The sequence below is a fragment of the Butyrivibrio sp. CB08 genome (assembly GCF_003625485.1).
GTDB lineage: Bacteria > Bacillota > Clostridia > Lachnospirales > Lachnospiraceae > Butyrivibrio.
On sequence record NZ_RAIR01000001.1, the window covers coordinates 288,358 to 346,028 of the forward strand.

Here is a 57,671-nt window from a genome sequence, read left to right on the forward strand (position 1 = left end):
GGGAGCTGTCAGGAGAAGACCTGACACAGAATAAGATCATGAGTACTATCGCAGGAGGAGAATAAGGTATGTCTAAATTCAAAAAAATAACATCTAATCAGCTCTTTATTCCGCTGATGGCACTTATTCTTCTTGCGGTAATAAATCTGATCAATGATCCCGGATTTTTCAAAGTAACACTTGGAACTAACAACGCAGGTTACCCTGTTCTTTCAGGATACCTCATTACAATTCTTGACTACGGCTCAGAGCTTGGAATCCTTGCAATTGGTATGACCCTTGTAACTGCTGCTTCAGGCGGACAGGATATTTCAGTTGGTGCAACCATTGCTATTGCAGGTTCTGCAATGCTTAGAGTTCTCTGCGGTGGTAATTCAAGACCTGAGACCATCCAGGCTCCTATCATTGTTGCTTTCCTTGTAGCATGCGTAGTTGGAATGCTCTGCGGCGCATTTAACGGCGCTCTGGTAGCTCTTTTCAAGATCCAGCCTATGATCGCTACACTGATCCTGTTCACTGCAGGTCGTTCAATCGCAGCATGGATCAACAACAACGAGCTTCCAATCGTTCCAGATCCAAAGTTCTCATACTTTGGTGGATTTATTCCAGGTATTCCGATTCCCACAACAGTATTTATTGTGGCAATCTGTATCGTGATCATTGCCCTGGTACTTAAGTTCACAAACCTTGGGCTTTACACACAGGCAGTTGGTATCAACGAGAGTTCATCTAGACTTAATGGTATCAACCCAACACTTATCAAGTTCATAAGCTTCGTAATCCTGGGTCTTTGTGTTGCAGTGGCTGCGCTTATCAAGGTAAGCCGTCTCTCAACCATCAACTACTCAGTTATTGCAAAAGACATCGAGATGGACGCCATCCTTGCTGTTGCCCTTGGTGGTAACGCTCTTTCAGGTGGTAAGTTCAACATGTGGTCTTCAATCCTTGGAGCTTATGTAATCCAGTTCCTTACAACAACTCTTTACAAGTTCAATGTGCAGTCAGATGCCCTTGCAGCTTATAAGGCAGTTGTAGTTATCCTTCTTGTTGTATTCTCTGCGCCTACAGTCAGAGATTACATGGGGCAGCTCATGAAAAAGATGTCCTTAGCGAGAAAGGAGGCGGCATAAATGGAAGATAAGAAAAAATCCAGCATCTTTAACAAGATGAATGACACCAGCCTTCTTCTCACGATCACTATCGTAATATTCGTACTTATGTACCTTGGAGCCATCCTGCTTCAGGGCGGCGGCTTTACCAAGCCTCAGATGTTCTTTAACATATTAAATGCCAATGCAGCTCTTATCATTACAGCTACCGGAATGAGTATCGTTATGATCTCAGGTGGAATCGATATTTCTGTCGGTGGTGTAGTTGCTCTTGTTTCCATGAGCTGCGCTGTATACCTTGATCACAAGGGCGGCAGCATTTTTGGATCAGTCCTTTTGGCACTGGCTATCGGTGTTGCTTTTGGACTGGTTCAGGGCTTCCTTGTAGCTTATCTTGATATCCAGCCATTCATCGTATCCCTTGCAGGAATGTTCTTTGCAAGAGGTATGACAACCATCGTAAACACAGCACCTTTCAACGTTGCAGATCCTGAGTTCATGGCTCTTAAGGACACACGTATCAACGTTCCATTCCTTGGATCGGTCAACAAAAAAGGTATATATGTCCCAGCGTATGTGGAAATTGGTGTTATCGTAGCGCTGATTATTATGGTAGTATTATTCATAGTGCTTAGATGGACCAAGCTTGGAAGAAGCTTCTACGCTGTAGGTGGTAACAAGCAGAGTGCCCTTATGATGGGTATCAATGTTAAGAGGACCAAGTTCCTCTCACACCTTATCTGCTCAACACTTGCTGGTATCGGCGGATACGTTTACTTCCTTCATGTAGGTTCAGGTTCAGCCAGCCATGCCATGGGTATGGAGATGAATGCCATCGCATCATCCATCATCGGTGGAACAATGCTTACAGGTGGTGTTGGTAATATCATTGGAACTTTGTTTGGTGTTCTTTCACTTAGCACCATTCAGAACATAGTTGCATCAGCAGGTCTTGATGAGGCTTGGTGGACAGGTATCACCATCGCAGCAATGCTGTGCATCTTCCTTCTCATCCAGTCAGTGGTAATGGCTCAGAAGAACAAAGTATTAAAGAGCTGAAGGTAAATACAATAAATGAAAAAAAGATACATTCTCACGGCCATCGCATCTGCATTTGCTCTTGCAATTGCGGGATGCGGGGCCATTACCCCAGATAAGGATCTGGAAGTAAATGAAGAATATGAAAAAGCCGACGATTTAATTACCGTCGGCTTCTCTCAGTTGGGGGCAGAATCAGATTGGCGTAGTGCCAACACTGAGTCTATGCTTGGAGCTCTTTCAGAAGCTAACGGGTATTCTCTTACCTACAAGAACGGTCAGCAAAAGCAGGCCAATCAGATCACAGCCATCAGGACTTTTATTCAGCAGGAGGTTGACTATATTGTCCTTGCTCCTGCCACAGAGGATGGTTGGGACACAGTTCTTGCAGAGGCAAGAGAAGCCAATATCCCTGTTATCCTGGTAGACAGAAGAGTTAACACCTCGGATAAAAACCTCTATTCCTGCTGGGTTGGATCAGACTTTGAGCTTGAGGGCCAGAAGATGGCAGCCTGGATCAAGGCTTATACAGAGAGGCAGAACATTGCTCCAGAGGATCTTCACATCGTAAACATCCAGGGCAATATCGGATCCACAGCCCAGATAGGAAGAACTAGAGGCCTTGCCAATGCAGCAAGAGATAACGGCTGGGACCTTTGCGCGGAGATAAGCGGAGACTTCACAGAGACCAAGGGCAGAGAGGTTATGGGAGCACTGCTTAAGCGCTTTGATAACATCAACGTGGTCTACTGTGAGAACGACAACATGGCTATTGGAGCCATTGATGCCATTGAAAGCGCTGGTGGAAGAGTTGGTCCCAACATCAAAAGAGGAGAGGTAATGGTAGTCTCTTTTGACGGAGTTAACGAGACAGCCCTTGAGTATGCAAGACAGGGCAAAATCTCCTGCATCGCAGAGTGTAATCCTCTCCACGGACCAAGAGTCAGCGCCCTCATCAAGGCACTAGAGCGGGGCGAGGCTCCATCCAAGTTTAACTACGTTGATGAGAAGCTCTTTAGCTCAGTTCCTGGCATTGCATCAGTACAGGTGGGAGATATCACCTATTTCGTAGAGTCGGACTTTTAGGGATGTTTTTTAAGTTGTACATATAATGATGAAAGTTTATTTATAATTATTTCATTTTACATACAATTTGAAATTGGATAGAATTATATTAGTGACTGTGTCATTAAATTAACCTTAGGAGGAATTTGACTGTATGGCAGCTGATTACGAGTGGTTTAAAAAGGGAGTTTATGACCTGACTAAGATTGACCTCAACGCTTATAAAGAGAAGCAGATGAAGAGAAGGATCGATACTCTTATTGGCAAGTACGAGGTTAATGGCTATGACGGATTCCTTGATCTTATAAAGAAGGACAGGGAGGCCCTCGATTCTTTTGTTACATACCTTACCATCAACGTTTCTGAGTTCTTCAGAAACAAGGAGCAGTGGGAGCTTATGGATAAAGAGATGGTTCCTGAGCTCATGAGTAAGTTCGGTAAGAACTTAAAGATCTGGAGTGCAGCATGCTCTACAGGTGATGAGCCTTATACTATCGTTATGATGCTCTCTAAGCACATCCCACTTAACCAGATAAGCGTTATTGCTACTGACCTTGATGCAGTTGTTCTTGCCAAGGCTAAGGCAGCTATCTACGACAAGAAGGAAGTTCAGAACGTTCCTGAGGAGTTTAAAAAGAAATACTTCACAGAGACAGCTGACGGCAAAATGAAGGTAAGCAGCGAGATCACATCCCGTGTAACCTTCAAGCAGGCTGACCTTCTTCGTGATCCATATCCAAAGGATATGCACCTTATCGTGTGCAGAAACGTTCTTATCTACTTCACTGAGGAAGCCAAGGATGACATTTTCAGAAAGTATTACGACAACCTCTGCCCAGGCGGAATCCTCTTTATCGGAAGCACAGAGCAGATCATCAACTACAAGGATATCGGCTTTGTGAGAAAGAACTCTTTCTACTACGAAAAACCAAAGAGCTGAAACAAAATAAAACCATCCCAAAGGCCAAGAATTTAGCGGCCTTTGGGATTTTTTTTGTGCCTTAAATTTGATATACTAGTAGGGTAGGCGATTTCGGAAAGAGGGACAAACATGATCAGAACAAACGAGACTATAGACAGACCCAGATTCGAAGATATCGAGATTTTGAAAAAGAGCTTTTCCTGCGATGAAAAGGACATCCTTTTTATCGACATTGAGACCACAGGACTCTCTCCAAAGACTGCGGACCTTTATCTTATTGGCGCTGCATACATGGCTGGCTCTGATTGGAACATCATCCAGTTCATGGCAGAGAGCGTAGCAGAGGAAGAGCAGGTTCTTTCGGCTTTTTCCGATTTTTCAAGAGGCTTCAAAAAGCTGGTCCACTTTAACGGGGACAGATTTGATATACCTTTCCTTCAGGCCAAATATGAGAAATATGGGCTTTCAGATCCTTTCGTAGCCATGGACTCTTTTGACCTTTATAAGACAGTTAAGCCCTACAAGTCACAGCTTGGGCTTCCGGACTGCAAGCAAAAGACTATTGAGCTCTATCTTGGCATAAACAGGGAGGATAAGTACGACGGCGGCGGACTTATCCCGGTCTACAAACAGTACGTTGAGAAAAGAGATAAGGAGAACATAGAGCTCCTTCTTCTTCATAACTTTGAGGATGTTAAGGGGATGTTCGGGCTTCTGCCTATGTTATACTACGACGCATTCTTTTCCCAGTTTAAGAACATGCCTGGTATCTCAGTCAGGACAGATGATGATATAGATGAGAGCAGATACAGCGAAGGCGCTGGCAAGCTCCCTGTAAGGGCGGTGAAGGTTTCTGCCAACAGGTACAGGGACTATGATGGCAGGGAAAAGAGTGAAGTCTTCATGAAGCTCAGGCTCCCATACGAGCTCCCTTCATCCCTTGCCGGGAACATAGACGGCTGCTACTTTAAGAGCGACGGGGCAGAGGCCACACTTCGTGTTCCGCTATTTGAAACGGAGCTCAAGTATTTCTATTCCAATTACAAGGATTATTACTATCTGCCAAAAGAGGACATGGCGATCCACAAGTCTCTGGCAGAGTTTGTAGATAAGGATTTCAGGGAAAAAGCAAAACCCGAGAACTGCTACACCAAAAAGGCAGGGCAGTACCTGATGGAATGGGATCTTTGCTTTGCACCATTCTTTAAGAGGGACTATGAGGACAAGAACTTCTATTTTGACCTCAATGAAAATATGAAAAAAAGCAGGTTTGCAATGAGCTTATACGCGTCCCACGTTATCGCTCATATACTGGATTCGTGATATAATACCTTTTGGTTTTATATTAATAAAATTTGGAGGAAGGTAGGAAAATGGCAAGAGGTACTTTTACTGGTGGTATTCATCCCTACGAAGGTAAAGAGCTTTCCAAGGATAAGCCCATCAAAATAGTTCTTCCACAGGGAGAACTGGTGTATCCGGTATCACAGCATATCGGCGCGCCCGCCAAGCCTATTGTTGCAGTGGGTGACCACGTCCTGACAGGTCAGAAGATCTGTGAAGCAGGTGGCTTTGTTTCAGCACCGATCTTTTCAACCGTATCAGGAACAGTCAAGGCAATCGAGAAGAGACGTCTGGCAACTGGTGCTATGTGCGACTGTATCATCGTAGAGAACGATGAGAAGTATGAGGAAGTTGAGTTTAAACCAGCCAAGCCATACGAAGAGATGACTGCTGAGGACAAGATCGCAGCTGTTCGTGAAGCTGGCGTGGTAGGAATGGGAGGCGCAGGTTTCCCAACTGCTGTTAAGTTTTCTCCTAAAGAGCCCGACAAGATCGACTATGTCATCGCTAACTGCTCAGAGTGTGAGCCTTATCTTACATCTGACTATCGCAGGATGATCGAAGAGCCGGAGCTTCTATTAGAAGGTCTTCAGATCGCAGTAAGCATCTTCCCTAATGCAAGAGGTATTCTTGCAATCGAGGACAACAAGCCTGATGCGATCGCTAAATTCAAAGAATTAACTAAAGATCTGGACAACATAAGCGTTAAGCCCGTCAAGACCAAGTATCCTGAGGGCGCTGAGCGTATGCTTATTTATGCTGTTACAGGAAGAGAGATCAACTCATCAATGCTTCCGGCAGATGCAGGATGCATCGTTGACAACGTAGATACACTCTGCGCTGTAAGAAGAGCAGTTATGGAAGGCAGACCTCTCATGGAGAGGATCGTAACCATCACTGGTGAAGCTGTTGAGAATCCACAGAACTACAAGGTAAGGATTGGAACCAACTATAGAGAACTCCTTGAGGACGCTGGCCTTAAGTGCGAGCCTGCCAAGATCATTTCTGGCGGACCTATGATGGGATTTGCTCTCTTTGATCTGGATGTTCCCACAACCAAGACTGCATCAGCTCTTACATGCCTTACTAAGGACGAGGTGGCAGCCCTAGAACCATCAGCCTGCATCAACTGTGCACGCTGCGTTGAGGTATGCCCTGAGAGACTCGTTCCCAAGAACCTGGCAGATGCAGTTGAACATAATAACGAGAAGGCATTCCTTGACATGTATGGCATGGAGTGCTGCGAGTGCGGATGCTGTAGTTACATCTGTCCTGCAAGACGTCAGCTGACTCAGCTGATCAAGGGCATGCGTAAGATTCAGCTCGGCAAGAGAAAGAAATAAGGGGGACATTTGAATGAGTGAACTAAAAAGAGTGTCATCCAATCCCCATGTTAGATCCAAGACTACCACATCCAACATCATGATGTGGGTGGTTTTAGCTCTGCTTCCTGCCACAGGTTTTGGTATATATAACTTTGGACTGAATGCACTTATCATTGTTTTATTATCTGTAGGTAGTGCGGTGCTCTCAGAGTTTATCTATGAGAAGGCACTTGGCAAGCCTATTACCGTTGGAGATTTCTCTGCGGTGGTAACAGGTCTTTTACTTGGACTTAACCTTCCATCAACAGTTCCTTTCTGGGTACCTGTTCTTGGAAGCATATTTGCGATCATCATGGTCAAGCAGCTCTTTGGCGGCCTCGGACAGAACTTCATGAATCCTGCCCTTGGCGGAAGGTGTTTCCTTGTAATTTCCTTCCCTGCTCTTATGACCAACTTCATCACCGACACTTACACAGGTGCAACACCACTTGCTAACCTCAAGAACGGTATTGAAGTTAACGTAATGGACATGATCATCGGACGCACAGGCGGAACAATTGGTGAGACATCAATGCTCTGCATCGTTATCGGCGCTATGATCCTGTTCGCTGTAGGTATCATCGATTATGTGATCCCATTCACATATATCATCACATTTGTGATCTTTGTTGGACTTTTTGGCGGCTATGGATTTAACTTCTCATATATCGCTGCTCACCTTGCAGGTGGCGGACTTATGCTTGGAGCATTCTTCATGGCAACCGATTATGTCACATGCCCTATAACTCCAAAGGGTAAGGTTATCTACGGTATCATCCTTGGTCTTCTTACCGGAATATTCCGTATATTTGGTGCCAATGCTGAGGGCGTATCCTTTGCAATTGTCATCGCTAACCTTCTTGTGCCTCTCATTGAGAAGTTCACGATCCCAAGGGCCTTCGGTATTAAGAAATCTGCAAAGAAGGAGGCGAAAAAAGCATGAACGATACAAAATCAATGATCAAAAACGCCTTTATCCTCTTTGCTATCACTTTAGTTGCTGGTATTCTTCTGGGAGTTGTTTATCAGGTTACAAAAGAGCCTATCGCATACCAGGAGAAGCTTGCACAGGACAAGGCTAACCAGTCAGTATTTTCTGCAGCTGCTACATTTGATGATGTGGCACTTAATGAATCTGGAGCAGCAACTGTTGCATCACAGTTTACAGGTGTAACTATTGAGAGCGTCAAGGAAGCCAAGGATTCAGCTGGAACAGGACTTGGATATGTTATCCAGGTTAAGTCAAAGGGCTACGGCGACTTTATCACTTACACAGTTGGCGTTACCAACGATGGTAATATCAATGGTATTTCAATCATCTCAATTGCTGAGACTCCAGGACTTGGAATGAATGCCCAGAAGGTTATCGTTCCACAGTTTGAGAACAAGACTGCTACACAGTTCTCTGTAGTTAAGAATGGTCAGCTTTCAGATCCTTCTACTCAGATAGAAGCAATCTCTGGAGCTACCATCACATCCAGAGCTGTGACAAATGGCGTTAACGCAGCAGTATCTTATTTTGAAAATGTATTGAAAGGAGGTCAGTGATAAGCATGGAAGCAAAAAAAGGCGCTTTAGGCTTTAAACAGCACACTCCTGCCGAGAGATTTTTTAACGGCCTCATTGTTGAAAATCCTACTCTGGTTCTTATGATCGGTATGTGTCCTACACTGGCTGTTACATCATCAGCCATCAACGGACTTGGAATGGGACTTGCAACAACTTTCGTACTTGCACTTAGTAACGCAGTTATTTCAGCACTCAGAAAGGTGATTCCTCCAACAGTCAGGATCCCATCTTTCATCGTTGTAATAGCTTCTTTCGTAACACTGGTTCAGCTTCTTATGCAGGCTTATGTACCAGCACTTAACGCAGCCCTTGGTGTTTACATCCCTCTTATCGTTGTTAACTGTATCATCTTCGGTAGAGCGGAGGCTTACGCCAGCAAGAACGGTATTGTTCCAGCATTCTTTGATGGAATCGGAATGGGTATCGGATTTACATGTGCCATCACATGTATCGGTCTTGTGCGTGAGTTCATCGGCGGCGGAACAGCTTTTGATGTACAGATCCTTGGTGAGGGAACAGTGGTTCCTGGCCCTGTAGGTGCATTCCTTTCAGGCTACACACCAATCAGCATCTTCATCCAGCAGGCTGGTGCGTTCTTCGTTCTTGCATTCCTTATTGCCATCATGAACAAGATCAAGATGAACATGGCTAAGAAGGGAAAAGACACATCCAAGTTCGGACAGGGATGCTGCTCATCAGCAGAAGAGGCAGCAGCCGACAAGATCTCTGCAGAAAAAGAAGCAAGGAAGGAGGCTAACGAATAATGGGAGAAGTAATACTTAACTTAGTTGGACTTATGATAACTGCATCCCTTGTGAATAACGTAGTCCTTAGCCAGTTCCTTGGCCTTTGTCCTTTCCTTGGTGTATCCAAGAAGACAGACACAGCTCTTGGAATGGGCGCTGCATGTATCTTCGTTATCACAATGGCATCACTTGTGTGCAGCATTATTTACAAGTTTATTTTGTCACCACTTGATCTGTCATATCTTCAGACCATCGTATTTATTCTTGTTATCGCTATGCTGGTTCAGTTTGTTGAGATGATCCTCAAGAAGTTCGTGGTATCTCTTTACCAGGCTCTTGGTGTTTATCTTCCACTTATCACAACAAACTGCGCTGTACTTGGTGTAGCTCTTAACAACGTAACTGATGGATATTCAATCTTAGAGAGTGTAGTTACCGGTTTTGCTACAGCAGTTGGATTTACGATCTCAATCGTAATTCTTGCAGGACTTCGTGAGAAGATGGAATACAATGATATCCCAGCTCCATTTAAAGGGATGCCAATGGTTCTTTTGACCTCAGGTCTTATGGCAATCGCATTTACCGGATTCTCAGCTCTCAAATAATAATAGGAGATATTGACTTATGATTACTGGAATAATCATTGCAACTGCAGTGGTTGCCGGTGTTGGAATTGTCATCGGACTTATTCTTGGCATCGCAGACCTCAAACTGCATGTTGATGTAGATGAAAAAGAACTGGCTATCTTAGAAGCTCTTCCAGGTAATAACTGCGGTGGATGTGGATTCCCCGGATGTTCTGGATGTGCTGCAGCGATAGCTAAGGGTGAAGCTGCTGTTAACCAGTGCCCTGTTGGCGGCTCAGCAGTGGCTGATGTAATATCTGGCATTATGGGCGTTGAGGCGGGAGAGAGCAAGCGCATGGTTGCTTACGTACACTGCCAGGGCGACTGTGAGAAGGCAAAGAGCCAGTACGAGTACAACGGAGCAGATGACTGCAGACTTCAGACACAGGCTCCAGGCGGTGGATCCAAGACCTGCTCATTTGGATGTCTTGGAGGCGGAAGCTGCGTATCTGTTTGTCAGTTTGATGCGATCCATATAGTTAATGGCATAGCAGTAGTAGATAAGGAAGAGTGTAAGGCCTGCGGCAAGTGTGCAGAGATCTGCCCTCGTCACCTCATCGACCTGATCCCATACGATGCGACTCAGGTTGTATCCTGCAAGTCTCAGGATATGGGTAAGCTGGTTAACCAGTACTGCTCAATCGGATGTATTGCATGTCACATCTGTGAAAAGAACTGTCCAGTTGGCGCAATCACTGTTGAGAACAATGTGGCAGTCATCGACCAGGAGAAGTGTACTCACTGCGGAACCTGCGTAGAGAAATGCCCAAAGAAGGCTATCAAGGCCCTGTAATATTATTGATATTTAAAGAGGCGAAACTTAAATGTTTCGTCTCTTTTTTATTTGTGGTAAAGTGGCAAATTATAAACAATTTATAAAATCACAAAATCTGACCCCAATATGATAGCTTGTATGATTATACCTAGTATATGATTCTTTTGTATAAGTGCTAGTGCGCGGTTTTTTATTGAGGGTGAGTGTGAAAATGAAAACAAAATTACGGATGAAGGGGTATGCGTCGCTACTTGTAGCAGCCATGATTATTGGATTATTATGCAATCCGATAACTGCCAGAGCTCAGCAGAGTGATCAGGCAGAAGCTACTGTGACGATCGCAGAAGAAGAGACACCACTTGTGGCTACGCCAAAAGAGAGCAGAGCTGAATCAAGCTGGTGGTGGATGATCCTTTTGGCAGCGGGTCTTGGCATTACTATAGAAGAGTATGTCAGGATCAAAGCCTATAAGGGTGAAGATGATGAACTTGTTTAACTGATCGTGGACACACAATTACACGATAAAAGAGCTTAATTCTTAACGGGATTAAGCTCTTTTGTTTTGCTGTTTATCAATATGATAACTAATGTTTAGCTAAAAAATCATACATAAAAGTTAAAAAATACAAAAATAATGTTTATTATGATGGGTTATATGATTGGTAGTCTGATACAATCAGTTTCGTGCTTGAAAAACATCAAGTTAAAATTAAGTGTGTTTGATTATTTTTTAGGAGGGAATTTTAAGTTATGAAGAACAAGGTTAACAAGCAGATCATCAAGGCACTTTCAGTAGGTATCGCAGCAAGCATGGCACTTCAGCCAGTAGCTGTATATGCTGAGACAACTGATGGGGTTACACCAACAGGTGAGCCAACTGGGGATCCAGTTGTATCAGAGAACAATGAGAGCGCAACTACTCAGGAGTTTGAGGCAACTGAGACAGTTATCGAAGAAGCTGGCGAAGCAGTTGATAAGGCTGAGTTTACAACAGGTCAGTCATTCAACAATGAAGGTAGTGAAGAGGCATTTGTTACAGGCGAAGTTACAGAGGCAAGTGATCTCATCGATGATTCAGAAGATGATGTTAAAGATGCACAGGGTTACGCTGAGAAGAGAGATGAGGAACTTGAGGCTTTCCACGATACATTAGAAGATGGAAAGTTTGATGAGAACATCTCAAATGCTAAGAGCGATTACAGTTCTGCTGAGCAGACAGCTAAAGACGCACAGGAGATTGCTGATAAGGTTACAGAAGATTCTACATATGAAGAAGCTAAGCAGTTTGTAAGCGATGCTGAGGCTAAGTATGAAGAGGCCAACCAGCTCCTTGCAAAGGCTGAGGGTGAGCGCCAGGCAGCTCAGGATACTTATGATGCAGCATTCAAGAAGTACATGGATGCTCAGAAGGATGCTTCACTTACTACTATCGAGCTCACTGCAGCAGAGAAGGAACTTGCAGATGCTAAGAAGCTTGTAGAGGATAAGGAGCAGGCTGTTCTTGATGCTGAGACAGCTGCAAACGAAATCCTTAACCAGATGCTTGAGGATGATTACAACAAGATTCAGGAAGCACAGATGGCTCTTGAAGATGATTCCTTAACAGACAAAGAGCGTGCTGCTAAAGAGGACGAGCTTGCTAAGCTTCTTATCGGTTCTTATATCAAGGCTAACGGCGGCAAGTCAGTTAAGTTTGGCACCGTAGAAAAAACAGAGGTCCTTGGAATCGATGAAGAAGGTACTGACGTTACAAATACAAAGATATACCAGACTGTTAAGTACACTGATAAAGACGGCAAAGAGGTTCCAGAGATATTCGTGATTTCTGTTGTTGATGGAGAGGTTTGCGTTAAGTCACTGAATGTTACTGTAGAAGATGATTTAAGTAACAAAATTCAGGATGCAGTAGAAGGAAAGGCTGAAGTTCCTGAGAGCTGGAAGACTACAGATGGAAAAGAATTCGAAGAAACACAGACTACTCATACATTCGAGAAAAAGGAAGAAGGCCAGACTGGCTTCTATGCTATCGATACAGCAACAAGTCCTAAGGAGCAGATTCAGGGCGCTGATGATGTATCTATGAAGACAAATTATCGTCAAGGAAATAAATATAATGTTACTGCCTATGTAGAGAAGGCCGACAAGGAACCTAGCTATGAGCTTAAGAAGATTATGGTTCATAGTGAAGAAGATGGATACGAGAAGAAAGAGCAGCCTGCTCCTATCTCTTATGGTAAGAATGGATGGCGTGATTTTTGGCCAGATGTTATAAGACTTAAAAATGAAGGTTATAACCTTAAAGTAACATATTTTGGAGAAGAGATTGATTATATATCGCTTGGTGTAGCGATAGGAACTCTTTTCAATGGTTTGGCCTGGAATGAGAAACCTCTTGTACTTTCAGTTACAAACGAGGTTGATGATCCTTTAAAACCAATCAAGCATGAAGAAACTGTTGTAGAAGAGACAATTTCCAAAGAGTACACAGAAGTTACTGGTTGGTATGATAGCCAGGCTTACTATTGTGATAATCAGTATTGGGCAAATTATTATAAGAATGAGGATATAGCTACTTACGAGGCTGATGGAGCTGTAGTTGTATCTAGTACAGTTGCTCAGGATAGCCATGGCAGATGGTACTATGTAGTTGAGGCCGTATATCCTACACAGAACCAGAAGACTGTAGATAAAACATATGCTGTAAATAGATACACACCTGACGATTACACAATCCATACTGATCATCAGGATGCTGTAGAAGCTCAGGATGCAAGATATGGCACAAAGATTGTAGAGACTGAAGGAACATCTCTTGTAGAGAGCGATCTCGCACAGAAGATTGCTGCTCAGGAGGAGAAAATTGCTAATCAGAGATTAGCGGCTGAGGCAGCAGCATCAGCTACTGAGGATTACTACAATGCTCTTGATGCTGTAGAGAAGGCGCGCGAGAAGGTTGAGAATCTTAAGAAGAAGAACTCACCTATGACAGTTCTTGCAGAGGCTTCAGCAGAGCTTAGAGCAGCTATGCAGCAGCTTAAATATGCTACATGGGCTAAGAGTGATGCTAAGAAGGCACTTTCAGATGCAAACGATGCACTGTTACTTGCTAAGGAAGAGCTTGCTAAGAAGCCTGTACCTTCAACTGGTTCAGATGATGATGATCAGCCAAGTGGTGGAGATAACACAACAAGTGATGACACTACTCCTGTAGCAGGTCCAGCTATCGTATCAAATGCAGTTGTTACTCCTACAGTAGCAAACGATAACGAGGCAGTACTTGGCGTAGTTAGAAAGACTTCAACAAGATCTTCTAAGAAGGCAGCTTCAACATCTGAGGCAGTTTCTACAGATAACGGAAACAGCAACAACTCAGAAGTAGCAGGCGCTAAGAAGGAAGAGACTAAGACTCCAGTAGTTGAGGAGACTAAGGAGATTGAAGAAACTGAAACAGCACTTGCTGCAATTCCTGAGCTTGAGGAGAAGGGCTTTGCTTGGTGGTGGATCCTTATCCTTGCAGCTATCGCTGGTGTATCTGTAGAAGAGTACACAAGAAGAAAGAAGAACAAGGCTAAGGCTGAGAACTCAACTAAAATTACTAAGTAATTATCTTTAATCAAACACATTTTTATAGAAAGAAGGGCGGATCGATTGGATCCGCTCTTCTTGTTTTGCGCATAAAATCTAGGTTATCGGCTATTATCACAAAAAAGTTTAGTTTTTTCAAAAATAATGTTAAATATGATGTTTTGTATGATAGGGCATTTGCTACAATGCATTTACAGTCGTACAAGACGAATATAAAAATGTGTGTGTTTGATTAAATTATTTAGGAGGGTTTTTAGTTATGAAGAACAAGGTTAACAAGCAGCTCGTCAAAGCACTTTCAGTTGGTATCGCAGCCAGCATGGCACTTCAGCCAGTAGCTGTATATGCGGAGGATGGGGTTAACCAGAACGAAGAAAAGAAGAGCGAATTTGATACTGCAGCTGATAAGGCATCTGGCTCAGTAGAGGCTGCACATGATTCTTTTGTAGGTGCAGAACCTCAGACAGAGGGAACACAGGATGCAGCAACAACAGAATCTTCAGTTGCTGTTGTAGGCGATTCAGCAGAAGTACAGAATCCAATTCAGGATGCCAAGACAGAGACAGAAGGCTATAAGGAAGTACTTAAGAATGAGGTTACTAATGGATCAGAAGTTTTTGCTGATGAAATAGGCAAGCTTAACACAGCAGAGGACAAGCTTGATGAAGGTGCATCAGCACTTAATGGTGCAGATCAGGCTGTTAAGGATGCACAGACATCCAATAAGGTAACTGAGGAGAAAACAGCTGATTATCTTGATCACATGGACAAGGCTGAGGATATCCTTGAACATGGTAAGCCAGTTGAGGGTGAAGATCATGTACATAAGGTTGATCAGTTTACTGACGCTTCAACTGGTGCAGGTGAGGCTTCCGCATCTTATGATGGAATCATCACTGATGCTGGTAAGGTTGCAACTGATATGAACGAGGTTAAGAACTCTGCAGATAATTACGATGCTGCAGGTGATACAACAGGTGCACAGTTTGATGCAATCAAGAAAGAGTACGATGCAGCTAAGGCTGTTCTTGATGGCCTTGATCAGAGACTTGCAGATGCTACAGCTGATTATGATGAAGCAAATGATAACTATGAGGATGCAGTTGATGCTCTTGGTAAGGCTCAGGATGAGTACGATCTTGCGCTTGCAGCATACAACGCAATTATCGATACTTTAGATGAAGATGGCAAAGTTACTAAGGAAGGTTCAGTAACAACTACTAATAAGAAGATTGAACTTGCAAAGGAAAACCTTGCTAAGGCACAGAAGGCTCTTGATGAAGCTGAACTTACAGTGCAGGATCTTGAGAAAGTTGCTAAGTCAGCTGAGGATGAGGTCAATGATGCTAAGACTAACCTTGAGGCAGCTAAGGCATCTGTTCAGACTAAGCTTAATAACATGCAGAACCTCAAGCTTCAGGAGATCCTTGATCTTCAGGCAGAAATTGAAGAAATTACTGATGAAACACAGAAGGAAGCTAAGAATTTTGAATTGCACAAGAAATTTATTGAGTATTACCTTCTTGGCGCAGATGATATATCTGATGTTCAGTTCAGTTCTGATAAGGCAGCTTTCGTTATCGAACCTGCTAAGGATCTGAATGGCGATACTATTGTTGACGATGATGGCAATTATTATTACGTGACTGGCTATGTTAACGGAACACCTCAGCTTGCAATAATTCCTACAGCATACACTGTTACTTACAAGAAGGCTGGAGTAGAAGAGCCTATAACAGTTTACTTCTCTGTTGATCCAGATAATGACGGTTCATTCACAATCTTTACAGAAAATGGAACTCCAATTCAGCAGACAACTATTCTTGAAGAAGCTGTGGCTGAAAAGTATCTTAATGCTGATGGAAATGAAGTTGATAAGGCTGCTACTATTGGTGCTGTAGCAGATAATCAGAAGCATACTAAGGATAACAATAACGTATTAGTTATTGATATGAGTGATAAGATCGCTGATATTACTGATGGAACCAGCGAGTCCCTTACTACATATTCAGATAGGGTGTTATCTGAAGGTGGGCTTCAGTATGTAGAAGGAAGTGCTAATGTTCAGATCACTGATGGAGAAAATGGTACAAAGATTAAGACCATAACAAAGACTTATGTTCAGACAGTAAATACTGAGTCTTTAACTAAGGACGAGAACCAGCCGGATGCAGACTATGAGTATGGTACACATGAGGTTGTTACAGAGACTGTTAACAAGACATATCCATTCAGCAAAGAAGGCTATGCTCAGTGGAAAGCTGATATTCAGAAATACAGCAACGAGGATGATTTCAAGGCAGAGTTCTATGATGTGGATCTGATTTGGTGGGGACCATTCCTTGTTGATGTTAAAACAGGAATGAAGGATGTCAATAACATGACTGATATTGACAATATTTCACTTTTGTTTGATATTGCTGCTAATTATCTCTTTGGAGCTAAGCCATTTACAATCAGCTATACTGCAAGCGAAACTACTGTTGAAAAAGAGAATAAGGAAGGATTCCTTGAGACTGTTAATGAGAACTATACAAAAACAAATAAGACAGTAGAGAAGACATATACTCAGACAAGTATAATTACTATTACTCCTGTGCCTAATGAAAAGGTTGATTCAGGTGAAGCTACCGCTTCTGGAACGAGTAACGTTTGGGGACATAGTGAGCACAGCTCTGAAAAGAAAAAAAAGCAGAGCGATGCGCAAAAAGCATTAGAAGACAAAGTCAAAGAACTTAACGGTAGTAATGGATATGTTTCAAAAACTAATGAAACGGTTCTTTCTTCTGAAACTAACGGTAATGTTACCGTTACAACATATACGTGGACAGAACAGTTGTACGAGATTACACAGGATGCGCAAAAAACCAAGGATAATAAATATCGTGGTAAGTATAGGTTGGTTGAAAAAACATATACACGTACCGATACAAAGACAACGACATTTACTTATGAAGAGTCTGATCCTACAGTAGTAGATCCAAATTACACATATGTTGGTGAGGAAGTTAAGAATCAGTCTTCACAAGCTCAGAATATTGTTAAGTCTAAGACATTCTATGGCGCTGACGAGTATACATTCGTCGCAGGTCACGAACAAAAGACTGGTGCTTACTACAATGTAGCTGATGCTCAGGAGTGGGGAACATCTTCAGATAGTGATTATCAGGCAGCTCTTAATGAGCAGGCAGGTGCAAAGCAGGCACTGTTAGATGCTCAGGAAGCATACAGCAGAGCAAGTATTTCTTACCAGAATGCACAGACTGCACTTAATCAGGCTAAGGCAGATGTAAATGCACTCAAGGCATCTGATCCTACGAAGAGAGAGCTTGTAGACGCTCAGCATAGACTTAGCGAAGCAGAAACAGCTCTTTCAACAGCAACAACCAATAAGGAAACAGCAGAGACAGCACTTGGTGAGGCCCTCCAGAAGAAGCAGGAAGCAGAAGAAGCAGTAGCAGCAGCTAAGAGTGCTTGGAAGTTAACAAAGCCTTCATATGATAAGGCTGAGGCTGACAAGAAGGCAGCTGACGACGCTAGAAATGCAACTGGTGATGACGATTTCACACCTTCAAATGAGAGCGGAGATGACACATCATCTTCAGACTTCGTATTCGTAGCAGCTCCTGGAGCAGTTGTTACTCCTGCAGTAGCAAATGATGGTGAGGCAGTACTTGGTGAAGTAAGAAGAACTGCAACAAGATCTTCTAAGAAGGCAGCTTCAACATCTGAGGCAGTTTCTACAGATAACGGAAACAGCAACAACTCAGAAGTAGCAGGCGCTAAGAAGGAAGAGACCAAGACTCCTGAAGCACCTAAGACAGAGACCAAGATCGAAGATGGTGAGACAGCACTTGCTGCAACTCCAGAACTTCAGGAAAAGGGCTTCGCATGGTGGTGGCTCCTCATCCTTGCAGCTATCGCAGGTGTATCTGTAGAAGAGTACGCAAGAAGAAAGAGCAACAAGGCTAAGGCTGAGAATTCTACAAAGGTTAATAAGTAATTATCTATAATCAAACACATTGTTTATAGAAAAGAAGGGCGGATCGAAATATGATCCGTCCTTCTTATTTTGTTTAAGATTTTCTTTATATTTTTCATCCTCAAATTGTACATGAAAATGCCTTTTGTAAAATTTTCAATAAACAATGTCTGAAGGCTAAATGAACAGTGACTGAAATAAAAATTAAAAGGACTTGATGTAAGACTTCTGTTAATGCTTCTTGGACTTGGTGCAGCTGGCGTGGCAGGCACTACAGCAGAGATAGTTTCAAGGAGTAAACACAATAAGTAAAGTAGGTTAAAATTTTTTTAAAAAAGTGCTTGCATTTTCTTTTCGTTTGTAATATTATAAACAAGTCGCCGCGATACGGCGACTTGATAAGCCTCGTTGGTCAAGCGGTTAAGACGCTGCCCTCTCACGGCAGAATCAGCGGTTCGATTCCGCTACGAGGTACTGACTGTTAATAACAGCCCAACCCGAATCCCAGAACACATCAGTGTTTTGGGAGTTTTTGTTTTATCTCGAAATATAATTGATGTAGTTGAAGGGCTGTTTTAATGAAGCGTTATGCAAAAGGAAGGGAAAGCACATATGAAAGATAATAAAAGAAAAATTATCATTGGAGGAATCGTTCTTGTTACTTTGATGGCGGTGCTGGGAATCGTCTATTTCAGGAACAGAACAGTTCCGCAGTCGGGTTCAAAGAACATTGTCATCGAGGTTACGGGGAGCAACAGTGTCACGGAAGAATACCAACTGTCTACGGAAGCTGCGTATCTGAGGCTTGCAATGGATGAACTCGTTGATCAGGATTCCGGGTTTTCCTATGACGGCACAGATGGTGAGTATGGCATAATGATCGAGTATATAAACGGGGAACGGGCTTCTTATGCGGAAGATAATGCATACTGGGCACTGTATGTAAATGGAGAATACGGACAGAACGGATGCGATACGCAGCCGGTTACGGATGGGGATGTCTATGCCTGGAAATATGAAAAGGCCCAATGATCTCAAAGGATGATACAAATGAGTAAAAACAAGCCTTATATCTCCATCAGGGATATTGCTCAGATCGGTATGATGATAGCGATCATTGAAGCATGTAAGTTTGCGTTAAGTGGGATTCCAAATGTTGAACTGACGAGTTTCTGGCTGATCATGTTTACCTTGTTCTTCGGATGGAAGATCGTAGTGGTCGTACCGGCCTTTATCCTGATCGAAGGGGCGGTTTACGGCATGAATCTGTGGTGGTTCATGTATCTTTATGCCTGGCCGCTTCTTGTGGGTATCACATGGATTTTCAGAAAAGTTGATTCTGCCCTGTTCTGGGCGATCGTTTCAGGTGTTTTCGGACTGAGCTTTGGAGCATTGTGTGCGATCCCGTATTTTATCATTGGTAAAAGCACAGGAGGGATGTCTGTAGGAGTCCAGTCTGCTTTTGCATGGTGGGTGACGGGCATACCGTGGGACTTTGTACACTGCGCGGGAAATTTCATTCTGATGTTTGTGTTATACAGACCAATCAAATATGCATTTCAAAGGATGTGTGATGGATATTAAAGCCTGCTATGGATGGAAGAAACCCAGTATTTATGCGGGCTCTTCCATTTGATTCTTTCGTTCGATTCCGCTACGAGGTACTGACTGTTAATAACAGCCCAACCCTGAAGCTCAGATCATTTTGATCTGAGCTTTTTTGTTGCGAAAAATAATGTCTCATAAGGGGCGAGAAAATGGAATTGTGTGCATAGAATATGGCAATATTCTATCCAATTTATAAATTATCATAAACGTTTTATAAAATCGCAAAATATCTCCCGGATATGATTACTAATATGATTAGCTTTAGCCGATAATATTCTTAGAGACTTAAAGCAGATCATTTGATCCTGTTGGGCGGGTTGAAAGGAGAAATTAGCAATGAAAAAGAATAACGTTATCAAGGATAAAAAGGTTCTCTCAGCACTCACAATTGGTATTTCTGCAATGATGTTTTTGCAGACTCCAGTTTCAGCGTATGCTGCTAATAATGGTGAGCTTGATGACACTCCTTCTAACAATAATACAGAGTCCAGCGAATCACAGTCTGAAAGCAATTATGAGCCAGTAACAAATGAGGCTCAGACAGAAGCTACTCAGGCTCAGGAAGCATGCGTAAGCCAGAATGATGTAATCCCTGCAACTGGAGAGTCTCCAGCAATTGGAAGCGCTCAGGTTGAGAGCCAGGAAGCTGCAAATATTATCGTTAATGGCGATGAAGCGAAGCATGTTGAAAAAGCAGGCGAAGAGTTTGCAGATCAGCAGTCAACTCCTGCAGCCATCACAAATCTTGTAGATGCAGCAAAAGAAGTATTAAATGACAAAGCTGAAGGCACAGACATAAGCAACATAGAATCTGCTGCAGCGGACATTGCTGGTAGCGAAGATTGTGCCAAGGAACAGATTGTGGTAGCAGAAGAGGCTAATAAAGCTGCTGATCAGGCTTATAAAGATGCTGTTTCTGCTGTTGATAAAGCTGGCGACATCATGGGAACAACTGAGGATGACAAGGCTCCAGGTCTTATCAAGACTCAGGAAACAATAGACGGTATTGTTGATGACACCAATACTAAGGGGCAGGAAATCGTTAATAAGATTGCTAACGCCAGCAGCGAAGAAGAAATAGCAGCTGCCAAGGGCGAGCTGGATAAACTGATCAATGACAGCAAGGGTGATCTCGAGAGCCAGATCGCACTGTTTAATGGACTTAGCGATAGCTTTGATAAGGCTATTGACGAATTGAAAGCTGCTCAGGATACTCTTGATGATGCAGAAGATGATTATCAGGGAGCTCTTGATAATGCTGAAGAAAAGACAGATGATGCAGAGAGCAAAGTTGCAATTGCAAGTCAGAAGGTTGAAAACCTTGTAAATGCTATGAATGATGCTCTGTCAGCAATTGACGAACTTGGTGCAAGTGCTGACGATCTTGCTAGAGCAAGAGGATCAAACTGGGAAGGCAAATTTGGTCATGCTAATTATTCAGATTCCAGAGATATAATGAAGCAGGTTATCGAGGATTATTACCTTACAGAGATCCTTGGTATTGATCTGGTTGTCGATGATAATCATCAGATTGAATTTCTTAACCCGTCCGGTAATCTCGAGAAGCGTTTCACGACAGTAAACTACTATTACAAAGAAAATGGAGAAATCAAGCAGGGTACCAAGTATTTTAACTGGGATTCCATTGCAAAGACTAGTAGCGCTGTAGAGGATCAGAACTTAGATGGAAATATAGTTAGCGAAGCATCAACTGCCATAGTAATGTATGAAAAGTCAGAGCTGGAGGTAAAAGGAACAGTAGAGATTGCAAAAAAACTTCTTAATTCCATGTCTGATGAGGAGAAGCTAAATTATCTAAGAAATGGTGTATTTATTAATAGTAACGTAAATGCTGAGGGCAAAACAACTAATAACTTATCAAGAGTTCCTCAGCAAGGCGGATACAGACTCTATTCTTACGAAGATGAGAATGGCAAGATTCAGTATATTACACAGTTCCAGCTTCGTGGAGGATATCCTACAGGTGATGGATCTTACAATGATGAAGGGGATCTGACACTTAAAGAAAAGTTTGTTAAGGATACTCGGAAAAATGGCACTATTACCTACATGGATGGCTTTACAAAGGTAGAGAATCCTGATGGCACTGTTACCTACACAAATCCGAATACCGGTAAGAGTTATAAGAACTTGAAAGTGGTAGAGACAGTTACCCAGAATCAGAACAACCTCCTTAATGACGCTAACTGCCTTATCCTTGGCGATACAGATGTTATCTCAACTGTTCTTAAGGGTGGAAGCTACAATGGCGTAGATTACAGCTTTGTAAAACAGAATGTTGTAGATAAATATGGCATCAGTGCTGAAAAGATAGATGAACTCATTGAGGCTAATGCAAGACTCAACAAGTACATCGATACCAATTCTACAGCTGGAATCAATAACCTCAAGGATAAGTACAATACTTATGCTACAGAAGTAGTAGAGGCTCAGAAGGCAGTTGAAAATGCTCAGAACCAGGTAAGTGAGCTGTCAGTTGCTATTGATGATCTGAGAGATAAGAGCGTTAAGAAGTCAAAGACAATGATCGCAAGAGATGCTCTTGGTGTAAATGATATTGCTACTCACTTTGGACTTACAGGTCTTGATGAAGCGCAGGCAGCAGAGCTTAACACTCTTACACTTGCAGGACTTATTAACAGACTCAGTGAACTTAGAAAAGATGCTAAAGATAAGGTTGATACAGCAAAGGATCGCTTAAACGGTGTGATCGACGTACTTATCGCCAATGCAGATTCTGCATCAGTAAGACCTTCTGATGGCGGAGATGATAACACACCATCAGGCGGCGGAGATACAACACCTGCAGCACCTGCTACAGGCGGTGGAGTAGTGGCCACAACAGCAGCTCCTTCAACATCACCTATCCTTGCAGCAGTAGATGCAGCAATCAACATGGATGCAGTTCAGGCAGCAGGTGGACAGGGAGCAGGCGCAGCAGTTCAGGACGGACAGGGCGGTGCAGGCAACGTAGAGATCGCTGACGGCGACGTAGCTCTTTCAGAGACTCCAGATGCAGCTCCAGTAACAGAGGCAATCCAGGAAACACTTGCAGAGCAGGCTGATATCGATGATCAGGATGTAGCTCTCGCATCAGCAATGCCAGCAGCAGAAGATGCAGCTAAGATGAGCTGGTGGTGGATCTTCATCATCGCAGTACTTGGAGTAACAGGCAAGAAGATGTACGAAGAGCACATGAGAAAAGAAGAAGAAAAGAATAAAAACAAACAGGACTAAAGATAATTAAATAATCCTAAAGGCCCCTGTCCAAACGGACAGGGGCCTTTATAATTTCTTTCTTTGACCCACCTTTTTATATGTGATATGCTCAATATATAGGTAAAAATCAAGGGAGTTTTCGTTCATGAGCCCATCTGTTAAGCAGTATGTTGCTGATAACATTGATAAGGCTTTAGAAAGCGGATGGATCAAGGTTTATTATCAGCCTGTTATCCGCTCCCTTACTGAGCAATTATGCGGCGCTGAGTCTTTGGCCCGCTGGATCGACCCGGATCAGGGTTTTCTTCCACCAGATAAGTTCATAGGAACGCTTGAAAATACGAGACAGATCCACAAGCTGGATATGTATATCATTGAGCAGGTATGTAAAGACATTTCAGAGAGGCTTTCAAACAAACTCCCTACCGTGCCTGTCTCAGTTAATTTCTCGCGCCTCGATTTCGAAGAAGTTGACATGGTGGGCTTCGTTGAGGGGCTTGTTTCCAGGTACGACATTCCAAGAGACTATATTCATATAGAAATAACAGAGAGCATGATCGTATCTGACGCAGATCTTATGCGCCGTATGATTGACGACTTCAGGGATGCTGGCTACGAAGTCTGGATGGATGACTTTGGTTCTGGCTACTCATCCCTTAACCTTCTTAAGGATTACCATTTTGACACCCTTAAGCTGGATATGGAGTTCCTTAGAAACTTTAACGATAAGTCCAAGGCTATCATGACTTCCACCACCACTATGGCCAAGGATATTGATATGGCTACCCTTGCTGAGGGCGTTGAAACCGCTGAACAGGTAAGTTTCCTTAGGAACATAGGCTGTGGCAAGCTCCAGGGATATTTCTATGGAAAGCCCATGCCAATTGACGAGTTCTTTGACCATATTGAAAAACAGAATATTGGGATAGAAGAGCGCAAGTGGCGCCATTTCTACGATGTTGCCAGCATCAATGCCAGAGAGACAGATGAGCCGCTTGAGATTCTCGAGGATGATGGAAAAGAATTTAAGACTCTTTTCATGAATGAGCCTTACATGAGGCAGATATTCAGCGAAACCTCATCATCTCTTGAAACAACAGATGAGATGATCTATCACACGCCGTCGCCTCTTTTAAAGAAATATCGAAACTTTGCAGACACTCTTGAAAAAACCAGAAATCAGGAGACATTCTATTACACAATAAATGGTAATATCTACAGGTTCTCAGCTAAGGTGATTGCTGAGAATGAAGGTCGCTTCCTTATTAAAGGAACCATCCACAACATTTCTACAGACCAGTCTGTAAGAATGCTTAACAGCGTGGATTCGAGGCTCAAAGAGCTCAATCACCTCTTTGATAATATTACACAGATCAACCCATCCGCGGATTCTATCATGCCACTACTTGGCAGATCCACTTATCAGTATCGATTTGATGCTAACGCCATGAAGCTGACGGATTTCTTTGCTCTTATGGAAAAAGAGGTGGTCTCATCCGCGGACAAGAAGCGCTTCCATGAATTTACCAATGTCTCTACCATAAGTGAAAGAGTAAAGGCTTCAGAAAAAGGATATCTGGAAGATTACTTCAGGATCAAGCAGCAAAATGGACAGTACATGTGGTCTGCTAATATCATAATGGCTATTCCTGGAACCGGTGGAAAAGAGTTCCTGCTCTGTGCCAGAGCTCTTCCTGAAAATGTAAAGGATATTATGAATGAGACCAAGGAGATGTTCAGGTTTGAAGACTATGGTCTAGAGTCAGCAGAGATGGGCCGTTATACCAAGCTATTTATGAACTTTGCAGCTAATTCTACTGTGAAGTTCTTCTGGAAGGACAAAGACAGAAACTTCGTAGGAGCAAGCCAGGCCTTTCTTGATTTCTTTAAGATCAGCTCCATTGACGACCTCAGGGGCAAACCTTCAGAGAAGCAGAGTTGGTCCGTTGATAAGAAGAGGAGTATCAAGGAAGATACTGAGATCCTGACCAAGGGGGCAAAGGTTGAAAATGCACCTTCCCAGTATATTATTGATGGTGTTATCCACAACACCATCTGTAATAAGATGCCCGTTTATGAGAACGGCAAGATAATCGGAGTCATGGGATACCTGGTAGATATCGGCGAAGAGCTGAGCCGAATGGATTCCTTCTATCATATAGATAGGTTTGATAAGATAACAGGCCGTATGACCATAAGATCTTTCCTTAATACCATGGTGGATTATTCTGTTCAGTACACGGCTACTGGTGCTGACTATGGACTTATAATCCTTAGAAACACAAATCATGATCGCATTGCAGTTTCTTATGGACAGGAAGTTGAGCATAAAGTCCTTAAAGCTGCCGGGGATCAGATAGTAGAGGTGACCGGAAACAGCTGTGCTGTAGCAAGGAATATGAATTCAGACTTCATACTCCTTACCCATGTCAGTGAGCTGCAGGAACTTGATATGATTGCAGCTCAGTTAAAAGAGAAACTGGAAGGGATAAAATCTGTAGATGGATACAGCGTAACTATTAAGATCCAGACTGGGACAGTTCTCAGGTCGGAAGAAGGTATTATAGATGAAAATATCTTATATACAGCTATTTCAAGGCTAAAATAGTAGGCTGACTTATTTAAATTCCCTGGAATAGTAGGGCACTACAATACTATTACCAGCAAGGATTTTGCCATCTTCATCAAGGTGATTGGTTGCTATTATTTCATTAATATAATGCTGTTTTGAATCCTCTGATCCTGTAAGGTATTTATCAGCTATTGAATCCAGGGTATCGCCCGCATGAACATCTACCTGAGTGTAGTATTTGTAGGTCATGTCAGTGCCATGGGCCTGAAGAAGGAGAGTTGCAAATATAAATGCGATGCCAAACACTATAAGAAAAGTTATGAGCGCCAGGGCTATTCTCTGGCGCCTTACTATTCTAAGGCGTCTCTTTTTGTTCTCTGCGATCCTGAGTTCTCTGTATGCCATGTATCCTGCGTCCATAGGTTACCTCCCTTTAAATATGAGTGTTTGCGTGGTCTGTAGCTCTTTTGTATGAGATAAGAATACTCTCCTATGTGTCCCAAATATCACCCTTAATGCCAAAACCTTGACGTTTCGCAGTTTATGTGTTATTGTCTACGTGACAGTAGATTAGAAGTGAGCTTTCCGGAGCTCACTTTTCTTATGCCTAAGAGGTGAAAGATGTCCAAGAAAAATGATATTGAAGCAAAGACAGAAGCTATCCTTAAGCCCATCGCAGACAAGTGCGGGGTTGAGATCTACGATGTAGAGTATGTCAAGGAAGCTGGAGAGTGGTACCTTAGAGCCTATATTGACAAGGAAGGCGGAGTGAACATCAACGACTGTGTGGATGTAAACCATGCACTTTCAGATGCTCTTGATGAGGATGATTTCATCGATGAAGCCTACACCCTGGAAGTTTCAAGCCCGGGCCTTGGCAGACAGCTCAAGAAGGACAGACACTTAGAGCACTCCATTGGAAAAGAGGTTGAGCTCAAGCTCTTTAAACCCAAGGATGGAACCAAGGAGTTTGCCGGTATACTTAAGGGATTTAATGAATCCACAGTTACCGTAACTATAAATGACACAGATGAAGAATTTATAAGAAAAGAGATTTCAGTTATTAAACTTGCGCTGGACTTTTGATCCGGTGGAAAAAAGGAGATTACAATGAGTAAAGAATTAATGGATGCCCTGGAGTTACTTGAGAAAGAGAAGAACATCAGCAAAGATTCTTTGTTTGATGCAATTGAGAATTCTCTTGTAACAGCATGCAAGAACAACTTCGGAAAGGCAGAGAACATCAGAGTTGAGGTTGACAGAGTTAACTGTGACTTCAAGTGCTACGCAGACAAGGAAGTAGTTGAGACTGCTGATGACGTTATGGATCCTCAGATCGAGATCAGCCTTGATGATGCCAAGAAGATCAGCAAGAAGGCTAAGGTTGGTGACATCGTAAGCGTTTCTCTCAATTCCAAGGAGTTTGGACGTATTGCTACACAGAACGCCAAGAACGTAATCCTTCAGAAGATCCGTGAGGAAGAGCGCGGCGCTATTTATAATGAATATTTCGAGAAAGAGCATGACATCGTAACTGGTGTTGTTCAGAGATTCATAGGCAAGAACATCAGCATCAACCTCGGAAGAGCAGATGCCATCCTCAATGAGAACGAGCAGGTTAAGGGTGAGGTTTACAGACCAACTCAGAGACTTCGCGTATATGTTCTTGAAGTTAAGAACGGCTCAAAGGGACCAAGAATCCTTGTATCCCGTACACATCCAGACCTTGTTAAGAGACTTTTCGAGCAGGAAGTTGCTGAGATCCAGGACGGAACTGTTGAGATCAAGTCAATCGCAAGAGAGGCTGGAAGCCGTACCAAGATTGCTGTTTACTCTAAGGACCCTAACGTAGATGCAGTTGGTGCATGCGTAGGTGTTAACGGAAACAGAGTTAACCTTATCGTAGATGAACTTGGCGGAGAGAAGATCGACGTCATCAACTGGGATGAGAACCCTGGTAACCTTATCCAGAACGCTCTTTCACCAGCTAAGATCGTAGCAGTATTTGCTGATCCAGATGAGAAGAGTGCCAAGGTTGTAGTTCCTGATTATCAGCTTTCACTTGCCATTGGTAAGGAAGGTCAGAACGCAAGACTTGCAGCAAGACTTACAGGCTACAAGATCGATATCAAGGACGAGACTCATGCCAAGGATGCTCCTGGATTCCGTATGGAAGACTACCTCGATGATGAGGATTATGAGGAGTACGAAGAGGGCGAGTACGCTGAAGGTGAGTACGAAGAGGCTGAGTATGATGAGGCTTCTGAGGATCAGGGCGCTGAGGAGTAATTCTTAAATGCAAAAGAAAATTCCAATGAGAAAGTGCGTTGGCTGTGGAGAAATGAAGGAAAAGAAAGAACTCATCAGGATCATCAAAAATGCTGATGACGAGATTCTTTTGGATGCCACAGGTAAGGCCAATGGCCGAGGCGCATATATTTGCAAGAGCGCAGAGTGCTTAAAAAAGGCTGCTAAGAATAAGGGCCTTGAAAGGTCACTTAAGGCACAGGTTCCGGGAGATGTCCTGGACCGCATAGAAAAGGAGCTTTTATAAGTTTTGGATTCTAATAAAGTTTATTCCCTGCTAAGCCTGTCCATGCGGGCTGGCAAGGTAAAGAGCGGAGAGTTTGCCACTTTGGAAGCTATTCGCACAGGAACTGCGCATCTGGTAATAGTTACCGAGGATGCATCAGATAACACTATCAAGCAGTTTTCAGATAAATGTAAGTATTATAATGTTCCGATAGCTTTTTTTGGTGACAAGGAGAGCCTTGGACATGCAATAGGTAAGGGTGTTCGAACAAGTCTGGCAATAACAGATAAAGGTTTATCTGAGTCACTTCGAAAGAACTTACTCGAAGAAGAATTAGACGGAGGGAATGTGAATGGCAAAAATTAAAATATCCGAACTTGCGAGCGAGCTTGGATGCGAAGCAAAAGAGCTGATAGCTTTTTTGCAGGAAAAAGGAATAGAAGCAAAGCGTTCTAATAGTTCTATCGAAGAGACAGATGCAGACGTTGCTAGGAAAAACTTTGGCAAGAAGGCTAAGAAGGCAGATGATGCTGACAAGGCTGCTAAAGAGGAGAAGACCAAGAAGGCTAAGGCTGAAGAGCCTGCAGAGGAACCCAAGAAGGCAGAAGCTCCAAAGGCAGAAGAGCCTAAGGCTGAAAAGAAGGAAGCTCCTAAGGCAGAGGCTCCACGTCCAGAAGCAGCAAGACCTGCAGAGGGATCAAAGCTTCCACCTAAGAAGAAAAAGAACATCATTGTTGTAACCAACAACAATATGGGAAGAGGCGGCCAGGGTGGTCAGTCTCAGGGCGGAAACAGAGACTTTAATGGTCAGAGACCTGGAAACAGAAACGACAGAGGTCAGAACGGACCTCAGGACAGAAATGGCCAGGGCGGCGGAAGATTTTCTGGTAAGGGCGACAACAGATTTGGCGGCGGCAAGTTCGACAAGAACGCCGGCAGAGGCGGATTTGATGGACCATCAGAGAAGCAGGGCCCAGGACACAGAGATGAAGACCGCAGAAGACAGGGTCAGGAAAAGGATAAGAGAAACAAGAAGGATCTTGCTTACGAGCAGGAAGAGATGATGCCAAGAAGTAAGAGAGTTGGCAGATTCATCAAGCCTGAAGTTAAGAAGGTGGAGGAACCTGAGGAGCAGATCAAGGTTATCTCAATCCCTGAGAAGGTTTCCATCAAGGAACTTGCTGAGAAGATGAAGATGCAGCCATCTGTTATCATCAAGAAGCTCTTCATGGCAGGTCAGGTTTCAACAGTTAATACAGAGCTTACCTACGAGGAAGCTGAGAATATTGCAATCGAGTACGATATCATCTGCGAGAAGGAGATCCCTGTAGATATCATCGAGGAACTTCTTAAAGAGGATGAGGATGCACCAGAGACTCTCAAGAAGAGACCTCCAGTTGTCTGCGTAATGGGTCACGTTGACCATGGTAAAACATCACTTCTTGATGCTATCCGTAAGACATCTGTAACAGACAGAGAGGCCGGTGGTATCACACAGAGAATCGGTGCTTACACAGTATCAATCAATGGTCAGAAGATCACATTCCTTGATACACCTGGACACGAAGCATTCACAGCTATGCGTATGCGTGGTGCTAATTCCACAGATATTGCAGTTCTTGTTGTAGCTGCTGACGACGGTGTAATGCCTCAGACAGTAGAAGCTATCAACCACGCTAAGGCTGCAGAAGTTGAGATCATCGTGGCTGTCAACAAGATTGATAAGCCTAATGCAAATATTGACAGAGTTAAGCAGGAGATGACTGAGTACGGTCTTATCTCTACAGACTGGGGCGGAACAACAGAGTTTGTTCCTGTATCAGCTAAGTCTGGCGAAGGTATTGATACTCTTCTTGAGACTATCATCCTTACATCAGACATCCTTGAGCTCAAGGCTAACCCAGACAGAGAGGCAAGAGGACTTGTCCTTGAGGCAAGACTTGATAAGGGCCGTGGTCCTGTAGCTAACGTACTTGTTCAGAAGGGTACACTTCATGTAGGTGACTTCATTTCTGCTGGTGCAAGCTCAGGTAAGGTTAGAGCCATGGTTGATGACAAGGGCAACAAGCTCAAAGAAGCTCTTCCTTCACAGCCAGTTGAGATCCTTGGTCTTTCAGATGTTCCAAATGCCGGTGAGGTATTCCTTGGACATGAGACTGACAAGCAGGCCAAGCAGTACGCTAACACATACCTTCAGCAGCACAAGAAGGATCTTATTGAAGAGACTAAGGCTAAGATGTCACTTGATGATCTGTATTCCAAGATCGAGGAAGGCAGACTTCAGGAACTCAACATCATCATCAAGGCAGACGTGCAGGGTAGCGTAGAGGCTCTTAAGCAGTCACTTCTTAAGCTCTCTAACGACGAGGTTGTAGTTAAGGTTATCCACGGCGGTGTTGGTGCTATCAACGAGTCCGACGTAACGCTTGCTGCAGCATCAAGCGCTATCATCATCGGCTTTGATGTTCGTCCAGACGCAACAGCTAAGAGCATGGCTGACCACGAGGGCGTTGAGATCAAGCTTTACAAGGTTATTTACCAGGCAATCGAGGAGATCGAGTATGCTATGAAGGGTATGCTTGCTCCTATTTACGAAGAGAGAATCACAGGTCACGCAGAGGTTCGCCAGATATTCAAGGCTTCCAAGGTCGGCAATATCGCTGGTGCCTTTGTCAAGGACGGTATCATCAAGAAGGACTGCAAGGTTCGTATTTCAAGAGAAGGCGAGCAGATCTTCGAAGGCGATCTTGCATCTCTTAAGAGATTCAAGGATGACGTCAAGGAAGTTAAAGAAGGATTCGAGTGCGGTCTTGTATTTGACGGATTTGACCAGATCCACGAAGGTGATACAGTTGAGGCCTATGAGATGGTTGAGGTTCCAAGAACCTAACGAGATAAGGAAATATGAGAAAAAACAGTAACAAAAACAGAAGAATCAATGGCGAAGTGCAGAAGGTAATATCTGAAGCGATCCATTTTTCCAAGGATCCAAGGATCAGTCCCTTTACATCCGTTATGGATGTAGAGGTTGCGCCAGACCTTAAGACCTGCAAGGTTTGGGTCACTGTAATGGGTAACGACGAAGACAGACTTCGTACCCAGGAGGGACTTAAGTCAGCCTCAGGATACATCCGCAGCACCCTCGCCAAAGAACTTAATATGAGATACACACCGGAGCTTCGCTTCATTATGGATGACTCCATCGAGTATGCCATCAACATGTCCAGAAAGATTGACGAAGTAACAGCCAAGGACAATGAGGCAAGACTTGCAAGAGGCGAGGAGATTGAAGATCAGGCAGAGTCTGAAGATCAGGAGGACTAATGAAGATTGATCAGCTGATTGGCAGCGCGGGGACTATCGCGATCACCAGCCACATAAGACCTGATGGCGATGCCATTGGATCATCCCTTGGAATGTATCTTTATCTGAAAAAGAACTATCCAGAGGCAAGAGTAGATGTGTTCCTGGAGAAGGTTCTTCCAGAGCTGACATTTCTTAGTGGATCAGACAAGGTCATCACTGATTTTACATCTGATGTAAAAGAGTATGATCTTTGCATCGTCCTTGATTGTTCCAAGGACAGGACCGGTGACGCCGAGAAGATCTTTGACGCGGCAAAAAAGACAATAAATATTGACCACCATGTGAGCAACGAGGGAACTGGAGATCATCTCTATATTGTTCCAAGCGCCAGTTCAGCCTGTGAGCTTGTTTATGACACTCTTGACCCTGAAAAACTGGATGTTGAGATTGCCAAGGCTCTTTACACAGGAATGGTGACAGATACAGGAGTGTTTAAGTACAACAACACTTCACCAAAGACCATGAAGGTGGCAGCAGAGCTCATTTCTTACGGATTTGATTTTGGCAGCCTTATTGATCAGGTCTTTTATGAAAAGACCTATCTCCAGAATCAGATTCTTGGCAGAGCCCTTCTTGAGAGCATCCTTTTAATGGATGGAAGATGCATTGTGTCTGTGGTTTCCAAGCAGACAATGGATTTCTACGGGGCTCAGAGCAATGACCTTGATGGTATAGTAAACCAGTTGCTTTTGACCAAGGGTGTGGACTGTGCAATATTCATGTATGAGCTCGCACCTCTTGAGTACAAGGTAAGCCTTCGCAGTAACGGCGCAGTTAACGTATCTGAGATTGCTCAGATGTTTGGCGGCGGCGGACATGTAAGGGCGTCAGGATGTACAGTGAGCGGTACATACCACGATGTTATCAACAACATTTCCAAGTACATTCACAAGCAGCTCGGCTAAAGAAAGCCTAAGCCTTGCCTTGTTTTGGGGCAGGGCTTTTATTATCGGTATCAGGAAAGGATCTTATGCCTAATACTTATAACGGACTAATAAATATATATAAGGAACCGGGCTTTACCTCCAATGACGTGGTGGCTAAGCTCCGTGGCATCCTTCATCAGAAAAAGATAGGTCACACAGGAACTCTTGATCCTGATGCGGTAGGAGTCCTGGTTGTGTGCCTTGGCACAGGAACCAAGCTTGTTGAGATGCTGACGGACCACGACAAGGAGTACATCGCGGTCTGCAGACTGGGAGTTACCACAGATACCCAGGATATGAGCGGACAGATCCTTGAAGAGCAGCCTGTAAATGTCAGCAGAAAAGAGCTTCACGAGGCTGTTAAGGCCTTTGTGGGAGACTACGAGCAGATACCTCCCATGTATTCCGCCATCAAGCAGAATGGCAAAAAGCTATATGAGCTTGCAAGGGAAGGCATTGAAGTTGAGCGTAAGCCAAGGAAGGTGAACATCGGAGCGATTACGATTCTCGATGATTCCCACCTTGAGTCAGATCACTTTTTTACCATGGAAGTTAAGTGCTCAAAGGGCACATACATAAGGACTTTGTGTCATGATATCGGCCTTAGGCTTGGCTGCGGAGCAGCAATGCAACATCTTACAAGGACAAGAGTCGGGGCATTTTCCTTAGAGAGCGCCATCACCCTTTCGCAGGTTGAGGAGCTTAGGGACAACGGCTCTTTACCTGAGCACATCAAGTCCCCCGAGTATATCTTCAGAGACCTTGACTGCCTACACGTCAAGGACAGCGCCAGAAAGATCCTCGAAAATGGCAACAGCTTCAGGAGAGATAACGTGCTAAGCGAAGACCCTGAAGGAGTCAACGATACAGAGTACGAAGACGAGATGTTTACGGATGGCAACATGTTTAGAGTTTATTCCGAGGATGACACCTTCTTTGGAATCTACAAGTACAGCGCCAGAAAAAAGACTTTCGACGTGGACAAGTTCTTTTTCGAAAAAGAGTAAAATATGCAGATAATATCACGTATCGATGAACTGAATATAAGTGATAGAACCGCCATAGCCATGGGCAAGTTCGACGGCATTCACTTAGGCCACAAAAAGCTTTTATCCAAGATCCTTGAGGAGAAGCAGGACGGACTTAAGGCTACTGTCTTTACCTTTGAGCCTTCTCCCGAGGAGTTCTTTGTGGGCCACAGGGTTAAGCAGCTATTTACAAGGGACGAGAAGAGAAGAGCCTTTGAGAAGATGGGTATCGACATTCTGGTGGAGTTCCCTCTCAATGCAGATACAGCAGCCACAGACCCTGAGGATTTCGTCAGGACAATTCTGTTTGATGACCTGAAGGCCAGATATATCGCCGCCGGGACCGATGTCTCTTTTGGAGATAAGGGAAGAGGCGATCAGTATCTACTTAGGAACTTAAGTAAAGACCTGGGCTTTGAGCTTGATCTTATCAACAAGGTCATGCTGGACGGCTCAGAAGTCAGCTCCACAAGAGTCCGCAACGAAGTTACAGACGGCAATATGGCAGAGGTAAAAAGGCTTCTTGGAAGTAACTACAGCGTCAGCGGAATCGTAGAACACGGCCGTCACATCGGACACACCATAGGAGTTCCTACAGTTAATATCCTGCCACCAGATGGCAAGCTCCTTCCACCCTACGGAGTCTACTCAAGTGAAGTTATCATCGGGGAAAAGAGCTATCACGGAATGACCAATATCGGAAGAAAGCCTACTATCTCTGAAAAGGAGCAGGTGGGCGTTGAAACTTACATCTATGACTTTGATGAGGATGTCTATGGAAAATACATAGAAGTTAAGCTCATAGAGTTTACAAGGCCAGAGATGAAGTTTGAATCCATAGAAGCTTTAAAAGCCCAGATTGAGAAGGATCTACAGAACGTAAGGCCAGAAATATAATTTACTTTACACTTTGGGCTTTTTATGCTAACATAAATTGGTTGCCGGCTAATCTTCCGGCAATGTTATGTAACTACCTATACTAAGGTTTTGGCAACTCCAGCCTGGCCCTGGTATCAGGCAAATAGAAATGTGAAACACAAGGAGAAAACAATGATCACAAAAGAGAAGAAAACAGAAGTTATCGAGAAGTTTGCCAGAAAGGCTGGCGACACAGGATCACCTGAGGTTCAGGTAGCTATCCTTACAGAGAGAATCAAGGAGCTCAACGAGCACCTTCAGAAGAACCCTAAGGATCACCACTCAAGAAGAGGTCTTCTTAAGATGGTTGGTCAGAGACGTAGCCTTCTTGCATACCTCAAGAAGAAGGACATCGAGGGCTATCGTAAGCTCATCGCTGACCTTGGTCTCAGAAAGTAATTTCTTAAAAGATAAAGGCGGAATAAGGCTGGCAGCCCTGCCAGCTTGTTCCGTCTTTTCACCATTAATGAGAATATGCGCAAAATGCGCTTTTCTATAGAAGACGAAAACATGTTTAAACTGCACACGCACCTGAAGTACAGAGATTTTTCTGTGGATGAAGGACCGCGGATGAGCAGGAAAAGGAGACAAACAAAATGGTAAAAACTTATTCAATGGAACTGGCCGGACGCACTCTTAAGGTTGAGATCGGCAAGGTAGGAAAACAGGCAAATGGCTGCGCATTCATGCAGTATGGAGACACAACTGTTCTCTGCACAGCTACAGCTTCAGCTAAGCCAAGAGACGGAATCGATTTCTTCCCACTCTCAGTTGAGTATGGTGAGAAGTTCTACGCTGTTGGTAAATTCCCAGGCGGATACAACAAGAGAGAGGGTAAGCCTTCTGAGAACGCTATCCTCACAAGCCGTGTAATTGATCGTCCTATGAGACCTCTTTTCCCTAAGGATTATAGAAACGACGTTACAATCGAGACAATGGTTATGTCAGTAGATCCACAGTGCAGACCAGAGCTCGTAGCTATGCTTGGCGCTTCAGTTTCAGTTTCAATCTCTGATATCCCATTCGATGGCCCTTGCGCTATGACACAGATGGGTATGATCGATGGAGAGCTTATCGTTAACCCTACTCAGGAGCAGTGGAACACAGGTGACCTCAAGCTTACTGTTGCTTCAGTTGGTCAGAAGGTTATCATGATCGAGGCTGGTGCCAACGAGATTCCTGAGGAGAAGATGAAGGAAGCTATCTACAAGGCTCACGATGTAAACCTTCAGCTCATCGAGTTCTTCAAGGGCATCGTAGCTGAGATCGGTAAGCCTAAGCACGAGTACACAAGCTGTGCAGTTCCTGAGGAGCTCTTCGCAGCTATCAAGGAAGTTGTTCCTCCAGAGGAGATGGAGAAGGCTGTATTCACAGACGACAAGCAGACCAGAGAGGGCAACATCGCTGAGATTACAGAAAGACTATCAGAGAAGTTTGCAGATAACGAGGAGTGGCTTGCAATCCTCGGCGAAGCTATTTATCAGTACGAGAAGAAGACAGTTCGTAAGATGATCCTTAAAGATCACAAGAGACCTGACGGACGTGATATCAAGCAGATCAGACCTCTTGCAGCAGAGATCGATCTTATTCCTAGAGTACACGGAAGTGCTATGTTCACTCGTGGACAGACACAGATCTGTGACGTTGTAACTCTTGCACCTCTTTCAGAGGCTCAGAAGGTAGAAGGCCTTGATGCATTTGCTTCTGACAAGAGATATGTACACCAGTACAACTTCCCTGCTTACTCAGTAGGTGAGACTAAGGTTTCAAGAGGACCTGGACGTAGAGAGATCGGACACGGAGCTCTTGCAGAGAGAGCACTCCTTCCTGTTCTTCCTTCAGTTGAGGACTTCCCATATTCAATCCGTGCAGTATCTGAGACTTTCGAGTCTAACGGATCAACATCAATGGCTTCAACATGTGCATCATGCATGTCACTTATGGCTGCTGGTGTTCCTATCAAGAAGATGGTTGCTGGTATCTCCTGCGGTCTTGTAACAGGCGATACAGATGACGATTTCGTAGTACTTACAGATATCCAGGGTCTTGAGGACTTCTTCGGAGATATGGACTTCAAGGTAACTGGTACAAAAGACGGTATCACAGCTATCCAGATGGATATCAAGATCCACGGTCTTACAAAGCCTATCGTTGAGACAGCTATCGCACAGTGCCGTGAGGCTAGATTCTTCATCATGGACGAGTGCATGAGCAAGGCTATTGCTGAGCCTCGTAAGGAAGTATCCAAGTACGCTCCTAAGATCGTATCTATCCAGATCGATCCTGAGAAGATCGGCGACGTTGTTGGTCAGCGTGGTAAGACAATCAACGAGATCATCGCAAGAACTGGCGTTAAGATCGACATCACAGATGACGGTAAGGTTTCAGTTTGCGGCGAAGATGCTGCTGAGATCCAGAAGGCTGTTGATATGGTCAACACAATCGTTACAGACTTCGAAAAGGGTCAGGTATTTACAGGTAAGGTTGTAAGCATCAAGGAGTTCGGCGCATTCGTAGAGTTCGCTCCTGGCAAGGAGGGTATGGTTCACATCAGCAAGATCTCCAAGGAGAGAATCGAGCATGTTGAGGATGTACTTACACTTGGCGATACAGTTAAGGTTGTATGCCTTGGCAAGGACAAGATGGGCAGAATCAGCTTCTCAATAAAAGACTGTGCTCAGTAATCCGACCACTTGACTATATAGACATAATGCGGGGCTGTGAAAAATCTTTTTCCACAGCCCTTGTTTTAAGTGAAAGAAAGAACAATTTCAGAGGATATTTTTTAATGAGTAATTCTAAAGAAGTAATTTCAGAAATAAATAAGAGAAGAACTTTTGCCATCATATCTCATCCTGATGCGGGTAAAACAACTTTGACAGAGAAATTTCTTCTCTACGGTGGAGCTATCAATATGGCTGGTTCCGTTAAGGGTAAGGCTACAGCAAGACATGCGGTATCTGACTGGATGGAGATCGAGAAGCAGAGAGGTATCTCAGTAACATCATCAGTTCTTCAGTTCAACTATGAAGGATGCTGTATCAATATCCTTGATACTCCTGGACACCAGGATTTCTCAGAGGATACATATAGAACACTTATGGCAGCGGATTCTGCGGTCATGGTAATCGACGCCAGCAAGGGTGTTGAGGCTCAGACCCGTAAGCTCTTTAAAGTCTGCGCCATGAGCCATATTCCGATCTTTACATTTATCAACAAGCTGGACAGAGATGCCATGGACACCTTTGATCTTCTTGATGATATTGAGAATAACCTTGGTATTGCCACATGCCCTATGAACTGGCCTATCGGTTCAGGTAAGAACTTCAAGGGTATCTACGACAGAAGAGAGGGACACATCGTTACTTTCTCAGAGACCCAGAAGGGTACCAAGGAGGGAAAAGAGACTATCATCAATCTTGATGACAAGGCAGCCATCGACAGCGAGATCGGTCAGGACGCTTATGATAAGCTCACAGGAGAGATTGAGCTTCTTGACGGAGCAGGAGCTGAGTATGACCTTGAGAAGGTAAGAGCAGGACAGCTCACACCAGTATTCTTTGGTTCAGCTCTTCAGAACTTTGGCGTAGAGCTCTTTTTACATCACTTCCTTAAGATGGCAACACCTCCAACAGGCAGAACTTCTGCTGATGGAACAGTTATCGATCCACTTGAGAACGACTTCTCAGCATTTGTATTTAAGATCCAGGCCAACATGAACAAGGCTCACAGAGACAGAGTAGCATTCATGAGGATCTGCTCAGGCAGATACGATGCAGACAAGGAAGTTAAGCACGTTCAGAGCGGCAAGGTAATGAGACTTTCACAGCCTCAGCAGCTTATGGCTGACGAGCGTAAGATCCTTTCAGAGGCCTATGCCGGTGATATCATGGGCGTATTTGATCCAGGTATCTTCTCAATCGGAGATACAGTATGCATGCCTAAGGACAATGTTAAGTACGAGGGAATCCCTACCTTCGCTCCAGAGCACTTTGCAAGGGTTCGCCAGGTAGATACCATGAAGCGTAAGCAGTTTGTTAAGGGTATCACCCAGATTGCCCAGGAGGGTGCTATTCAGATCTTCCAGGAGTACAACACAGGTCTTGAGGAGATAATTGTAGGAGTAGTAGGTGTACTGCAGTTTGATGTCTTGAAGTTTAGGCTTGAAAGCGAGTACAATGTAGATATCATTTTAGAGTCACTTCCTTATGAGTACATCAGATGGGTAGACAATGAGGATGTTGACATGTCTTCTCTTGTTGGAACTTCCGACATGAAGAAGATCAAGGATATGCACGACAGACCACTTCTTCTGTTTATCAATGAGTGGAGTGTTGGCATGACCATGGAGAGGAACAAGGGGTTGGTTCTTTCTGAGTTCAAGAAGAACTAAAGTGTTTTGGGAGGATGGCTTTTGAAAAAGAAATGGCCACTAAATAAAAGTGAGATCGCGTTCCTTCTGGCAGCTGCGATTCTTTCAGCGACGCTAAGTGGTTGTCAGTATGAGAGCTTTGACGACTATCTTCGCGCTCTTGGCATGAAAGATCCTGTTGAGTATGAAGAAGCTGTTATAGATGAGTCTGTTTCTGAAATTACTCTTGAGGAAACATCTGAAGAACCAGCTGTTGAGTATGTGGACATTTCAGAGTACACGGATGTTCCTGCTGAGATAGGCGTTGACAGGATCTCTGACAACGGCGTTCCAAGCGGACATAATGAATATCCGGATGGAGCTCCTGTTAAAGCGGATTCAGACTATGCGAGCTTCTACAAGAGCTATGACGATGCTCCTGAGGAGATAACCAAAAAGAGAGAAGAAGTTGGTCTTACTGACAGCGGTATTGAGAAGCTTAAAAAGCAGCAGGAAGGCCTTTATGCCTACGACAGACTTACTGATGCAGGCAAGACCCTCTATGTTGAGATGCTTGCCATCATGGAGCATCTTGCTACTGATGTCAGCGTATCAACAACCAGTGATGAGGCCATAGAGCTTGTTTTTGAGCATGTATCTATGGATCACCCGGAGCTCTTTTACGTTGGTGGCTATCAGTATACTGATTATCGCAAGGGCGAGGAGACTTCAAGAATAGCCTTCTCTGGAACATATCTCTACGATGAGGCAGAAGTTAAGAGCCGTCAGACCCAGATCAACGAGGCAGTCAATAAGTGCCTTGCAGGGGCTCCAGCGACTCCTGATGAGTATTACAAGGTCAAGTACGTTTACGAATATATCATCAAGAACACAGAGTATGACAAGGATGCTCCTGACAACCAGAATCTGTGCTCTGTATTTATAGGTGGCAGAAGCGTATGTAATGGTTATGCCAAGGCTACACAGTACCTTCTTAACAAGATGGGCGTAAAGTGTACCTTTGTCACCGGAATGGTAACCACCAAGAGCGGACAGCAGTTCAGACACGCATGGAATTTGGTTTTGTGTAACGGTGTTCATTACTATCTGGATGTGACATGGGGCGATGCTTCCTACCAGACAGCTTCCGGAGAGAGCGCAGATCCATCACTTCTTCCAGAAGTTAACTATGATTATCTCAACGTTACAACTGAGGAGATATTAAGGCAGCACACCTTGTCAGACATCATATCATTTCCTGTGTGCAGCGGCATGGCAGACAATTACTATGTCAGAGAGGGCGAATACTTCACAGCAGCTGAGCCTGCCCTTATTCAGGACCTCTTTAACAGGAAATATGAAGAGGGAGCCAAGTGCGTGACGTTTAAGTGCGCTTCAGATGCAGTGTACGACGCGATCTTCGACCACCTCTTTACCCAGAGCCATGTATTTGACTATATGCAGGGGTATCATTCTACCGTAACCTACACTGCTTTTGAGAAGACAAGGACCATAATGATCTGGCTCTGAGCAAGAAGCGGGGATTTATGGTATACTAGAATAGATAATTTTTTAGCGAGGTACGAACTAATGGGAAAAGAGATTGCAGAGGTTGGATCAGTTAAGATCGCTGATGATGTAGTTGCTAGAATAGCAGCTCTTGCAGCCCTTGAAGTTGATGGTGTATCAGCTATGGCTGGTAACTATACAAGCGATGTCCTTGAGAAGGTTAGCCGCAAGAATTTATCAAAGGGCGCCAAGGTTATCGTTGGCCAGAACGAGGTGAAGGTTGACCTTTCACTTATGATGGCTTATGGATTTAACATTCCAGCAACATGCCAGCAGGCTCAGACAAGAGTTAAGGCTTCTGTTGAGAACATGACAGGCCTTGAAGTTACTGATGTTAATATCAGGATTGCTGGTATCACAATGCCTAAGGCTTAAAAAGGAAAAAGAAATGAATAGATCAGAACTTAGAGAGCAGGTTTTCAAGCTGCTCTTTCGTGTTGAATTTAATTCAATGGAAGAAATGTCTGAGCAGGAGGAGCTGTTTGCTGTAACAGAAGATACTGAGATCAGCAGCGCAGATGCCGACTACATCAGAGATAAATATGAGAAGATTGCAGAAAAGCTTCCGGAGATTGACGAAGCCATAAACAAGGAGACCACAGGCTGGAGCACCAGCAGGATCGCCAAGGTTGACCTGGCTATCATCAGACTTGCTCTTTACGAGATCAAATATGATGAGTCAGTTCCTACAGGAGTTGCGATCAATGAGGCAGTTGAGCTTGCCAAGAAGTTTGGACAGGATGGCTCAGCTTCCTTTGTTAATGGCGTTCTTGCCAAGTTTGCAAAGGATACAGAGTAAATGGGAACAAACGGCTTTGAAGATGAGCTTTTGAATAGAGCTTCCTATGTAGAGGATGTCCTTAAGGAGTATCTTCCAAAAGAGGAAGGATATGCAAGGACTGTCATAGAAGCTATGAACTACAGTCTCCTGGCTGGAGGTAAGCGCCTCCGCCCTGTAATGATGATGGAGGCTTATAAGCTCTTTGCAGGCGATGATGCTGACATGTCAGTGGTACATCCCTTCATGGCAGCTATGGAGATGATCCATACCTATTCTCTTGTACACGACGACCTTCCAGCTATGGATAACGACGAGTACAGAAGAGGCAGGAAGACCACACACGTGGTTTACGGCCCTGGTATGGCAACACTTGCAGGAGACGGACTTTTAAACCTTGCTTTTGAGACAGCAATTTCAGGTGCTGCAAGGGGCAAGGCTCTTAGTGCTTACGATGGGGAGCAGAGCAGCAGATATCTTGAAGCTCTTTCTATCCTTAGCACCAAGGCAGGAATTTACGGAATGGTAGGTGGCCAGTGCGCAGACATTGTGGCTGAGGATACCACCTATAGCGATATTGAAGAGGCTAAGAGCGTTCTCCACTACATTGATGAGAACAAGACGGGAGCCCTCATAGAGAGCAGCCTTATGATAGGCGCAGTTCTGGGAGGAGCTTCTTTTAGCCATGTACAAAAGATTGAGAGAGCAGGAAGCAATGTTGGTATTGCTTTCCAGATCCAGGATGACATTCTGGACATAGAGGGGGATGAGACAGAGCTTGGCAAGCCCATAGGCTCTGACATCAAAAACGGTAAGAGCACCTACGTCAGCATCTATGGTATGGACGCTGCGAAGGCCAGGGTAAAAGAGCTGTCGGATGAAGCGCAGGACATCTTAAAAGAGCTGGGCTTTGAAGAGAGCTTCCTTGGAAATCTATTCTCGTATTTGATCTACAGAAAGAAATAACAACTTTTTGGCGGTGATAAAATGCTTCTAGATCAGATAAATGAAACAGGTGATATAAAGAAAATACCCCAGTCCCAGTATCCGGAGCTTGCTAAAGAGATCAGAGAATTTCTTATTAACAAGATATCCGTAACAGGTGGTCACCTCGCATCCAATCTTGGTGCTGTTGAGCTGACCATGGCTCTTCATGCAGTTTTGGACCTTCCTAAGGATAAGATCATCTGGGATGTAGGTCATCAGTCATATACCCACAAGCTCCTTACAGGCAGAAAAGAGGGCTTTGATACCCTGCGCCAGTACGGTGGCATGAGCGGGTTCCCAAAAAGAGGTGAGTCTGACAGCGACTCTTTTGACACAGGTCACAGCTCAACCTCTATTTCTGCAGGCCTTGGAATGGTCAAGGCAAGAGACCTTAAGGGAGAAGATTACGCAGTAGTATCAGTTATTGGCGACGGCTCTCTTACAGGTGGTCTGGCTTATGAGGCTATGAACAACCTCAGCAAGCTCGAGACCAACTATATCATTATCTTAAACGACAACGAGATGTCCATTTCCGAATCAGTTGGTGGAATGGGCAAATATCTTGATAGCGTACGTACAGCGCAAGGTTACCTTAACCTCAAAGAGGATGTGTACGCACAGCTTCGCAGCAACACCAGAGTTGTAGATTCCATCAGAAGAGCCAAGAACAGTTTCAAGCAGCTCTTTGTTCCAGGAATGGTATTTGAAAACCTTGGGATCACTTACCTTGGTCCTGTAGATGGCCACGACACAGCAGGTCTTATCAGAGCCATCAAGGAAGCAAGGAAGGTCAAAAAAGCTGTCATGGTCCATGTAGTTACCAAGAAGGGTAAGGGCTATGAACCAGCTGAGAGACATCCTGCAAGATTCCACGGCACGGAGCCATTTATCGTAGAGAACGGAATCCCAAGAAATCCAAGAACAACTGCCAACTACCAGGATATCTTTTCCACAGTTATGTGCAAGCTTGGTGCCAGGGATGACAAGGTTGTGGCTATTACCGCAGCCATGGCCGATGGAACAGGACTTAAGAGATTCAGAAATATTTATCCGGATAGATTTGTAGATGCAGGAATCGCAGAGGAGCACGCAGTTACCTTTGCTGCAGGTCTTGCAACCGGTGGCTATAAGCCGGTGTTTGCAGTATATTCCTCATTCCTTCAAAGGGCCTATGACCAAATCTTGGAGGACGTATGTCTTCAGAATCTCCCTGTTGTGTTTGCAATAGACAGGGCAGGACTTGTTGGAAGTGACGGCGAGACCCACCAGGGAATCTTTGATCTGTCCTATTTAGGATCAATGCCAAATATGCATATCATGGCCCCCAAGAACAAGTGGGAGCTCTCAGATATGCTTAAGTTTGCAGTGAACTTTGATGGCCCTACAGCAGTAAGGTACCCAAGGGGCAACGCTTACGACGGCCTTAAGGAGTTCAGGGCACCAATAGAGATGGGCAAGTGCGAGCCTATCTATGAGGAAAAGGACATCTGCCTTCTTGCAGTGGGATGCATGGTCAAGATAGGTGAAGAGGTTCGCAGGATCCTCAAGGATAAGGGCATTAACTGCTCACTTGTAAACGCAAGATTTGTTAAGCCTATTGATACCGAGTATATCCACAGGGCAGCAGGCTCTCACAAGCTCTTTGTCACCATGGAAGAGAACGTGGCCTGCGGCGGATATGGCGAGAAGGTAAGGGCCTACGTAGATGAAAACAGACTGGACTGCAGCGTCCTTAGCATTGCCATCCCGGATCAGTTCGTGACCCACGGCAGTGTAGATAAGCTTAGAAAAGAGCTTGGAATCGACGCAGAGTCCATCGCAGATAGAATTTTGAAGGAAGTACACAGGTAAGTTTATGGCAAAGGAAAAAGAGAGACTGGACGTCCTTATAGTATCAAGAGGACTTGCACCATCTCGTGAAAAAGCCAAAGCCCTTATCATGGCGGGAGACGTCTTTGTAAACGGCCAGAGGGAAGATAAGCCAGGAACCACCTTTGAGGAAGAAAAGATAACTTCTCTTGAGGTAAAGGGCGCAACAATCCCCTATGTGAGCCGCGGCGGACTTAAGCTTGAAAAGGCTGTTAAGAACTTCGGTTTTAGCCTTGAGGGCAAGGTATGTATGGATATAGGCGCATCAACAGGCGGGTTTACAGACTGCATGCTTCAGAACGGAGCAGTTAAGGTTTACTCAGTTGATGTGGGACACGGACAGCTTGACTGGAAGCTCAGGAGCGATGAGAGAGTTGTCTGCATGGAAAAGACCAACTTCAGATATATGGTCAGGGACGATATAGAGGATGACCTGGATTTTGCATCCTGCGATGTCTCTTTTATCTCACTTACTAAGATCTTACTGCCGGCAAGAAGGCTTCTTAAGGATGGCGGAGAAATGGTGTGCCTTATTAAGCCTCAGTTTGAAGCAGGAAGAGATAAGGTTGGCAAAAAGGGCGTTGTTAGAGACCCGGCAGTCCACAGCGAAGTAGTCCACAGGATCTACGACTATATGGGCATTGCGGGATTTGAGGTTCTTCACCTTGAGTATTCACCTATCAAGGGACCTGAGGGAAACATTGAGTATCTTATCCACATCAGGAAGGACCCTTTAAGGAATGAAGAAGTTGCTTCTCTTACCGAGGCAGATGGCGAGAAGCTTTTAAAGGAGATATGCGAAGCTAAGAGTGGCATATCATTTGACGCTGATAACAACAGACTTATAGAAGAGACTGTTTCAAAAGCTCATGGCGAGCTTACTTAAAGGAAATAAGGCCCATGGAAAAGTTTTGTATTGTTACCAACAAGATTAAGGACGGGAACCTGCAGCTTACCACTCATATCAAGGAGTACCTTGAAGCAAAAGGTAAGACCTGTATCATCGCTCAGGAAAAAAATGAGGACGATCCGGTATTTGTAGCAAGAAAGAACCTCAGCGTGATTCCTGAGGACACTGACCTTGTTATAGTACTTGGAGGCGATGGAACTGTTCTGCAGGCAGCCAGGAGCATGGCCTACATGGACATGCCACTTATCGGCGTCAATCTTGGTACCATGGGATACCTCACAGAGGTTGCAGTAAGCGATGTTGATAACGCTCTGGACAGAATCCTTGCTGGAGATTATGAGATCGAAGAGAGGATGATGCTAAGGGGAAGTCTTGACGGGAAAAAGGACTACTCACTTAACGACGTTATCATTTCCAAGTATCAGGGCATCGCTGCTATCGGCTACAACTTATATATCAACGATAAGTTCCTGTGCAGCTACTATGCTGACGGCCTTGTTATTTCAACACCGACAGGCTCCACAGGTTACAATATGTCTGCTGGAGGTCCGATCATAGAGCCTTTGGCCAACATGCTTCTTGTTACACCTATCTGTCCACACTCACTTAATTCAAGGAGTCTTTTGTTCTCGCCGGACAACAGGATAGAGGTGGAACTACTTAAGGGCAGGAACGGATTTGATCAGCAGGCGATAGTATCTTTTGACGGAAGCGGAACGCTAATTATGAATACTGGTGACAAGATCGAGGTCAAGAAGTCCAAGAAGACCACAAAGATCCTTCGGCTTAACCAGGTAAGCTTCCTTGAAAAGATCAGTAAGAAATTTGAAAAATAAACTAACGAAAAGAGGGGAATCATCTTGAAAAAGAACAGACATGACAAAATTATTGAAATCATCAATAATCATGTGGTTGAGACACAGGAGCAGCTTGCATCACTCTTAAAGGACGCAGGCTATGACGTAACACAGGCCACAGTGTCAAGGGACATCAGACAGATGAAGCTGACCAAGCAGGTAACCCCCGATGGAAGACAGAAGTATGTCTATACCACCGCAGATCCTGAGGTCATGCATGACAAGTACGTCAACGTACTTAAGGCAGGCTTTGTCAGCATGGATCTTGCACAGAACATCCTTGTTATAAGGACTGTTTCAGGAATGGCTATGGCTCTTGCCGCAGCTATTGATGCTCTTGATATAGAGCAGGTTGTTGGCTGTATTGCCGGCGACGACACAATTTTTGTAGCTATTAAGGACTGCGATCAGGCCAAGGAAGTAATGAAAGCATTCTATGACATGCTTGGCATGCACTGATAGTTTTGGATGGGGTTCTCATTTTTAGAAAGATGAGAGAGGTAATATGTTATATAGCTTACACGTTAAGAATCTTGCTCTTATTAAAGAGCAGGAGATTGAGTTTTCTAAAGGGCTCAATATTCTGACGGGAGAAACTGGCGCAGGTAAATCTGTTGTCATTGGCTCCGTCAATCTGGCCCTGGGAGGGAAAGCTGATCCATCACTTATTCGTACTGGGGAAGAGTACGCACTGGTTGAGCTTGTTTTTGGGGTGGACAGCGAAGAGAAAAAGAAGCTTTTACAGGAAATGGATATTCCTGTAGAGGATGATGGCACCCTTGTCCTGCAGCGCAAGATCATGCAGGGCAGGAGCATTTCCAAGGTTTCTGGTGAAACTGTCACAGCAGGGCAGCTAAGGGACATCTCCAATATTCTCATAAACATTCATGGTCAGAATGATCACCAGGAACTACTTCACAAGAAAAAACACATGGAAATCCTGGATGACTACTGCGCAGATGAACTCAGTGGTCCTTTTTGTGAGCTCAAAACTGTCTATGACAGGATGAGAGATCTGGAAAAAGAGCTGTCGGAGGTTCACATTGATGAGAATGCAAGGCTAAGAGAACAGGAGCTCCTTGAGTTTGAAGTAGGCGAGATCACAGACGCTGAACTTGTGGCAGGTGAGGATGAAGAGCTTGAGAGTTCATACCGCAGGATGACCAACAGCCGCAAGATATCTGAGGCTGTGGGAAATGCCTCTATGCTTACAGGCGGCGGAGATGAAGAGACTGCCATCGACATGATAGGACGTGCTGTAAGAGAGATGAGCTCTGTATCGTCCTATGACAAAGAGATAGAGGGACTTCTTGAACAGCTTAGCGATGTGGAGAATCTCCTTGCTGATTTTAACCATGCAGTATCAGGCTATCTTGATGACCTTGAGTTTGACGACGAGAAGTTTAAGACAGTAGAGGACAGGCTCAATATCATCAATCACCTTAAGGATAAATATGGCCAGAGTATCGAGCTCATATTAGAGGAGCTTGAGAAAAAGCAGGAAAGACTAGATGTTTTAACTGATCTTGATGCTCACAGAGAAAAGCTTCAAAAGGAGCTTGATGAGAGCAGGTCGAAAGCTCTTTTGCTGTGTAAAAAAGTATCTGACATCAGGAAGAAGGGCGCAGGGGAGCTTGCAGGTAAGCTTAAGAGCGCGCTTATTGACCTTAACTTCCTTGATGTGCAGTTTGAGATCGATGTAAGAAGTGACGAGGACAAGATCTCTGCTCGCGGGTATGACGATGTGGAATTCATGATATCCACTAACCCTGGCGAAGCAATCCGTCCTCTTGATCAGATAGCAAGCGGCGGTGAGCTTTCAAGGATCATGCTTGCCCTTAAGACTGTGGTCGCTGACAGAGACGACATCAGCACCCTTATATTCGACGAGATCGATGCAGGTATAAGCGGTAAGACTGCATGGAAGGTTTCTGAGAAGCTTGGAGCTCTTTCAAGAGACCACCAGATCATCTGCATCACTCACCTTCCACAGATCGCAGCAATGGCTGATTCTCACTTCATGATCGAGAAGGGACTTGAGGATGGCAGGACTGTGACTAACATCTACGGGCTTGAAGGTGATAGCAGCATTAACGAGCTTGCAAGACTTCTTGGCGGCGATGAGATCACAGACGCAGCTATAAAGAACGCAAAAGAGATGCACCAGATGGCAGAAGATGCCAAAAGAGGTTAAGAAATGACAATCGACAATGACGATCTTTTAAACAGCATAATTGCGTCCCTTGGAAGGATCGATACCATCTCCCTTGATGAGATCCCAAATATTGACCTGTACATGGACCAGCTCACATCCTTTATGGACGAGAGGCTCAAAAAGACCACAAGGCATCCTGAGACCGACAAGATACTCACCAAGACCATGATCAACAATTATGCCAAGAATGATCTTCTTCCGCCTCCGGTGAAAAAGAAGTACAGCAAGGATCATATCATCCTTCTGATCTTCATTTATTACTTTAAGACCGTTCTGTCGATCAACGATATCCAGACGCTCTTGGAGCCATTGAAAAAGAGATTTCAGCTCTCCGATGATGAGTTCAATTTAGGCAGTATCTACGACACCTGCTTTGAACTTCAGAAGGAAGCCCTGGATCCAGCTATTGAGGATCTTAAAAAGAAATACGAGAGATCCCTTAGCACCTTTGAGGACGACGATCTTTCAGAGGATGAAAAGAAAAAGATGCAGATGTTTTCTTTTATCATCCAGATGCTGTTCGACGTCTACGTTAAGAAGCTCCTTATCGAGAAGATACTTGATAACATAGTTCTTGATGAGGAAAAAGAGAAGGCTAAGACAAAGCAAAAGCCTGACAAAAAGAACAAGACCAAGGAATAATTTATATGGGAATTTACGATACACTTAATATGCAACAAAAAGAGGCGGTCCTTCAGGTTGAAGGGCCGGTTCTTATACTAGCGGGTGCGGGATCTGGTAAGACAAGGGTTCTGACTCACAGGGTTGCATATCTTATTGATGAATACAATGTTAACCCCTGGAACATTCTTGCCATAACCTTTACCAACAAAGCAGCAGGCGAGATGAGGGAGAGGGTAGATAAGATAGTTGGATTTGGCGCAGAGAGCATCTGGGTTTCAACCTTCCACTCAAGCTGCACTAGGATCCTTAGAAGATACGCTGACAAGATCGGATACAACACTAACTTTACGATATATGATGCGGATGATTCGAAAGCTCTTTTGAAGGACATCTGTAAGAGATACCAGCTGGAGACATCACAGCTTAAGCTCAGGCAGATTCAGGGTGCGATCTCCAAGTGCAAGGACAACCTTGTAGACCCTTATGAGTATGCGTCGGCAGCAGGTAACGACTATCTAAAGAGCAGGATCTCCAAGGCTTACACTGAGTACCAGAGCGCCCTTAAAAAGAACAACGCTTTTGACTTTGACGATCTTATCATGAAGACCGTTGAGCTGTTTAAGAAGAATAACGATGTGCTTGAATACTATCAGGAGAGATTTAAGTACATCATGGTGGATGAGTATCAGGACACCAACAATGCCCAGTTTGAGCTTATAAGGCTCCTGGCTGACAGATACAGGAACCTCTGCGTTGTAGGTGATGACGACCAGAGTATCTATAGATTCAGAGGCGCCAACATCAGAAATATTCTGGACTTTGAGAAGGTATATCCAGAGGCCAAGGTTATTAAACTTGAGCAGAACTACAGATCCACACAGCAGATCCTTGATGCTGCCAATGCAGTTATTTCCAATAACTACGGCCGTAAGGACAAGGCTCTTTGGACTGACCAGAAGGACGGGGAGAAGGTGCACCTTAGGCAGTTTGAGACTGCTCCTGAAGAGGCAGAGTTCATCGCTTCTGAGATCGGTAAGCTTAAGAGAAATGGTAAGCTCTCTTACGACGAGACAGCAGTTCTCTACAGGACCAACGCTCAGTCAAGACTTCTGGAGGAGCGCTTTGTCTACGAGGGAATTCCTTATGATATCGTAGGCGGAACTAACTTCTATTCCCGCAGAGAGATAAAGGATTTGTTAGCTTATTTGAAGACCATCGATTCTGGACTTGATGACATCTCCGTTAAGAGGATCATCAATGTGCCAAAGAGAGGCATTGGAGCTACAACAATTGAGAACGTTCAGACCTATGCCAATGAGAGGCAGATAAGCTTCTTTGAGGCTCTTTCTGAGGCAGATCAGATCGTAACTGTATCAAGAAGTACCACCAAGCTCCTTGACTTTGTAACAATGATAAGGGCCTTCAGGACCAAGATGGCAGACATGTCTCTTGAGGAGCTCCTTGAAGATATCATCGATGTTACAGGATATATGAACTATCTTAAGACCCTGGACGATGATGATGACAGCGGCGATAACGACAGAGCAGCCAATGTGGATGAGCTTATATCCAAGGTGGCAGCTTACGAAGAAAACGAAGAGATCGAGCAGCCAACTCTTACAGGTTTCCTTGAGGAAGTAGCGCTGGTTGCTGATATAGACAGGATCGGAGATGACAATGAGAAGGTCCTTCTCATGACTCTCCACAGCGCCAAGGGACTGGAGTTTGAGAACGTTTATCTTGCAGGAATGGAGGAGAACGTATTCCCAAGCTACATGACTATCCAGATGGAGGACGCTGATCCTGAGGGCATTGAAGAAGAGAGAAGACTTGCTTATGTTGGAATCACAAGAGCCAAGAAGAACCTTACTCTTACTGCCGCAAAGCGCAGGATGATAAGGGGCGAGACCCAGTACAACCGCCTTAGCAGGTTTGTGAATGAGATCCCGAATTCTCTTCTGGATAAGGAAAAGCCAATGTCTGCGGCTTCCTTCCTGTATGATGACGGGGAATCCCTTGATGACTACGAGGGCGTTGAGGACACATACGGAAGTAGGTCTTCATTTGATGACGGCGATAGCTCTTTTGACGAAGGGTACTCTGGAATCAAGCCAGCATATGCCAAGGGCCTTGGTAAGAAGGCAGGGACTAGCGCTGGTTCTGGCAGTTCGCTGTCAAGCACCTACAAGCTAAAGGCTAAGCCTGTTCCTAAAAAGCCCGTCCAGAGGGCAATTCCTGACAAGCCATACATCGCAGGAGTTGGAGCAACACACGCCAAGGGCTCTCTTGCAGGTCTTTCAAAGGGAATGCCACTTAAGATGGAGACTCCTGAGTACGTAGTGGGAGATAAGGTAAGCCACGTGAAGTACGGCGTGGGGCAGGTTACTTCCCTGGAGAAGGGGCCTAAGGACTATAAGGTTACAGTACAGTTTGATGAGTGCGGCCAGAAGATTATGTATGCGGCTTTTGCCAAGCTCAAAAAACTTTAATGTGGTATACTTGATATATCAAGAAAATTTATTATGGAGGGGTTACAAATGGAAGTAAAATCAAGAATTGAAGACTTAATCGAAATGTCACGTTTGGGCGAGCTCCTGGATAGAAAAGAGGCTGAAACCAAGAAGCCTTCCACAGTGATCCTTTGGGTGCTGGCTGTGATCGGTGCTATCTCAGCAGTTGCTTTTATCGCATTCATGGTTTATCGCTATATGACTCCTGCATTTGAGGATGATTATTACGATGATGACTTTGACGATTTCGAAGATGATTTCGAGGACGAGGACTTCATCAAGGAAAGCTGAGAATTTTTGTGAAGAAAAAAGATGTTGTTCAGGGAATTGTAAAGAAAGTTGAATTCCCAAATAAAGGAATAGTTGAAACTACTGAAGGAAGGGTCGTCGTAAAGGGCGTCCTTCCTGATCAGAGAGTCTCTGTTCAGATTCAGAAGGTCAGAAATGGCAGAGCGGAGGGAAGACTTCTTGAGGTTGTTGAGGAAGCCAAGAACTCTGTTGAGAGCCCCTGCATCCACTTTGGTAAGTGCGGCGGATGCAGTTACCTTACCATGCCTTATGTCAAGGAACTTGGACTTAAGGAACAGCAGGTCAAGACACTTCTTAAGCCTGCATTGGACAGACAGACTAACAAGTTTACCTGGGAGGGTATCAAGACCAGCCCGGTTAAGTTTGCGTATAGAAATAAAATGGAATTCACCTTCGGAGACGAGGTGATGGGTGGCCCCCTTTGTCTTGGTATGCACAAAAGGGGCAGTTTTTATGACATCGTGACAGTAAGTGGCTGCAGGATCGTGGACGACGACTACAAGAAAATCCTGTCTGCTACTTTGGATTATTTCTCACCTATGTATGACAGGGGAGAAGTATCTTTCTACCACAGGATGAAACAGGTTGGGTACCTGCGGCACCTTCTTGTAAGGAAGGCAGTAAGGACTGGAGATATCCTTATCGATCTTGTTACTACTACTCAGGAAGAGCACGACCTTACACCATTTAAGGACACGCTCCTTGGCCTTGACCTTACTGGCAGGATTTCAGGAATCCTTCATACTAAGAACGATTCCCTTGCTGATGCGGTTATTGACGAGGGTACAGAGATCCTCTACGGCCAGGACTTTTTCTATGAGTACCTTCTTGGCCTTAAGTTCAGAATCACACCATTCTCATTCTTCCAGACCAACAGCCTTAGTGCGGAGGTTCTCTATCAGACTGTCCGCGGCTATATCAGAAGTTTGTACGATCAGAAGGCCATCTCCAAGGATGGCATCATATACGACCTGTATTCCGGAACCGGCACTATCGCCCAGCTCCTTGCACCTGTTGCCAACAAGGTAATTGGTGTTGAGATTGTTGAGGAAGCTGTAGAGGCTGCCAAGACCAATGCCCAGCTCAACAACCTGGACAACTGCGAATTCATCACAGGAGACGTGCTTAAGGTTCTCGACGAGATCGAAGACAAGCCAGATCTCATCATCCTTGATCCTCCTCGCGACGGCATCAACCCCAAAGCCCTCCAGAAGATCATAGGATACGGCGTTAAGTACATGATCTACGTATCATGCAAGCCCACATCCCTCGCACGCGACCTCGAGATGCTCCAGGAAAGCGGATACGTCATGACCAGAGGCGTCGCAGTGGACCAGTTCCCCTGGACGAGTCATGTTGAGACAGTAGTCCTGCTTACTAGGACCGAAGGGACGACGGAAGCAGGCTAACGCCGTCCATGCGATAGCTGTCTGCGACTGGCGAGCACGAAGTGCGATGACAGAGCAGAAACAGCGAACCGCTGAGACTGTAGTTTTGCTGACAAAGGTTGAACACAGTTGAATATAAAACGTAAGTGGCTTAACGGTGCGCTTTGTGGCTAACGTTAAAAAAGTGTTAGCAAGTCAAAACGGACCGTTATTTTTATGCTTTTTTGAAAGTGTAGGGAAATTGGACCACGTTAGAGTCGAGACGTCGGCCCTACTGGATTTAAAAAGTGAATACAATTTCACGATGGGGGTAAACAATTTCACAAAATATGATTCATTTCCGTGCAGTTACTCTCATGTCTTTATAAAGGATATATAATGTCTGACGGATAAGGCTCTGTTATAATATTTATCTACGAACCGTTTCTGCTCAACAAAAAAAGGAGAACTGATGAATACAGCTGAGAACATAAATATAATAGGCGCCTTCTGTGGGGTGCGCGATGTCGAGGAACTTACAGAGGAGGCACTTTACAGAAAATACAATATCCATCAGGCTGATGTGATGGCGCTGTTTGGAGGTACCATCCTGTGCGGTGGTGATGTAATGGCTGAGGCGATGAGGGAGAATGTCGCTAAGACATATATAATCGTTGGAGGCTTTGGACATACCACTTCTACCCTGCAGGAAACAATGAAAGCTCTTTTTCCGGATGTTGATGCATACAATATGCAGGAAGCGGAATTATTCAATATCTATCTGAATAGAAAATTCGGACTTAGCGCAGATTATCTTGAAACTGCGTCAACCAACTGTGGTAATAATATCACTAATCTGCTGGAGCTTCTCGAAAAAAACAATATACCATGCAAGAGCATTATTCTTTCGCAGGATGCGACCATGCAGCGGAGGATGTCTGCCGTGATGAGAAAGTACAGACCGGAGCTTCAGATCATCAATTACGCAACCTACCGGGCGGAGGTGGTCCGGAAAAATGGAGATATTTCTTTTTCATCGGACATAAAAGGCATGTGGGATATGGATCGGTATATCAGCCTTATCATGGGAGAGATTCCGAGGCTTATGGATGATGAAAAAGGTTATGGCCCCAGAGGAAAGGGATATATTGCACATGAGGACATCCCGCCCGATGTACGAAAGGCCTTTGACGAGCTTCTTGAGCAATACGAGGTACGTAAAGCAAATCCGGAATTTTCATCGTAGATAGTATTCCTTATCGGATATCTATGAGCAGCCTTCAGAATGAAATTTTCTGGAGGCTTTTTTGTGAGAGTAAAAAAATAAAGAATTATGTGTTAGGTTTCAGTAACCTGAATTGTATTATATATAGAAGGCCTTCTAAAAGATATCAGAAAGTGAGCAGACGCATGGAGGAGAAAGAAGCAAGACGATTGGTGGAGAGCTATACTGACATGTTCATGCGCATCGGTACCAATTATCTTAAGAGTACGGCAGATGCGGAGGACATATGCCAGGCGGTTTTGGTGAAATACATTACATCAGATCCACAGTTTGATAGTCTTGAGCATGAAAAAGCATGGGTTGTCAGAACCGCTATAAATATGTGTAAGAATGAACTAAAGAGTGCATTTTTCAGGAAGACTACAGCGTTGGAGGAAGCAGATGATGTTAAAGATATTACCCCGCCTGATCTTGGAATCACGGAAGAAGTAATGAAGCTACCCAGGAACTATCGTATCAGTATTTATCTTTTTTACTATGAAGGATATTCGGCAAAAGAGATAGCGGAGCTTCTGGGGAAAAGAGAATCCGCCATAAATATGTATCTTTCCCGAGGTCGAAAGAAACTCAAGCTTTCTATCATGAATGATCTTGGAATGGTGAAACGGGTTAACGGTTAGGCAAGGAGAATAGGCATGAGTGAATATAGAAATAAAGAGTATATTGAATCTATGAGCCTTATCAAACTTTCTGATGAAAAAAAAGAAAAGATGATTTCGGACTTAACTAGGATAAGTCCAATCAGAAAGGAAGGCACAATGAAAAAGAGAATGGGAGTAAGGAAAACGGCAATAATTGTTGCAGCATGCATAATGGTATTTGGAGTTACAGCTGCAGCTGCAGGAGTAGCAACAGGTATTGTTAGCTGGAACAGAATTGATACCAGAACCAGTAATTTTGAGGATTTGCCTAAAATTGAGGAAAAAGCTGGGGTGGATATCACAGCTATTGAATCCTTTAGCAATGGATACACCTTTGAATTTATGGAGGTGGAAGAAGCAAAAACACAGGATGCGGAGGGAAATGACCTAAGACATTTTAAAGGCATTGACTTAAACTATATAAAGGAAGGTTGCCCAGATATCTATATTGATATGGAGCCTGCTGAAATGTATAGTGGTTCTTATGATAGTGACACGGCTGCTAAGGAAATTGATGGCGTTACAGTGCACTATAACTATGATGAGTATTTACACCTTCCAGATGGTGAAAGACCTACAGAAGAGGAACTTCAGAGAGCAGAAACGGATAAACATTTCTATATTAGCGATGGTGGAAGTGATCCTCGATATACCTCTTATGTTAGTGCAGCGTCCTTTGAGTTAGATGGTATAATCTACTGGATTTTGGGTGTTGACCTTGATATGACAGCAGATGAGCTTTTTGATATGGCAGAAGAAATCATCAGTTACCATTCACAGTTTTAGGTATTATAAGAAGCTTATCTTGTAAGCGCTTATTTTGGAATGTTTCTCCTTTATAGTGTATAATCTGATTCTGTAATAATTTGAGGTCAGGAATATGGCAGAATTAGACAATAATGTCTGACAAAAGGGATATCACAACTGCACCAGACACTTGTGTCTAATCAGTAAAATATGGCATTTCTCGCTTTGTGTCGTGTTTGAAGGATTGAATTTTGGATATGCTGACTGTGAAAGGAGGACAGATGATGGATCAGATAAAGGTGGGGGCATTCCTAAAAACACTCAGGAAAGAAAAAAATCTGACTCAGGAACAATTGGCAGAACAGCTAAATGTGTCAGGAAGAACAGTATCACGTTGGGAAACCGGAAACAATATGCCAGATATCAGTCTGTTGGTGGAAATCGCAGATTTTTATGATATTAGCATTCCGGAGCTTATTGACGGAGAAAGGAAAAGCGAGAAAATGAATGAAGAAATAAAAGAAGTTGCCGATAAGATGGCAGATTATGCAGGCGAAGAAAAAGCATCAATTATCAAGAATATCAGAAATAACAGCCTCTTTGGGGTTGGAGCAATAGTAATGCTACTGATACTAGAACTATTTGCACCTGATGGCTTCAGTAAGGCTACAGATTTGATCCGTTTGTACTGCAAGACTCTAGTTTATGTTTCTACAGTGATGGTTTTCTTTATTTCTACAGGCCTTTTATACAAATTCAAAAAACAGAAAAGAGAATCAGATTTGCCAAAGCCTGTGCAGTATAGCATCATGGCAGTTGTTGCTTTCGCAGCAGCAGCGGCAATTAAGTTCCTACTTAAAATTATTTTTGGATTATAATAAGAGCCCATTTTACTATGTGTTACTGGTAAAATGGGTTTATTTTATCTCATAGGAAAGTGTGAATGGTAACAATCATCAACGCAAGATAAAGTACATAGATAATGATATACTATAACAGTGCATGGCTTGTGGGAGTTATGCACTGTTACAGCTTGTTCGACAGAAAAGATAGTGGTTTTGTTGGGAGAAGGGGAAAGGGATGATATATAGGAGGCAAAATGATTGAGTATAAACAAACAAAGGAATTTACATCGGAGGAACTTGAAAGACTTTTTCTTTCGGTTAACTGGGAATCTGGTAGATATCCTGAAAAACTCGTCAGCGCAATGCGTAATTCTACGAAGGTAATATCTGCATGGGATGGCGATAAGTTAGTCGGGCTAATTAGAGCTTTGGATGATGGTAATACTGTAGCATTTCTACATTATCTTTTGGTAGATCCAGAGTATCAAGGCTACCATATTGGAGACAATTTAATGAAACAGATTATGAGTTTTTATGATGATCTTTTATATGTAAAAGTTATCCCCTCTGATATAAAAACAATTCCGTTTTATGAGCGATATGGTTTTAAACAATATGACAATTACTCAGCAATGGTAAAAAAGAATCATTTTTAAAATCAAATTCAAGTTTGCAAAGCAAGCCTATATCCCCTGTACAAGAGATAGAGGCTATTTTTTTAATCAGTTAATCTGTCAGGATACATAATTGCAAGCTCACCACGAACCTTAAAACTGGATGTAAGATTAAATTTTTATATAAATGAGTAAGAATTGGAGTTTGGCGAGTTGAGCCCATCTTCTTAACCTTACGGTCAAGAAGCATCCCTCGCTCTAAAGAGCTCGGTCAATTCTGGTTTGTTGAGATAAACGAAAAGAGGAGACAACTAAATGGGGAAATTATATGAATGTGCTGAAATATATGATCTAATAGAAAGTGAACAGCGTTCAGAATTTGTAAAGAATGATTGGAAGGAGTTCTTTGGAGATATCGAGATTCATACCTTACTTGATGTCAGTATTGGTTCAGGTGGCTTGACTCTTCCATTGCGGGATCTGGGGATAAAAATTTATGGGTCAGATCTCAGCGAAACTATGCTGGAAAGATGTAAGCAGAAAGCCTCAGATAAAGGTTTTGAAATTGAATTAAAATGCAGTGATTTCAGAGATTTATCATGCTGGGATGGGATGAAATTTGACTGTGTTGCGAGCACTGGAAATTCTTTAGGGTATGTAGAAAACTCTGACATAGTCATAGCACTGGAACAGATGGATGCGTTGGTAAAAAAGGGCGGATATATATGTATCGATTCGCGAAACTGGGAAAAGATACAGAAAGAAACCCAACGTTTCTATTTTTATAATCCTTTTTTCAAAGACGGAAACAGAATAAATCTGACACAAGTTTGGGATCATAATTCGGATGGTTCAATTACCTTCAACTTGCTTTATT

General features: G+C 43.9%; 51 protein-coding genes and 1 tRNA gene (2 of these 52 only partly in view). 51 read left to right on the plus strand and 1 reads right to left on the minus strand.

What is annotated here, in order from left to right; translation table 11 throughout:
• From D6855_RS01325 to D6855_RS01420, 20 genes are all read left to right on the plus strand, one after another.
• Positions 1-65: the 3' portion of a sugar ABC transporter ATP-binding protein gene (locus tag D6855_RS01325; protein WP_330546786.1), read on the plus strand. The gene continues 1,444 nt to the left of window position 1, outside the view; the window shows 65 of its 1,509 coding nt (coding positions 1,445-1,509); its start codon lies beyond the left edge, outside the window; it ends in the stop codon at positions 63-65.
• Between the two features lie 3 nt (positions 66-68).
• On the plus strand, positions 69-1,130 hold the full coding sequence (locus D6855_RS01330; protein WP_120737257.1) for an ABC transporter permease: 1,062 nt from the start codon (positions 69-71) through the stop codon (positions 1,128-1,130).
• On the plus strand, positions 1,131-2,168 hold the full coding sequence (locus tag D6855_RS01335; RefSeq protein ID WP_120737259.1) for an ABC transporter permease subunit: 1,038 nt from the start codon (positions 1,131-1,133) through the stop codon (positions 2,166-2,168).
• 15 nt (positions 2,169-2,183) lie between these two features.
• Positions 2,184-3,233: an ABC transporter substrate-binding protein gene (locus D6855_RS01340; protein WP_120737261.1), complete on the plus strand. Its 1,050-nt coding sequence runs from the start codon at positions 2,184-2,186 to the stop codon at positions 3,231-3,233.
• A gap of 133 nt (positions 3,234-3,366) precedes the next feature.
• Positions 3,367-4,152, plus strand: a complete 786-nt coding sequence (locus D6855_RS01345; RefSeq protein ID WP_120737263.1) for a CheR family methyltransferase — start codon at positions 3,367-3,369, stop codon at positions 4,150-4,152.
• Positions 4,153-4,263: 111 nt separating this feature from the next.
• On the plus strand, positions 4,264-5,457 hold the full coding sequence (locus D6855_RS01350; RefSeq protein WP_120737265.1) for a ribonuclease H-like domain-containing protein: 1,194 nt from the start codon (positions 4,264-4,266) through the stop codon (positions 5,455-5,457).
• 50 nt (positions 5,458-5,507) lie between these two features.
• Positions 5,508-6,821, plus strand: coding sequence for an electron transport complex subunit RsxC (gene rsxC, locus D6855_RS01355; protein WP_120737267.1), 1,314 nt, complete (start codon positions 5,508-5,510; stop codon positions 6,819-6,821).
• Between the two features lie 13 nt (positions 6,822-6,834).
• On the plus strand, positions 6,835-7,785 hold the full coding sequence (locus D6855_RS01360; protein ID WP_120737269.1) for an RnfABCDGE type electron transport complex subunit D: 951 nt from the start codon (positions 6,835-6,837) through the stop codon (positions 7,783-7,785).
• A complete protein-coding gene (locus tag D6855_RS01365) occupies positions 7,782-8,390 on the plus strand; it encodes an RnfABCDGE type electron transport complex subunit G (protein ID WP_120737271.1) in 609 nt (202 codons plus the stop codon). The genes D6855_RS01360 and D6855_RS01365 overlap by 4 nt, the downstream gene beginning before the upstream one ends.
• A gap of 5 nt (positions 8,391-8,395) precedes the next feature.
• A complete protein-coding gene (gene rsxE / locus D6855_RS01370; RefSeq protein ID WP_120737273.1) occupies positions 8,396-9,175 on the plus strand; it encodes an electron transport complex subunit RsxE in 780 nt (259 codons plus the stop codon).
• Positions 9,175-9,762, plus strand: coding sequence for an electron transport complex protein RnfA (locus tag D6855_RS01375; RefSeq protein ID WP_120737275.1), 588 nt, complete (start codon positions 9,175-9,177; stop codon positions 9,760-9,762). The genes rsxE and D6855_RS01375 overlap by 1 nt, the downstream gene beginning before the upstream one ends.
• A gap of 19 nt (positions 9,763-9,781) precedes the next feature.
• On the plus strand, positions 9,782-10,576 hold the full coding sequence (locus tag D6855_RS01380; protein WP_120737277.1) for an RnfABCDGE type electron transport complex subunit B: 795 nt from the start codon (positions 9,782-9,784) through the stop codon (positions 10,574-10,576).
• A gap of 193 nt (positions 10,577-10,769) precedes the next feature.
• Entirely contained in the window at positions 10,770-11,054 is a 285-nt protein-coding gene (locus D6855_RS01385; RefSeq protein WP_147368110.1) for a hypothetical protein, read from the plus strand.
• Positions 11,055-11,308: 254 nt separating this feature from the next.
• Positions 11,309-14,161 carry a hypothetical protein gene (locus D6855_RS01390; protein ID WP_120737281.1) on the plus strand — a complete coding sequence of 951 codons (2,853 nt, stop codon included), beginning with the start codon at positions 11,309-11,311 and terminating at the stop codon, positions 14,159-14,161.
• Positions 14,162-14,402: 241 nt separating this feature from the next.
• Positions 14,403-18,146 carry a hypothetical protein gene (locus D6855_RS01395; protein WP_120737283.1) on the plus strand — a complete coding sequence of 1,248 codons (3,744 nt, stop codon included), beginning with the start codon at positions 14,403-14,405 and terminating at the stop codon, positions 18,144-18,146.
• Positions 18,147-18,527: 381 nt separating this feature from the next.
• Positions 18,528-18,599, plus strand: a tRNA-Glu gene (locus tag D6855_RS01400).
• A 138-nt stretch (positions 18,600-18,737) separates the two neighbouring features.
• Positions 18,738-19,157, plus strand: coding sequence for a DUF4430 domain-containing protein (locus tag D6855_RS01405; RefSeq protein ID WP_158589438.1), 420 nt, complete (start codon positions 18,738-18,740; stop codon positions 19,155-19,157).
• Between the two features lie 18 nt (positions 19,158-19,175).
• On the plus strand, positions 19,176-19,709 hold the full coding sequence (locus tag D6855_RS01410) for a hypothetical protein (protein ID WP_120737288.1): 534 nt from the start codon (positions 19,176-19,178) through the stop codon (positions 19,707-19,709).
• Positions 19,710-20,069: 360 nt separating this feature from the next.
• Positions 20,070-22,991 (plus strand): hypothetical protein, encoded by a 2,922-nt coding sequence (locus tag D6855_RS01415; RefSeq protein ID WP_120737290.1) that lies wholly within the window; start codon positions 20,070-20,072, stop codon positions 22,989-22,991.
• Between the two features lie 127 nt (positions 22,992-23,118).
• On the plus strand, positions 23,119-25,581 hold the full coding sequence (locus tag D6855_RS01420) for an EAL domain-containing protein (RefSeq protein WP_120737292.1): 2,463 nt from the start codon (positions 23,119-23,121) through the stop codon (positions 25,579-25,581).
• Between the two features lie 9 nt (positions 25,582-25,590).
• Here D6855_RS01420 and D6855_RS01425 read toward each other — a convergent pair whose 3' ends face one another.
• A complete protein-coding gene (locus tag D6855_RS01425) occupies positions 25,591-25,965 on the minus strand; it encodes a LysM peptidoglycan-binding domain-containing protein (RefSeq protein ID WP_120737294.1) in 375 nt (124 codons plus the stop codon).
• Positions 25,966-26,166: 201 nt separating this feature from the next.
• Between D6855_RS01425 and rimP the strand changes: the two genes are divergently transcribed.
• The 31 genes from rimP to D6855_RS01580 all read left to right on the plus strand — a co-directional run.
• Positions 26,167-26,631 (plus strand): ribosome maturation factor RimP, encoded by a 465-nt coding sequence (rimP, locus tag D6855_RS01430; RefSeq protein WP_120737296.1) that lies wholly within the window; start codon positions 26,167-26,169, stop codon positions 26,629-26,631.
• A 24-nt stretch (positions 26,632-26,655) separates the two neighbouring features.
• Positions 26,656-27,834, plus strand: coding sequence for a transcription termination factor NusA (gene nusA / locus D6855_RS01435; RefSeq protein WP_120737298.1), 1,179 nt, complete (start codon positions 26,656-26,658; stop codon positions 27,832-27,834).
• A gap of 7 nt (positions 27,835-27,841) precedes the next feature.
• Positions 27,842-28,099 carry an RNase P modulator RnpM gene (gene rnpM, locus D6855_RS01440; protein ID WP_120737300.1) on the plus strand — a complete coding sequence of 86 codons (258 nt, stop codon included), beginning with the start codon at positions 27,842-27,844 and terminating at the stop codon, positions 28,097-28,099.
• Between the two features lie 3 nt (positions 28,100-28,102).
• Entirely contained in the window at positions 28,103-28,444 is a 342-nt protein-coding gene (locus D6855_RS01445; RefSeq protein WP_120737302.1) for a L7Ae/L30e/S12e/Gadd45 family ribosomal protein, read from the plus strand.
• On the plus strand, positions 28,431-30,968 hold the full coding sequence (infB, locus tag D6855_RS01450) for a translation initiation factor IF-2 (protein WP_120737304.1): 2,538 nt from the start codon (positions 28,431-28,433) through the stop codon (positions 30,966-30,968). The genes D6855_RS01445 and infB overlap by 14 nt, the downstream gene beginning before the upstream one ends.
• A 14-nt stretch (positions 30,969-30,982) precedes the next feature.
• On the plus strand, positions 30,983-31,402 hold the full coding sequence (rbfA, locus tag D6855_RS01455) for a 30S ribosome-binding factor RbfA (RefSeq protein WP_120737306.1): 420 nt from the start codon (positions 30,983-30,985) through the stop codon (positions 31,400-31,402).
• A complete protein-coding gene (locus D6855_RS01460) occupies positions 31,402-32,349 on the plus strand; it encodes a DHH family phosphoesterase (protein WP_120737308.1) in 948 nt (315 codons plus the stop codon). Before rbfA ends, D6855_RS01460 begins: the two co-directional genes overlap by 1 nt.
• 65 nt (positions 32,350-32,414) lie before the next feature.
• On the plus strand, positions 32,415-33,377 hold the full coding sequence (gene truB / locus D6855_RS01465; RefSeq protein WP_120737310.1) for a tRNA pseudouridine(55) synthase TruB: 963 nt from the start codon (positions 32,415-32,417) through the stop codon (positions 33,375-33,377).
• 3 nt (positions 33,378-33,380) lie between these two features.
• Entirely contained in the window at positions 33,381-34,295 is a 915-nt protein-coding gene (locus D6855_RS01470; RefSeq protein ID WP_120737312.1) for a bifunctional riboflavin kinase/FAD synthetase, read from the plus strand.
• Between the two features lie 153 nt (positions 34,296-34,448).
• The gene (gene rpsO, locus D6855_RS01475; RefSeq protein WP_120737314.1) at positions 34,449-34,715 is read left to right on the plus strand and encodes a 30S ribosomal protein S15; all 267 of its coding nucleotides are present in this window, start codon (positions 34,449-34,451) and stop codon (positions 34,713-34,715) included.
• A 197-nt stretch (positions 34,716-34,912) separates the two neighbouring features.
• Positions 34,913-37,000 (plus strand): polyribonucleotide nucleotidyltransferase, encoded by a 2,088-nt coding sequence (locus D6855_RS01480; protein WP_120737316.1) that lies wholly within the window; start codon positions 34,913-34,915, stop codon positions 36,998-37,000.
• A 104-nt stretch (positions 37,001-37,104) separates the two neighbouring features.
• Entirely contained in the window at positions 37,105-38,709 is a 1,605-nt protein-coding gene (locus tag D6855_RS01485) for a peptide chain release factor 3 (RefSeq protein ID WP_120737318.1), read from the plus strand.
• Positions 38,710-38,730: 21 nt separating this feature from the next.
• Positions 38,731-40,197 (plus strand): transglutaminase domain-containing protein, encoded by a 1,467-nt coding sequence (locus D6855_RS01490; protein ID WP_120737320.1) that lies wholly within the window; start codon positions 38,731-38,733, stop codon positions 40,195-40,197.
• Between the two features lie 60 nt (positions 40,198-40,257).
• Positions 40,258-40,611, plus strand: coding sequence for an Asp23/Gls24 family envelope stress response protein (locus D6855_RS01495; protein ID WP_120737322.1), 354 nt, complete (start codon positions 40,258-40,260; stop codon positions 40,609-40,611).
• A gap of 13 nt (positions 40,612-40,624) precedes the next feature.
• A complete protein-coding gene (gene nusB, locus D6855_RS01500) occupies positions 40,625-41,035 on the plus strand; it encodes a transcription antitermination factor NusB (RefSeq protein ID WP_120737324.1) in 411 nt (136 codons plus the stop codon).
• A complete protein-coding gene (locus D6855_RS01505; protein WP_120737326.1) occupies positions 41,036-41,980 on the plus strand; it encodes a polyprenyl synthetase family protein in 945 nt (314 codons plus the stop codon).
• A gap of 21 nt (positions 41,981-42,001) precedes the next feature.
• Positions 42,002-43,852: a 1-deoxy-D-xylulose-5-phosphate synthase gene (dxs, locus tag D6855_RS01510; RefSeq protein ID WP_120737328.1), complete on the plus strand. Its 1,851-nt coding sequence runs from the start codon at positions 42,002-42,004 to the stop codon at positions 43,850-43,852.
• A 4-nt stretch (positions 43,853-43,856) separates the two neighbouring features.
• The gene (locus D6855_RS01515) at positions 43,857-44,756 is read left to right on the plus strand and encodes a TlyA family RNA methyltransferase (protein WP_120737330.1); all 900 of its coding nucleotides are present in this window, start codon (positions 43,857-43,859) and stop codon (positions 44,754-44,756) included.
• 14 nt (positions 44,757-44,770) lie between these two features.
• The gene (locus D6855_RS01520) at positions 44,771-45,616 is read left to right on the plus strand and encodes an NAD(+)/NADH kinase (RefSeq protein WP_120737333.1); all 846 of its coding nucleotides are present in this window, start codon (positions 44,771-44,773) and stop codon (positions 45,614-45,616) included.
• 24 nt (positions 45,617-45,640) lie between these two features.
• A complete protein-coding gene (gene argR, locus D6855_RS01525; protein WP_120737334.1) occupies positions 45,641-46,096 on the plus strand; it encodes an arginine repressor in 456 nt (151 codons plus the stop codon).
• 46 nt (positions 46,097-46,142) lie between these two features.
• The gene (recN, locus tag D6855_RS01530) at positions 46,143-47,831 is read left to right on the plus strand and encodes a DNA repair protein RecN (RefSeq protein WP_120737336.1); all 1,689 of its coding nucleotides are present in this window, start codon (positions 46,143-46,145) and stop codon (positions 47,829-47,831) included.
• A gap of 3 nt (positions 47,832-47,834) precedes the next feature.
• The gene (locus D6855_RS01535) at positions 47,835-48,494 is read left to right on the plus strand and encodes a DUF1836 domain-containing protein (RefSeq protein WP_120737338.1); all 660 of its coding nucleotides are present in this window, start codon (positions 47,835-47,837) and stop codon (positions 48,492-48,494) included.
• Between the two features lie 5 nt (positions 48,495-48,499).
• The gene (locus D6855_RS01540) at positions 48,500-50,965 is read left to right on the plus strand and encodes an ATP-dependent helicase (RefSeq protein ID WP_120737340.1); all 2,466 of its coding nucleotides are present in this window, start codon (positions 48,500-48,502) and stop codon (positions 50,963-50,965) included.
• A gap of 48 nt (positions 50,966-51,013) precedes the next feature.
• Entirely contained in the window at positions 51,014-51,277 is a 264-nt protein-coding gene (locus tag D6855_RS01545; protein WP_120737342.1) for a DUF4366 domain-containing protein, read from the plus strand.
• Positions 51,278-51,285: 8 nt separating this feature from the next.
• Positions 51,286-52,704, plus strand: coding sequence for a 23S rRNA (uracil(1939)-C(5))-methyltransferase RlmD (gene rlmD / locus D6855_RS01550; RefSeq protein WP_120737344.1), 1,419 nt, complete (start codon positions 51,286-51,288; stop codon positions 52,702-52,704).
• A 430-nt stretch (positions 52,705-53,134) separates the two neighbouring features.
• Positions 53,135-53,908 (plus strand): ElyC/SanA/YdcF family protein, encoded by a 774-nt coding sequence (locus D6855_RS01555; protein ID WP_103868727.1) that lies wholly within the window; start codon positions 53,135-53,137, stop codon positions 53,906-53,908.
• Between the two features lie 164 nt (positions 53,909-54,072).
• A complete protein-coding gene (locus D6855_RS01560) occupies positions 54,073-54,567 on the plus strand; it encodes an RNA polymerase sigma factor (RefSeq protein WP_120737346.1) in 495 nt (164 codons plus the stop codon).
• 15 nt (positions 54,568-54,582) lie between these two features.
• Positions 54,583-55,374 carry a hypothetical protein gene (locus D6855_RS01565; protein WP_120737348.1) on the plus strand — a complete coding sequence of 264 codons (792 nt, stop codon included), beginning with the start codon at positions 54,583-54,585 and terminating at the stop codon, positions 55,372-55,374.
• Positions 55,375-55,616: 242 nt separating this feature from the next.
• Positions 55,617-56,213 (plus strand): helix-turn-helix domain-containing protein, encoded by a 597-nt coding sequence (locus D6855_RS01570; protein WP_243111756.1) that lies wholly within the window; start codon positions 55,617-55,619, stop codon positions 56,211-56,213.
• Positions 56,214-56,434: 221 nt separating this feature from the next.
• The gene (locus tag D6855_RS01575) at positions 56,435-56,836 is read left to right on the plus strand and encodes a GNAT family N-acetyltransferase (RefSeq protein ID WP_120737352.1); all 402 of its coding nucleotides are present in this window, start codon (positions 56,435-56,437) and stop codon (positions 56,834-56,836) included.
• Positions 56,837-57,109: 273 nt separating this feature from the next.
• Positions 57,110-57,671, plus strand: partial view of a class I SAM-dependent methyltransferase gene (locus D6855_RS01580; RefSeq protein ID WP_120737353.1) — the 5' portion only. The gene runs 197 nt beyond the window's last position; the window shows 562 of its 759 coding nt (coding positions 1-562); the start codon lies at positions 57,110-57,112; its stop codon lies beyond the right edge, outside the window.

Coding starts and splice junctions, on each gene's coding strand:
- D6855_RS01340 (WP_120737261.1), top strand. CDS start 2,184: ATGAAAAAAAGATACATTCTCACGGCCATCGCATCTGCATTTGCTCTT.
- D6855_RS01540 (WP_120737340.1), top strand. CDS start 48,500: ATGGGAATTTACGATACACTTAATATGCAACAAAAAGAGGCGGTCCTT.
- D6855_RS01335 (WP_120737259.1), top strand. CDS start 1,131: ATGGAAGATAAGAAAAAATCCAGCATCTTTAACAAGATGAATGACACC.
- rnpM (WP_120737300.1), top strand. CDS start 27,842: ATGCAAAAGAAAATTCCAATGAGAAAGTGCGTTGGCTGTGGAGAAATG.
- D6855_RS01470 (WP_120737312.1), top strand. CDS start 33,381: ATGCAGATAATATCACGTATCGATGAACTGAATATAAGTGATAGAACC.
- infB (WP_120737304.1), top strand. CDS start 28,431: ATGGCAAAAATTAAAATATCCGAACTTGCGAGCGAGCTTGGATGCGAA.
- D6855_RS01365 (WP_120737271.1), top strand. CDS start 7,782: ATGAACGATACAAAATCAATGATCAAAAACGCCTTTATCCTCTTTGCT.
- truB (WP_120737310.1), top strand. CDS start 32,415: ATGCCTAATACTTATAACGGACTAATAAATATATATAAGGAACCGGGC.
- D6855_RS01520 (WP_120737333.1), top strand. CDS start 44,771: ATGGAAAAGTTTTGTATTGTTACCAACAAGATTAAGGACGGGAACCTG.
- D6855_RS01570 (WP_243111756.1), top strand. CDS start 55,617: ATGATGGATCAGATAAAGGTGGGGGCATTCCTAAAAACACTCAGGAAA.
- D6855_RS01350 (WP_120737265.1), top strand. CDS start 4,264: ATGATCAGAACAAACGAGACTATAGACAGACCCAGATTCGAAGATATC.
- D6855_RS01420 (WP_120737292.1), top strand. CDS start 23,119: ATGAGCCCATCTGTTAAGCAGTATGTTGCTGATAACATTGATAAGGCT.
- D6855_RS01425 (WP_120737294.1), bottom strand. CDS start 25,965: ATGGACGCAGGATACATGGCATACAGAGAACTCAGGATCGCAGAGAAC.
- D6855_RS01485 (WP_120737318.1), top strand. CDS start 37,105: ATGAGTAATTCTAAAGAAGTAATTTCAGAAATAAATAAGAGAAGAACT.
- recN (WP_120737336.1), top strand. CDS start 46,143: ATGTTATATAGCTTACACGTTAAGAATCTTGCTCTTATTAAAGAGCAG.
- D6855_RS01395 (WP_120737283.1), top strand. CDS start 14,403: ATGAAGAACAAGGTTAACAAGCAGCTCGTCAAAGCACTTTCAGTTGGT.
- D6855_RS01555 (WP_103868727.1), top strand. CDS start 53,135: ATGAATACAGCTGAGAACATAAATATAATAGGCGCCTTCTGTGGGGTG.
- rbfA (WP_120737306.1), top strand. CDS start 30,983: ATGAGAAAAAACAGTAACAAAAACAGAAGAATCAATGGCGAAGTGCAG.
- D6855_RS01415 (WP_120737290.1), top strand. CDS start 20,070: ATGAAAAAGAATAACGTTATCAAGGATAAAAAGGTTCTCTCAGCACTC.
- D6855_RS01565 (WP_120737348.1), top strand. CDS start 54,583: ATGAGTGAATATAGAAATAAAGAGTATATTGAATCTATGAGCCTTATC.
- D6855_RS01360 (WP_120737269.1), top strand. CDS start 6,835: ATGAGTGAACTAAAAAGAGTGTCATCCAATCCCCATGTTAGATCCAAG.
- D6855_RS01515 (WP_120737330.1), top strand. CDS start 43,857: ATGGCAAAGGAAAAAGAGAGACTGGACGTCCTTATAGTATCAAGAGGA.
- D6855_RS01405 (WP_158589438.1), top strand. CDS start 18,738: ATGAAAGATAATAAAAGAAAAATTATCATTGGAGGAATCGTTCTTGTT.
- D6855_RS01375 (WP_120737275.1), top strand. CDS start 9,175: ATGGGAGAAGTAATACTTAACTTAGTTGGACTTATGATAACTGCATCC.
- rpsO (WP_120737314.1), top strand. CDS start 34,449: ATGATCACAAAAGAGAAGAAAACAGAAGTTATCGAGAAGTTTGCCAGA.
- D6855_RS01460 (WP_120737308.1), top strand. CDS start 31,402: ATGAAGATTGATCAGCTGATTGGCAGCGCGGGGACTATCGCGATCACC.
- D6855_RS01345 (WP_120737263.1), top strand. CDS start 3,367: ATGGCAGCTGATTACGAGTGGTTTAAAAAGGGAGTTTATGACCTGACT.
- nusA (WP_120737298.1), top strand. CDS start 26,656: ATGAGTAAAGAATTAATGGATGCCCTGGAGTTACTTGAGAAAGAGAAG.
- D6855_RS01560 (WP_120737346.1), top strand. CDS start 54,073: ATGGAGGAGAAAGAAGCAAGACGATTGGTGGAGAGCTATACTGACATG.
- D6855_RS01380 (WP_120737277.1), top strand. CDS start 9,782: ATGATTACTGGAATAATCATTGCAACTGCAGTGGTTGCCGGTGTTGGA.
- nusB (WP_120737324.1), top strand. CDS start 40,625: ATGAATAGATCAGAACTTAGAGAGCAGGTTTTCAAGCTGCTCTTTCGT.
- D6855_RS01545 (WP_120737342.1), top strand. CDS start 51,014: ATGGAAGTAAAATCAAGAATTGAAGACTTAATCGAAATGTCACGTTTG.
- D6855_RS01390 (WP_120737281.1), top strand. CDS start 11,309: ATGAAGAACAAGGTTAACAAGCAGATCATCAAGGCACTTTCAGTAGGT.
- rsxC (WP_120737267.1), top strand. CDS start 5,508: ATGGCAAGAGGTACTTTTACTGGTGGTATTCATCCCTACGAAGGTAAA.
- D6855_RS01480 (WP_120737316.1), top strand. CDS start 34,913: ATGGTAAAAACTTATTCAATGGAACTGGCCGGACGCACTCTTAAGGTT.
- D6855_RS01575 (WP_120737352.1), top strand. CDS start 56,435: ATGATTGAGTATAAACAAACAAAGGAATTTACATCGGAGGAACTTGAA.
- D6855_RS01410 (WP_120737288.1), top strand. CDS start 19,176: ATGAGTAAAAACAAGCCTTATATCTCCATCAGGGATATTGCTCAGATC.
- rsxE (WP_120737273.1), top strand. CDS start 8,396: ATGGAAGCAAAAAAAGGCGCTTTAGGCTTTAAACAGCACACTCCTGCC.
- D6855_RS01385 (WP_147368110.1), top strand. CDS start 10,770: ATGAAAACAAAATTACGGATGAAGGGGTATGCGTCGCTACTTGTAGCA.
- D6855_RS01330 (WP_120737257.1), top strand. CDS start 69: ATGTCTAAATTCAAAAAAATAACATCTAATCAGCTCTTTATTCCGCTG.
- rimP (WP_120737296.1), top strand. CDS start 26,167: ATGTCCAAGAAAAATGATATTGAAGCAAAGACAGAAGCTATCCTTAAG.
- D6855_RS01495 (WP_120737322.1), top strand. CDS start 40,258: ATGGGAAAAGAGATTGCAGAGGTTGGATCAGTTAAGATCGCTGATGAT.
- dxs (WP_120737328.1), top strand. CDS start 42,002: ATGCTTCTAGATCAGATAAATGAAACAGGTGATATAAAGAAAATACCC.
- D6855_RS01505 (WP_120737326.1), top strand. CDS start 41,036: ATGGGAACAAACGGCTTTGAAGATGAGCTTTTGAATAGAGCTTCCTAT.
- D6855_RS01535 (WP_120737338.1), top strand. CDS start 47,835: ATGACAATCGACAATGACGATCTTTTAAACAGCATAATTGCGTCCCTT.